Annotated in this window: 47 protein-coding genes, 1 tRNA gene and 2 pseudogenes (1 of these 50 running past the window's edge); 30 read left to right on the top strand and 20 right to left on the bottom strand. The window is 44.3% G+C overall.

Annotation, left to right across the window (positions count from 1 at the left end):
• The 8 genes and pseudogenes from rhuM to ACS8E3_RS02190 form a co-directional block, all read right to left on the bottom strand.
• Positions 1 to 538, bottom strand: partial view of a RhuM family protein gene (gene rhuM / locus ACS8E3_RS02225; protein ID WP_439240786.1) — the 5' portion only. Its footprint begins 479 nt before the window's first position; 538 of the gene's 1,017 nt are visible here — the first part of the coding sequence; its start codon is at positions 536 to 538; its stop codon lies off the left edge, out of view.
• Positions 539 to 715: 177 nt separating this feature from the next.
• Positions 716 to 1,351 carry an urease accessory protein UreG gene (ureG, locus tag ACS8E3_RS02220; RefSeq protein ID WP_439240784.1) on the bottom strand — a complete coding sequence of 212 codons (636 nt, stop codon included), beginning with the start codon at positions 1,349 to 1,351 and terminating at the stop codon, positions 716 to 718.
• 66 nt (positions 1,352 to 1,417) lie between these two features.
• Entirely contained in the window at positions 1,418 to 2,152 is a 735-nt protein-coding gene (locus tag ACS8E3_RS02215) for an urease accessory protein UreF (RefSeq protein WP_439240782.1), read from the bottom strand.
• The gene (gene ureE / locus ACS8E3_RS02210) at positions 2,142 to 2,702 is read right to left on the bottom strand and encodes an urease accessory protein UreE (protein ID WP_439240780.1); all 561 of its coding nucleotides are present in this window, start codon (positions 2,700 to 2,702) and stop codon (positions 2,142 to 2,144) included. Before ureE ends, ACS8E3_RS02215 begins: the two co-directional genes overlap by 11 nt.
• Before the next feature lie 8 nt (positions 2,703 to 2,710).
• A complete protein-coding gene (gene ureC, locus ACS8E3_RS02205) occupies positions 2,711 to 4,414 on the bottom strand; it encodes an urease subunit alpha (protein WP_439240778.1) in 1,704 nt (567 codons plus the stop codon).
• A 2-nt stretch (positions 4,415 to 4,416) separates the two neighbouring features.
• On the bottom strand, positions 4,417 to 4,788 hold the full coding sequence (locus ACS8E3_RS02200; RefSeq protein ID WP_439241325.1) for an urease subunit beta: 372 nt from the start codon (positions 4,786 to 4,788) through the stop codon (positions 4,417 to 4,419).
• Positions 4,789 to 4,802: 14 nt separating this feature from the next.
• Positions 4,803 to 5,105, bottom strand: coding sequence for an urease subunit gamma (gene ureA / locus ACS8E3_RS02195; protein WP_439240776.1), 303 nt, complete (start codon positions 5,103 to 5,105; stop codon positions 4,803 to 4,805).
• A 124-nt stretch (positions 5,106 to 5,229) separates the two neighbouring features.
• Positions 5,230 to 6,042, bottom strand: a pseudogene (locus ACS8E3_RS02190) (urease accessory protein UreD); the annotation flags it as partial.
• Here ACS8E3_RS02190 and ACS8E3_RS02185 point away from each other — a divergent pair.
• The 5 genes from ACS8E3_RS02185 (at position 6,032) to ACS8E3_RS02165 (ending at position 10,757) form a co-directional block, all read left to right on the top strand.
• Entirely contained in the window at positions 6,032 to 7,315 is a 1,284-nt protein-coding gene (locus ACS8E3_RS02185) for an ABC transporter substrate-binding protein (RefSeq protein WP_439240774.1), read from the top strand. The pseudogene ACS8E3_RS02190 and the gene ACS8E3_RS02185 overlap by 11 nt on opposite strands.
• A 58-nt stretch (positions 7,316 to 7,373) precedes the next feature.
• Positions 7,374 to 8,318, top strand: coding sequence for an ABC transporter permease (locus tag ACS8E3_RS02180; protein WP_439240772.1), 945 nt, complete (start codon positions 7,374 to 7,376; stop codon positions 8,316 to 8,318).
• The gene (locus tag ACS8E3_RS02175) at positions 8,315 to 9,211 is read left to right on the top strand and encodes an ABC transporter permease (RefSeq protein WP_439240770.1); all 897 of its coding nucleotides are present in this window, start codon (positions 8,315 to 8,317) and stop codon (positions 9,209 to 9,211) included. The genes ACS8E3_RS02180 and ACS8E3_RS02175 overlap by 4 nt, the downstream gene beginning before the upstream one ends.
• 111 nt (positions 9,212 to 9,322) lie before the next feature.
• Positions 9,323 to 10,150 carry an ABC transporter ATP-binding protein gene (locus ACS8E3_RS02170; RefSeq protein ID WP_439240768.1) on the top strand — a complete coding sequence of 276 codons (828 nt, stop codon included), beginning with the start codon at positions 9,323 to 9,325 and terminating at the stop codon, positions 10,148 to 10,150.
• Complete coding sequence (locus ACS8E3_RS02165; RefSeq protein ID WP_439240766.1) at positions 10,140 to 10,757, top strand: ABC transporter ATP-binding protein; 618 nt, start codon at positions 10,140 to 10,142, stop codon at positions 10,755 to 10,757. The genes ACS8E3_RS02170 and ACS8E3_RS02165 overlap by 11 nt, the downstream gene beginning before the upstream one ends.
• A gap of 64 nt (positions 10,758 to 10,821) precedes the next feature.
• Here the strand turns inward: ACS8E3_RS02165 and ACS8E3_RS02160 are convergent, their stop codons facing one another.
• Together ACS8E3_RS02160 and ACS8E3_RS02155 are read right to left on the bottom strand one after the other, a co-directional pair.
• Positions 10,822 to 11,544 carry a hypothetical protein gene (locus tag ACS8E3_RS02160; protein WP_439240764.1) on the bottom strand — a complete coding sequence of 241 codons (723 nt, stop codon included), beginning with the start codon at positions 11,542 to 11,544 and terminating at the stop codon, positions 10,822 to 10,824.
• A gap of 296 nt (positions 11,545 to 11,840) precedes the next feature.
• Positions 11,841 to 12,530, bottom strand: coding sequence for a hypothetical protein (locus tag ACS8E3_RS02155; protein WP_439240763.1), 690 nt, complete (start codon positions 12,528 to 12,530; stop codon positions 11,841 to 11,843).
• Positions 12,531 to 12,774: 244 nt separating this feature from the next.
• Here ACS8E3_RS02155 and ACS8E3_RS02150 point away from each other — a divergent pair, with 244 nt between their 5' ends.
• From ACS8E3_RS02150 to acnD, 6 genes are all read left to right on the top strand, one after another.
• On the top strand, positions 12,775 to 13,791 hold the full coding sequence (locus ACS8E3_RS02150) for a LysR family transcriptional regulator (protein ID WP_439240761.1): 1,017 nt from the start codon (positions 12,775 to 12,777) through the stop codon (positions 13,789 to 13,791).
• 183 nt (positions 13,792 to 13,974) lie between these two features.
• On the top strand, positions 13,975 to 15,261 hold the full coding sequence (locus tag ACS8E3_RS02145; protein ID WP_439240759.1) for an NRAMP family divalent metal transporter: 1,287 nt from the start codon (positions 13,975 to 13,977) through the stop codon (positions 15,259 to 15,261).
• Positions 15,262 to 15,730: 469 nt separating this feature from the next.
• On the top strand, positions 15,731 to 16,621 hold the full coding sequence (gene prpB, locus ACS8E3_RS02140; protein ID WP_439240757.1) for a methylisocitrate lyase: 891 nt from the start codon (positions 15,731 to 15,733) through the stop codon (positions 16,619 to 16,621).
• A 44-nt stretch (positions 16,622 to 16,665) separates the two neighbouring features.
• Positions 16,666 to 17,313, top strand: a complete 648-nt coding sequence (locus tag ACS8E3_RS02135) for a DUF2059 domain-containing protein (RefSeq protein ID WP_439240755.1) — start codon at positions 16,666 to 16,668, stop codon at positions 17,311 to 17,313.
• Positions 17,314 to 17,414: 101 nt separating this feature from the next.
• Positions 17,415 to 18,542 carry a bifunctional 2-methylcitrate synthase/citrate synthase gene (gene prpC, locus ACS8E3_RS02130; protein ID WP_439240753.1) on the top strand — a complete coding sequence of 376 codons (1,128 nt, stop codon included), beginning with the start codon at positions 17,415 to 17,417 and terminating at the stop codon, positions 18,540 to 18,542.
• Between the two features lie 267 nt (positions 18,543 to 18,809).
• Entirely contained in the window at positions 18,810 to 21,464 is a 2,655-nt protein-coding gene (gene acnD, locus ACS8E3_RS02125) for a Fe/S-dependent 2-methylisocitrate dehydratase AcnD (protein ID WP_439241323.1), read from the top strand.
• 146 nt (positions 21,465 to 21,610) lie between these two features.
• Here the strand turns inward: acnD and ACS8E3_RS02120 are convergent, their stop codons facing one another.
• Both ACS8E3_RS02120 and ACS8E3_RS02115 read right to left on the bottom strand, forming a co-directional pair.
• Complete coding sequence (locus ACS8E3_RS02120; protein WP_439240751.1) at positions 21,611 to 21,901, bottom strand: type II toxin-antitoxin system RelE/ParE family toxin; 291 nt, start codon at positions 21,899 to 21,901, stop codon at positions 21,611 to 21,613.
• A 17-nt stretch (positions 21,902 to 21,918) separates the two neighbouring features.
• Complete coding sequence (locus tag ACS8E3_RS02115; protein ID WP_058368813.1) at positions 21,919 to 22,140, bottom strand: TA system antitoxin ParD family protein; 222 nt, start codon at positions 22,138 to 22,140, stop codon at positions 21,919 to 21,921.
• A 101-nt stretch (positions 22,141 to 22,241) separates the two neighbouring features.
• On the opposite strand from ACS8E3_RS02115, the gene prpF reads away from it, so the two are divergent.
• From prpF to ACS8E3_RS02095, 4 genes are all read left to right on the top strand, one after another.
• A complete protein-coding gene (gene prpF / locus ACS8E3_RS02110) occupies positions 22,242 to 23,465 on the top strand; it encodes a 2-methylaconitate cis-trans isomerase PrpF (protein ID WP_439240748.1) in 1,224 nt (407 codons plus the stop codon).
• 103 nt (positions 23,466 to 23,568) lie between these two features.
• Positions 23,569 to 25,434, top strand: a complete 1,866-nt coding sequence (locus ACS8E3_RS02105; protein WP_439240746.1) for an ABC transporter ATP-binding protein — start codon at positions 23,569 to 23,571, stop codon at positions 25,432 to 25,434.
• A 136-nt stretch (positions 25,435 to 25,570) separates the two neighbouring features.
• A complete protein-coding gene (locus ACS8E3_RS02100) occupies positions 25,571 to 26,185 on the top strand; it encodes a GNAT family N-acetyltransferase (RefSeq protein ID WP_439240744.1) in 615 nt (204 codons plus the stop codon).
• A 174-nt stretch (positions 26,186 to 26,359) separates the two neighbouring features.
• On the top strand, positions 26,360 to 27,883 hold the full coding sequence (locus ACS8E3_RS02095) for a bifunctional 2-methylcitrate dehydratase/aconitate hydratase (RefSeq protein WP_439240742.1): 1,524 nt from the start codon (positions 26,360 to 26,362) through the stop codon (positions 27,881 to 27,883).
• Positions 27,884 to 27,991: 108 nt separating this feature from the next.
• Here the strand turns inward: ACS8E3_RS02095 and ACS8E3_RS02090 are convergent, their stop codons facing one another.
• Positions 27,992 to 28,753 (bottom strand): SDR family oxidoreductase, encoded by a 762-nt coding sequence (locus ACS8E3_RS02090; RefSeq protein ID WP_439240740.1) that lies wholly within the window; start codon positions 28,751 to 28,753, stop codon positions 27,992 to 27,994.
• A 174-nt stretch (positions 28,754 to 28,927) separates the two neighbouring features.
• On the opposite strand from ACS8E3_RS02090, the gene ACS8E3_RS02085 reads away from it, so the two are divergent.
• Both ACS8E3_RS02085 and ACS8E3_RS02080 read left to right on the top strand, forming a co-directional pair.
• The gene (locus tag ACS8E3_RS02085) at positions 28,928 to 30,313 is read left to right on the top strand and encodes a DUF2868 domain-containing protein (RefSeq protein WP_439240738.1); all 1,386 of its coding nucleotides are present in this window, start codon (positions 28,928 to 28,930) and stop codon (positions 30,311 to 30,313) included.
• Between the two features lie 52 nt (positions 30,314 to 30,365).
• On the top strand, positions 30,366 to 32,003 hold the full coding sequence (locus ACS8E3_RS02080) for a DUF3482 domain-containing protein (protein ID WP_439240736.1): 1,638 nt from the start codon (positions 30,366 to 30,368) through the stop codon (positions 32,001 to 32,003).
• Between the two features lie 26 nt (positions 32,004 to 32,029).
• Here ACS8E3_RS02080 and ACS8E3_RS02075 read toward each other — a convergent pair whose 3' ends face one another.
• The 3 genes from ACS8E3_RS02075 to ACS8E3_RS02065 all read right to left on the bottom strand — a co-directional run bounded on the left by ACS8E3_RS02075 (position 32,030) and on the right by ACS8E3_RS02065 (position 35,260).
• Positions 32,030 to 33,052, bottom strand: a complete 1,023-nt coding sequence (locus tag ACS8E3_RS02075; RefSeq protein WP_439240734.1) for an ArsA family ATPase — start codon at positions 33,050 to 33,052, stop codon at positions 32,030 to 32,032.
• An 89-nt stretch (positions 33,053 to 33,141) separates the two neighbouring features.
• The gene (locus ACS8E3_RS02070) at positions 33,142 to 33,432 is read right to left on the bottom strand and encodes a cory-CC-star protein (protein ID WP_439240732.1); all 291 of its coding nucleotides are present in this window, start codon (positions 33,430 to 33,432) and stop codon (positions 33,142 to 33,144) included.
• A 148-nt stretch (positions 33,433 to 33,580) separates the two neighbouring features.
• Positions 33,581 to 35,260, bottom strand: coding sequence for a carbon starvation CstA family protein (locus ACS8E3_RS02065; RefSeq protein ID WP_439240731.1), 1,680 nt, complete (start codon positions 35,258 to 35,260; stop codon positions 33,581 to 33,583).
• A gap of 345 nt (positions 35,261 to 35,605) precedes the next feature.
• On the opposite strand from ACS8E3_RS02065, the gene ACS8E3_RS02060 reads away from it, so the two are divergent.
• Both ACS8E3_RS02060 and ACS8E3_RS02055 read left to right on the top strand, forming a co-directional pair.
• Complete coding sequence (locus ACS8E3_RS02060; RefSeq protein ID WP_439240729.1) at positions 35,606 to 36,274, top strand: hypothetical protein; 669 nt, start codon at positions 35,606 to 35,608, stop codon at positions 36,272 to 36,274.
• Positions 36,275 to 36,364: 90 nt separating this feature from the next.
• Complete coding sequence (locus tag ACS8E3_RS02055) at positions 36,365 to 36,928, top strand: hypoxanthine-guanine phosphoribosyltransferase (protein WP_439240727.1); 564 nt, start codon at positions 36,365 to 36,367, stop codon at positions 36,926 to 36,928.
• A gap of 49 nt (positions 36,929 to 36,977) precedes the next feature.
• Here ACS8E3_RS02055 and recD read toward each other — a convergent pair whose 3' ends face one another.
• The 3 genes from recD to ACS8E3_RS02040 all read right to left on the bottom strand — a co-directional run bounded on the left by recD (position 36,978) and on the right by ACS8E3_RS02040 (position 48,224).
• Positions 36,978 to 39,164 (bottom strand): exodeoxyribonuclease V subunit alpha, encoded by a 2,187-nt coding sequence (gene recD, locus ACS8E3_RS02050; RefSeq protein WP_439240725.1) that lies wholly within the window; start codon positions 39,162 to 39,164, stop codon positions 36,978 to 36,980.
• A 73-nt stretch (positions 39,165 to 39,237) separates the two neighbouring features.
• Positions 39,238 to 43,686 (bottom strand): UvrD-helicase domain-containing protein, encoded by a 4,449-nt coding sequence (locus ACS8E3_RS02045; RefSeq protein WP_439240723.1) that lies wholly within the window; start codon positions 43,684 to 43,686, stop codon positions 39,238 to 39,240.
• A gap of 62 nt (positions 43,687 to 43,748) precedes the next feature.
• Positions 43,749 to 48,224 (bottom strand): exodeoxyribonuclease V subunit gamma, encoded by a 4,476-nt coding sequence (locus ACS8E3_RS02040; RefSeq protein ID WP_439240721.1) that lies wholly within the window; start codon positions 48,222 to 48,224, stop codon positions 43,749 to 43,751.
• Positions 48,225 to 48,577: 353 nt separating this feature from the next.
• Between ACS8E3_RS02040 and ACS8E3_RS02035 the strand changes: the two genes are divergently transcribed.
• The 11 genes from ACS8E3_RS02035 to ACS8E3_RS01985 all read left to right on the top strand — a co-directional run bounded on the left by ACS8E3_RS02035 (position 48,578) and on the right by ACS8E3_RS01985 (position 56,465).
• On the top strand, positions 48,578 to 49,357 hold the full coding sequence (locus ACS8E3_RS02035) for a hypothetical protein (RefSeq protein ID WP_439240719.1): 780 nt from the start codon (positions 48,578 to 48,580) through the stop codon (positions 49,355 to 49,357).
• A gap of 93 nt (positions 49,358 to 49,450) precedes the next feature.
• Positions 49,451 to 49,526, top strand: a tRNA-Arg gene (locus ACS8E3_RS02030).
• 220 nt (positions 49,527 to 49,746) lie between these two features.
• The gene (locus ACS8E3_RS02025; protein WP_439240717.1) at positions 49,747 to 51,210 is read left to right on the top strand and encodes a tyrosine-type recombinase/integrase; all 1,464 of its coding nucleotides are present in this window, start codon (positions 49,747 to 49,749) and stop codon (positions 51,208 to 51,210) included.
• A gap of 166 nt (positions 51,211 to 51,376) precedes the next feature.
• Entirely contained in the window at positions 51,377 to 51,685 is a 309-nt protein-coding gene (locus ACS8E3_RS02020; RefSeq protein WP_439240715.1) for a type II toxin-antitoxin system HicA family toxin, read from the top strand.
• 2 nt (positions 51,686 to 51,687) lie between these two features.
• Positions 51,688 to 52,035, top strand: a complete 348-nt coding sequence (locus tag ACS8E3_RS02015) for a type II toxin-antitoxin system HicB family antitoxin (protein ID WP_439240713.1) — start codon at positions 51,688 to 51,690, stop codon at positions 52,033 to 52,035.
• A gap of 105 nt (positions 52,036 to 52,140) precedes the next feature.
• A complete protein-coding gene (locus ACS8E3_RS02010; protein WP_439240711.1) occupies positions 52,141 to 53,028 on the top strand; it encodes a hypothetical protein in 888 nt (295 codons plus the stop codon).
• 146 nt (positions 53,029 to 53,174) lie between these two features.
• Entirely contained in the window at positions 53,175 to 53,483 is a 309-nt protein-coding gene (locus ACS8E3_RS02005; RefSeq protein WP_439240708.1) for a helix-turn-helix transcriptional regulator, read from the top strand.
• Positions 53,480 to 53,764 carry a helix-turn-helix domain-containing protein gene (locus ACS8E3_RS02000; RefSeq protein ID WP_439240706.1) on the top strand — a complete coding sequence of 95 codons (285 nt, stop codon included), beginning with the start codon at positions 53,480 to 53,482 and terminating at the stop codon, positions 53,762 to 53,764. Before ACS8E3_RS02005 ends, ACS8E3_RS02000 begins: the two co-directional genes overlap by 4 nt.
• Complete coding sequence (locus ACS8E3_RS01995; RefSeq protein ID WP_439240703.1) at positions 53,761 to 54,048, top strand: hypothetical protein; 288 nt, start codon at positions 53,761 to 53,763, stop codon at positions 54,046 to 54,048. The genes ACS8E3_RS02000 and ACS8E3_RS01995 overlap by 4 nt, the downstream gene beginning before the upstream one ends.
• Positions 54,041 to 54,235, top strand: a complete 195-nt coding sequence (locus ACS8E3_RS01990) for a hypothetical protein (RefSeq protein WP_439240700.1) — start codon at positions 54,041 to 54,043, stop codon at positions 54,233 to 54,235. Before ACS8E3_RS01995 ends, ACS8E3_RS01990 begins: the two co-directional genes overlap by 8 nt.
• 109 nt (positions 54,236 to 54,344) lie before the next feature.
• Complete coding sequence (locus ACS8E3_RS01985) at positions 54,345 to 56,465, top strand: DUF3987 domain-containing protein (RefSeq protein ID WP_439240698.1); 2,121 nt, start codon at positions 54,345 to 54,347, stop codon at positions 56,463 to 56,465.
• Positions 56,466 to 56,708: 243 nt separating this feature from the next.
• On the opposite strand, the pseudogene ACS8E3_RS01980 reads toward ACS8E3_RS01985, so the two are convergent.
• A pseudogene (locus ACS8E3_RS01980) lies at positions 56,709 to 57,671 on the bottom strand (type I restriction endonuclease subunit R); the annotation flags it as partial.

Here is a 57,671-nt window from a genome sequence, read left to right as displayed (position 1 = left end):
ATAAAAAGGTCTGGGTATAACGGCTGATAATCTCAATCAATCCACGACCTTCGTCAGTTTTTAATTCAGGGCTTAGAGCAGTTTTTTTAATCAAAGCCAGTGCTTGCTGCAATTCACTAGAGTTTTTATCAAACCTTTGTTCATTTAGCGTGTACCCTTGTGCTAGATATTCACGCAGACGCTGAGTGGCCCAAATACGAAACTGAGTACCTTTTTTAGAATTAACCCGGTAGCCTACAGAGATAATCGCATCTAGATTATAAAAACGAATTTTTCGGCGCACTTGGCGCTTACCTTCTTGTCGAACTACCGAGGATTCCTCGGTAGTTGCTTCTTGGTCGAGCTCGCCTTCGTTATAGATGTTTTTTAGGTGCAGACTGATAGTATCCGTATCTTTCCCAAACAACTCTGCTAATTGAGCTTGTGACAGCCATAAAGTATCGTGTTCTAAACGAATCTCTATCGCTGCTTGTCCATCATCGGCTTGGTAGATCTCAATCTTTGCTTGGTTGTTATCTATGCGATCGTTGGTTATCATTGATATTCCTTTAAAGATAAGGCTCTATGAATTAGGCGGACTTTAAGCTATTAATCAGCATCCTAAACACACGGTATCATTTTTAAATTCAGTCAACACTATGACATATAAAAAAAGACCACAACGCTAAGCTGTAGTCTTTTTAACATCAACATAAACTATTGAAAAAATAGTGACTTAGGCGGTATCTGTCGCCTTTTGACGACGATCTGCCAACATACCGCGCTCTATAATAAAATCAATAATTTCTTCTACGCCTACACCATCATACAAGTTAGCAAAAATAAAAGGTCTATCGCCGCGCATTTTTTTAGAATCACGCTCCATAACGTCCAATGACGCATGCACCGATTCGGCAATGTCTATCTTATTAATAATTAATAGATCTGACTTGGTAATACCCGGGCCACCTTTACGCGGGATTTTATCACCCGCTGCCACGTCAATGACATAAATAGTCAAATCTGACAATTCAGGGCTAAAGGTCGCCGCTAAGTTATCACCGCCGGATTCAACCAATACCAACTCTAAACCTGGATGACGCTCTTGTAAGTCATCAATCGCCGCCAAATTCATTGAGGCATCTTCACGAATGGCGGTGTGTGGACAGCCGCCAGTTTCAACCCCAATAATACGATCGGCAGGTAGCGCATCATGTTTTAATAAAAAGTCCGCATCTTCTCTAGTGTAGATATCGTTGGTGACTACGGCTAAGTTATAGTCGTCCTTTAGCGCACTACACAACTGGCGTAATAATGCCGTTTTTCCTGAGCCAACAGGACCGCCCACGCCTACTCTTAAACACTGTGTCATATATAAATTCCTTTAAAGTATTGTTAATTTTAAAACTAAAATATAGTTTATATTCTATTTTGAATATTAACTTCTGAATAATCTTGAGTACTGAGTTTCATGTAACGCGCTGCCCAATGCCACACCCGGTAATATTGGCCCTAGCTCATCGTCAGTGAGTGATAAGGCTGTATCCACAGCATATACCAATTGCGCTCGCAGCTTCTCGTTGATGCGCTGAGCGGCAGTTTGCCCAAGAGGCATCGCCTTACAAGCGACAGCCAATTGGTTCTCAAGCCAAGCCCAAGCAAAGCCTAGTAGGCTCAAACGGACAGGGACGCCGCGCTTATGTGCCGTCCATGCAAAGGCCGTCAGATAAGTAGCATCTTTTGGGAATTGCGCCTCGCCTTCTTCTATATTGGGCTGCAAGTCCAGACTATTTAATAAACGGATCAAAGCAAGTCCTAGTCGCAAGTCTTCATCGCTAAGCTCAGCACTCTCACAGTTGGCTTGTAGCCACTCATTCCAGTGCAGCAGCTGCTGTCTGTCTGCATCTTGCCAAGCTTGCATCAGGCGCACCAATACCGGAAGCTCGCAACGAGTCAGCCCATCTTCTAATACGCCTTCGAGCCAAAAGGCTAATTGCGCTTCATTAGTCACCCACTCTAGCTCAAAGGCGCTCTCAAGCCCTTGTGACCAAGCAAATGCGCCAATAGGTAGTGCAGGACTGACCAATTGCATAAGACCTAATAAACTCAAGTCGTCTATTGGGGTGGCTAGCGTGTCTGCTAATGAGCCTTGTTTAAGGGGATCAGTGCTCATGATGATGTCCATGATTGTGGTTATGGTTCTGAGCGTGGCTATGGCCTAAAAACTTACCCTTATCCGTGTTGGCATAAGCGCCAGATTCAGGATCAAAAGGCGCTTGATGGTGCGTTAACGTAGCGCCAAGAAGCTGGGCTAACTCTTCTAACACATGATCAGGTGCAAAGCGCACCCAATAGCGACCTTCATTAGTATCATTATCGTCAGTATTGTCATAACCTATGGCTAAAGGTACATGACGATTACCTAAGTGATAGCACAACCGTGCAAGAGGTAAACCATTGTCAATATAGGCTGTCGTCACTGCTTCATCAGCTGCCAATACTTCAATAATCTCGCCTGTTTTGGCCTTGAGCAAACTACCATGATGTAGTACTGGTCCACGCTCTAAAAATAAGCCTACCTCTTGTCCCTTGTCAGTGACCGCGCGTAAACGACCGCGCACTCGCAGCTCATAAGGCAAGGTTAAGGTGTCGGTGGCTGCCTGCTGTAGATTCTGATTATCAGCATCTACAGCGTGATCTAATCTTTGTATAAACTCAAGCATAAAACGTCCTAAAATAAGTGGTAGCGCTGTGCTAAGGGTACTATCGATAAAGGCTCACATGTTAATAGCTCACCATCTGCGTGCACCTCATAGGTTTCAGGATCTACTGAGATATCAGGGCAATAATCGTTTAGCTTCATGTTTTTTTTGCGCATTTGACGTACATTTTTACAAGGCTCAAGCCGGCTCATAAGACCTAGCTTTTCTTCTAGGCCTGTGTTGGCAGCCGCCTGACTGATAAAGGTGACCCGCGTGGCTGATACCGCTTTACCTAATGCGCCAAACATACGTCGGTAATGTACTGGCTGCGGCGTAGAGATAGCAGCATTAGGATCACCCATCGCCGCCCCTGCTATCATACCGCCCTTTAATATAATCGAGGGTTTAACGCCAAAGAATCCGGTTTTCCACATCACCAAGTCAGCTAGTTTGCCAACTTCTATCGAACCAACCTCATGGGCAATACCGTGGGTAATAGCAGGGTTGATGGTATATTTGGCAATATAGCGCTTCACCCGAAAGTTATCAGCGCCAAGCTCTTTATCTTCTGGCAAGAGTCCGCGCTGAATTTTCATCTTATGCGCGGTTTGCCAAGCGCGGCATACCACCTCCCCAATGCGGCCCATCGCTTGCGAATCTGACGACAGCATAGAGATGGCGCCCAAGTCTTGGAGGATATCTTCGGCAGCAATAGTCTCGCGGCGAATGCGTGAGTCCGCAAAAGCGACATCTTCAGGGATATTTGGGTCTAAGTTATGGCACTCCATCAGCATATCTAAATGCTCATCAACGGTGTTGATAGTATAAGGCCGTGTGGGATTGGTCGAGGACGGTAACACGTTAGGCTCACCGCATGCGACAATAATATCGGGAGCGTGACCACCGCCTGCGCCTTCGGTATGATACGAGTGTATGGAACGATCTTTACAGGCATCGAGCGTCTCTTTGACAAATCCAGACTCATTTAAGCTATCGGCATGTAGCGCGACTTGGATATCATACTTATCAGCCACGTCTAAAGCACAACTAATAGCCGCAGGAGTCGCCGCCCAGTCTTCATGAACTTTAAGACTCATAGCACCTGCTTTGACTTGTTGCTCTAACGCTTCAGGTTGACTGGCACTACCTTTACCCAAAAACCCAATATTGATAGGCAACTCATCCACTGCTTGCATCATTTTGCCTAAATGCCAAGGACCAGGCGTTTGCGTGGTCGCGACCGAACCGGTTGCAGGCCCCGTGCCGCCACCAATCATGGTGGTCAGACCACTCATCAAAGCCTCATCTACTTGCTGCGGGCAAATATAATGAACGTGGGTATCCACCCCGCCTGCAGTCAAAATCTGACCTTCACCGGCGATAATTTCTGTGCCTGGGCCAATCACAATATCGACATCAGGCTGAGTATCAGGGTTACCGGCTTTACCAATGGCGGCGATACGACCGTTTTTTAGGCCGATATCGGCTTTGACAATACCCCACCAATCGACAATGATTGCATTGGTAATTACTGTATCCATCACGGCCTCATCACAGCGCTGGCTTTGTCCCATACCATCACGAATGACTTTACCGCCGCCAAATATGACCTCTTCGCCATAATGCGTGTAGTCTTTTTCAATCTCTATCCACAGCTCGGTATCCCCTAAGCGTATTCTGTCCCCTGTGGTAGGCCCGTACATATTTGCATAAGCATCGCGTGAAATTTTCATGACTACTCCTCGCCGCTATTTTTGTTTGTTTTTTTACCGCTATCAGCTTTATTATCAGCACTCTCTTTATCCAAAGGCCCCATAACATCGCCATGAAACCCATAGATAATCCGAGCGCCAGAATACGGAATCAGAGACACTTCGCGCTTTTGACCCGGTTCAAACCGAATCGCCGTGCCAGCAGGTACTGCCAAACGACGACCATACGCTTTTTTGCGGTCAAACTCTAAGGCATAATTGACTTCAGCAAAATGATAATGTGAGCCCACTTGAATGGGTCTATCGCCTATATTGGCCACTTCAATCGTAATCACTTCACGATCGGCAAACAGCTCAATATCGTTTTCTTTTAATTTATACTCGCCAGGTATCATCATAGCGTATCTCCTTATACGATGGGATTATGGACGGTGACCAGTTTAGTACCATCAGGAAAGGTAGCTTCGACCTGTACGCTCTCTACCATCTCAGCGACGCCTTCCATAACATCGTCACGTGTTAGCACTTCACGGCCGGCGCTCATCATGTCAGCCACCGTTCGACCCTCACGTGCGCCCTCCATGATAAATGCGCTGATGAGAGCGACAGATTCTGGATAGTTTAGCTTAATACCTTTGGCTTTACGGCGCTCTGCTAATAAAGCGGCGGTAAACAACATCAGCTTATCTTTATCTCTTGGGGTCAATTCCATTAGTTATTCCTCTTGTCGTGACTGTTTATTATGATTATTACAACTTATTATTTATTGCGACTGGTGTTTAAAAGATGTTTAGAACCTGCTTTAAGTTTTTATTATATGAGTCAAAAGCAGCTTTTTAAGTAAGCCAAATACGAGGCGTTGTCGCTTTAAGCCCTATCAAATGCGGCCGAACGATATTGCGCACTTGTTGAAACAACGCCCAGACATCGTTACGCTCTGACCCTAAATAACGTATGAGTAACACGCCGCGCCGATAGATCACTGCCCACTGCGTGGCTGCGCTTTGAAAGGAAGGATAAGCCGCTTCGGTCGCCGTCAGTAAAGTCGCGTGTAACTGCTCAACCACCTCATCAGGATTATTCAAACCCACGACCCACATAGTGGCATGAACGCTCGCACCGCCCTGCCCCCACATACCCATGAAGCGGGGATGATTTGGGTCAATGACTTGCTTTTCTATCCATAGCGGTTGGCCGTTTTGAGTGAGGCAAAAATGTTGTTCAAGCTTACCACTAGCAAAAGGTAAATCGCTGGCAGGACGACCTAACCCCATAATTTCCCAGCCCAGACACTTAGAGCTCTCATCCAAATCTATCAGAACGGTTTGCTTCCCAAGAGAACCATCGAAGGCTATTGTCTCCTGCGGTAGCCATTCTAGAACAGAATCATTAGTCACCTTTAGATGAGTATGTTGGCTCCACGCCACATGATTACTATCTGCTCGATACAACTTATTGGCAGCTGGCGTCGTTAATAAGGTAGTGGCATTATCAGTGACCGTCACATCGATATTGAGCGAATCGCCACTGGCAATACCGCCCGGCGGATGCAAGAGATACACATGACAGCAGCCATCACGGCCTTCCGGATAAAATGGTCTTTGAACACGCAGAGGACCATAATGGCGCACCGTATTCATGCGGGTAATGACTTTAGTGAAAGATGTGACGTTTACTTTTGAGCAAGCGATGCAAAGTGCGTCAGTGGTTGATTTAAACATCCTAGAAAAAGTAGAAGCGCTTGATGAGACCAGCGTGCAGTTCACCTTGAAAACCCCACAATCCACTTTTGCTAACAGCTTAGTGGCTACAGGGATCGTGCCAGCGCATGCTTATGATGATAATTATGCCGAAAACCCTGTCGGCTCAGGGCCGTTTCAATTAGTGCAGTGGGATAAAGGGCAGCAGCTTATTGTAGAGGCTAATCCTGAGTACTATGACAAGCACCCTTATTTTAAGAAGTTAACGTTTGTGTTCTTAAGTGAAGACGCCGCCTTTGCAGCAGCGCAAGCAGGGACGGTTGATATTACCTATCTGCCGGCCGCTTTTAGTCACCAAAAAGTACCTGGCATGAAGCTTGAATCAGTCGAAACGGTGGATAACCGCGGCATTGCCTTTCCTTACGTTAAGTCAGGCAAAATGACAGAAGAAGGTTTGCCCATTGGCAACGACGTCACCGCTGATCCAGCGATTCGTCACGCTATCGATATTGCAGTAGACCGTGAAGCGTTAATCGAAGGGGTGTTAGAAGGCTATGGTTCGCCGGCTTATACCTCGGTCGATGGTTTGCCATGGTGGAATCCAGAAACCGTGGTCGATGATGCAAACATGGATGGCGCTCGTAAGATGCTAGCCGATGCAGGCTGGGAAGATACCAATGGCGACAGCGTGCTTGAAAAGGACGACCTAGATGCCAAGTTTACCCTTTATTATCCGGCCAATGACGTTATCAGGCAGTCGCTTGCCATTGCCGTTGCCGATATGATAAAGCCCTTAGGTATTCATATTAATATTGAGGGCGGCAGCTGGGATAGTATCGGCAAAAAAATGCATTCTAACGCGGTGTTAATGGGCTGGGGTAGCCATAATCCTTATGAGCTGATCAATATTTATGGTAGTGAAAATGCGGGAGTTGATTTCAATAATACAGGCTTCTACAGCAATAAAAGCGTAGATAAATATTTTAAACAAGCGCTACAAGCAAAGAGTGAAAGAGAAGCACTTGAGTATTGGAAAAAAGCGCAGTGGGATGGAACGACAGGACTTAGCGGTAAAGGTGACGCGGCTTGGGTCTGGCTGGTTAATATTGACCACTTATACCTGATGAAAGACAATCTCGATATTGGTAAGCAAAGAATCCATGTCCATGGACACGGTTGGCCTGCGACTGACAATATCGTAGATTGGACATGGAGTAAGTAATGTGCAAAAAAATATGGGAGGTAAAGTTAGTACTTACTTTTTGTACAAAGGTCTAAGAATGGCATCATTATTAGTTGCCATTAGCTTTATCTCATTTATCCTGATGAAGAACTCCCCTATTGATCCTGTGCAAGCTTACATCGGCGCGGATATGCTAAATGTAGGACCTGAGCAGCGTCAGCAAATAGCGGAATATTGGGGACTTAATAAACCTGTTTTGGTGCAGTATGCGAATTGGGCGGCGGCGGTACTGCAAGGCGATTTGGGTACCTCAATGATTTATCGGCGTCCGGTTAGTGAGGTTATCGGTGAGCGTTTTATAAGCTCCTTAGCGCTTATGATAGTAGCATGGACGTTATCTGGGGTGATGGGATTTGTGCTTGGTGTCGTTGCCGCTATGAAAAATGGCACCTGGATTGATCGCGCTATTCAATGGTACTGCTATACCCTAGCCTCCACCCCTACTTTTTGGATGGGACTGTTGGTGCTTATTATTTTCGCGGTATGGCTTGGCTGGTTTCCGATCGGTTTAGGAGTGCCAGCAGGAGTTTTAGCGGAGGATGTGGTGTTTTTAGATCGAGTAAAACACCTTGTGCTTCCGGCATTAACACTCAGTATTGTCGGCGTTGCCAACGTGGCACTGCATACCCGTCAAAAGCTCATTGAGGTGCTATCAAGCGACTACGTCTTATTTGCAAGGGCTCGCGGTGAAAAAGGTTTTTCTTTGTTTTGGAGGCATGGCCTACGCAATATTGCTTTACCCGCAGTTACCCTACAGTTCGCTGCGTTTAGTGAGTTATTTGGCGGCGCTATTCTTGCCGAGCAAGTCTTTTCTTATCCAGGACTTGGAAAAGCAACGATAGACGCAGGTTTACGGGGAGACGTGCCACTGTTATTAGGCATCGTTTTATTTAGCACCATCTTTGTCTTTGCGGGCAATTTAATTGCCGATCTGATTTACTACCTCGTCGATCCGAGGACGAGGGAAAGTAGAATGCTATGATGCCAAGTAGCCCAAATAGCCAAAGTAAACCAAGCAACATGACCAATAAAAACCATAAGCGCTTTAAACGCTTTGGACTCAATCTCAGACAGCGCACGCTGCTGACTATTATAGTTGCCAGTATATTCCTAGCCAGTGTCATACTTGGCGGCATTGTTATAGATGAAGGCAAAATTGCCAGCAATTTAACTGATCGTAACCTGTCTCCTTCACTCGAGCATCTCTTTGGCACCGATTGGCTGGGCCGAGATATGTTTGCACGCACGATTAAGGGTTTGAAGCTAAGTATCGGAGTAGGATTGCTCGGCGCAGTAGGCAGCGCTTTTATAGCGCTCGTGCTAGGTATGGCAGCCGCAACAATGGGCCGTATGACCGATCGCGTGATTACGTGGGTTATTGACCTGTTTTTGAGTGTGCCGCATTTGGTAACGCTGATTCTCATCTCATTTATGCTAGGCGGCGGTTTTAAAGGCATCGTGGTTGGTTTGATATTGACGCACTGGCCAAGTCTGGCACGGGTGATTAGAGCCGAAGTCATGCAAATACGCTCTGCGGACTACGTGCAAGTCTCGCAGCAAATGGGAAAATCGCAGTGGTGGATTGCGACTAATCATATCTTCCCGCATCTTATCCCGCAGCTGTTAGTGGGATTTATGCTCATGTTCCCGCACGTTATCTTGCACGAAGCATCCGTGACGTTTTTAGGATTAGGCTTATCGCCTCATGAACCAGCGATCGGTATTATTTTATCAGAGTCGATGAGATATTTATCATCAAATCTTTGGTGGTTGGCCTTTTTCCCCGGAGTGTCCTTGCTTATCGTGGTGCGCACGTTTGAGACCATTGGTGAAAACTTAAGAAAATTGCTCGATCCTACAGAAGCAAACCAGTAAAAAAGGGAGAAATAGATGTCGACTTTAGAAGTAAAAGATTTATCGATATCGTTTAACCAATATATGAGCGGGTTAAAACAAAGAGAGCTCACTGTCGTCTCAGGTTTAGACGTGAGTGTAAAAAAAGGTGAAATACTAGCCATCGTGGGAGCGAGTGGTTCGGGAAAGAGTTTACTCGCGCATTCAATTTTAGGTATTTTGCCAGCGAATGCGAATGTGAGTGGCACCATCAAATATAAAGGGGAAGCATTGACGGCTAAGCGGCAAGAATCATTACGCGCCAGTGAGATTGCTTTGATTCCGCAATCCGTTAATTTTCTTAACCCACTTATGCGTGTAGGCAAGCAAGTCAGGTCGCCTATGAATGATAAGGCGACAATTGCGGCTCAAAGAGAAGTATTTAAGCGACTCCATCTAGGCCCAGAGGTTGAAGATATGTATCCTTTCGAGCTCTCTGGTGGCATGGCGCGCAGAACCTTGCTCTCGACTGCCATTGTCAGAGATGCCAAGCTTATTATTGCCGATGAACCGACACCTGGACTTGATCCTGTAATCATCAAAGAGGCACTACAGAGCTTTCGAAACCTGGCTGATGAGGGGCGCACCATTATGTTCATTACCCACGACATTGAAGCGGCCTTACAAATCGCCGATCGGATTGCTGTTTTTTATGCAGGGACGACGCTTGAAGTGGCATCAGTAGAAGATTTTACAGGAGACGGTAACAGACTGCGTCATCCTTATAGCAAAGCATTATGGCGTGCCTTACCACAAAACGATTTTATTCCCATTGCAGGTTCGCAGCCTAAGCCAACTGGCCTTTCGCCCGGTTGCTTATTTGCGCCGCGCTGTACGCTTATGATACCTGACTGTAGCGAAGTACAGCCAGACATGCGAGATCTTCGTGAAGGAAAAGTAAGGTGTCTGCATGCAACTTGAAGCCAAAAATATTGGATTTCGCTACGATGATGGACCTTGGTTATTTCGAGGAGTAAATATAACGATAGAATCGGGCGAAATCGTTGGGCTCGTTGGACCCAGCGGCTCAGGTAAAACCACCCTTTGTCGTATTTTATCCGGTTATGAAAATCCCGTAGGAGTAAGCGTTACGCTAAATGGGTCAGCTATCTCTAAAGAAGCTTATCATCCGGTGCAATTGGTGTTTCAACATCCTGAAAAAGCGGTGAACCCACGCTGGAAAATGTGGAAAGTGCTTAATGAAGGTTGGGAACCTAATAAAGAATTGTTAGATTTATTAGGGATTGAAGAGGAGTGGTTTACGCGCTTTCCGAGGGAGCTATCAGGAGGCGAACTGCAGCGGTTCTGTGTGGCAAGAGCGCTTGGGCCAAAGACGAAGTTCCTCATTGCTGACGAGATGACAACCATGCTTGATGCGATTACGCAAGCGCAGATTTGGCATGCGGTGCTAGAGAGCTGTGCGCATAGTGAGGTTGGCATTCTGGTCGTCAGTCATGATGCGGCGCTTGTTAATCGGCTTTGTCAGCGGGTGATTGACTTGAGCGCCTTGGCATGTGCTGAACATTAACAAAAAGGCACTACTGATAGCTAAGCATTCAACCATTACTGTTAACCTATCTAAACAAGCTCTATTAGTAATCACTCTCACGATACAAGGTAGTTTGTGCTTCCTTGGCGAAGTCTTCATAGCTGACGCTAGCGGACTCCTCATTCTGTAAAACTTGCCCATTAGCTACTTCTTGGTTGGGTGTTGAGGGCGGCTTAGTGACTGACTGATCTTTGCTTTTTTTACTATCCATACTAGCGCTAGTATTTTGAACAGTAGCGTCCGAAATTTTATTTTCATTAGTATCACTAGCCTGATTGGTCTTTTGCTCTGACAGGATTACTTGTTTATCTTCATCTGAGCTGCTAGAAGGTGTCGCAGTAGCATGGTTATTGGCGACGCTCTCTTCAATAGAGGGTTTATCCTCAGCGGCCACTACGTTTCCTCCGCTAGTCGATGAGCTATTGCTGGTCATTAGACTAAAAATAACGACAATCACTACCAACAAAATTAAAACAACGCTAGCAGCAATAATTTTTAACTTACTACCCTTTTTAGTGGTATCGTTAGCGTTGTTTTCGGTTTGCTCCAATAATAGGGTGTCAGCTTCAGCAGGCTTATCTACATGCTGGTCTAATGCGGTTGTTGCTGCGCTACGTTTAGAGAATATTGAGCTTAAAAGTGTATTCTTTTTCTTTTTTTGTCCGGCAAAATATTGCATCTCCTCTTCGCTCAACAGCTTATGCGCTAAGCTCCTATCGACACCGTCGTATGCTTCATTGCCACTATCGTTATTAGAGTTTTGCATAGCTACTCAGACACTTAACTATTAACCGATTACTTAGATCGCATCACAGCCGCTTACTTCAAAGTACGGCGGTAGACAATATCATGAATAATTATTATATAGCTATAATGCCAAAAACATCTAGGTCGAATGTCGCTTTTTTTACAGGCAGCAAAAAGAGACCATTAGCAGACTAATGATCGCTATCAGAAAACTTTAAGACGGTTCAAGAAGATATAGTTACTCTGTATAGCACCTCATAAGTTACCGTTAGGACAAATTGTCATTTATAAAGCAGTTATTTTTAATATTAAAATCTAATAAGAGCTGTCACGGTACACCACTTTCTGTGATTCTGCTTTGAAGCTGTCGTAACTGATAGTAGGCTCTACGTCGGTCTCTCCAAGTTGCATTGAGCGTACTCTAGTCGTCATTTTAGCTTCAGGGGCAGTTTTTGCTAATTCAGCGTTTAAGGCTAGGCTATTTAGACTGTGTTTCACTCGCGCTAATTCTCTAGCATTGGCGGCATTTGTTGCTCTTTCTTGTGCCATAGCGATAGTATTCGCTAATGAGTTTTCTTTACCTATGACTGATATATTGTTACTGACCTCAGACATCTGACTGTCAACCGCTGTAATGCGATCGATCAAGGTGTCAGTAGCGCTAAATAAAATAATCACTAACGCTAGCAGCAATAAAGCACAAGACACACCAATAATTGTCAGCAGCCTTGCACTATTGTTTGAGCTCTCATCAGTGGCTACTACCGTTCTGCTGGTCGCAATCATCCGGTGACCATTGTCTTGGGTATAGTCTTCTAAAGAGCTTTGTGGGTAGTTAGCAGCGTTATTTGTACTTTTATTCAGATCTTGATTGATACTTGCCATCGTTTTTTTGAGATACTGCTCGTAAACACTCAGGCTTCGACTATTGATGCTAGGTTTAATATCGTTCTCCTCAGATGACATCTGACTGTGGTTATGACGATTATTATCTCGATAATTCATAAGGCAATATCCAATCAGCCCCCGATTCAAGCTATAAGTATTATTGCAACATTGCCTATTGCTGTTTCATACAAAAGCGCTCTAACATAGGTATCAACGCCATAGACAATCATTCGCTTAAACCAACAATTGCCGCATTATTGACCAAACAATATCGATAGCCCAGCAGAAATAGTACTGAAGGTAGCAAAAACCTGACCAGTAGCATTTGCATTTATGAATATAAGGTTTTGAAGGAGTCTTCATGGATTTAAAACAGCTTAATGCCTTTATTGCTATTGCTGAGTTACGAAGCTTTAGTGCGGCTGCAAAAGTTACCGGAATGTCGCAACCAAGCCTTAGCCGGTTACTTAAGCAGCTAGAGACAGATATGAATGTCGCCTTAATTGATCGCTATCACAGACCACTGCAGCTAACGACTGCAGGCCTGTTTTTTTATGACAAAATAAGTGCTTTATTGATAGAGCTTGATGCCGTTACTCATATGACCCAGCGCCTATCGGCACCTAGCAAAGGCTTGAATATAGGCTTTGTACCCTCTGTGCTTTACGGTCTACTACCTGAGGTCATTGCTACTTTTAAGCAGCAGAACGCTGATATCGAAGTTAATCTCAAGGATATCAGCTCTTATCAGCAGATAGAGGCGCTAAAATCTGGTGAAATTGACGTGGGTTTTGGGCGCTTTGCCCATCAAGATCCTTGGGTACAACAAATACTACTGCGCCATGAGCGTTACCTCGTAGCACTGCCAAAGGCGCATCCACTAGCTGAAGTCAAGGAACAACGCTTGCTAGATTTAGCCAATAGCCGCTTGATTCTTTATCACCAAACCCATCTACCCGGCTTAGTGAATACTGACTCTACTGCTACCGATACGAGTATTAGCACTCGAGGTAAAAGTGCAAAACAAAGTCCCAAACCAGCTACAAATTCAGTCACTGATTCAGTCACTGAGCCTCTGTTATACCTATTTGCCCAGCACGGAATTACCCCGCTTAGAACCAGTAAAGTGAGTGATCTACAAGTGGCGCTCGGCCTCGTCGCTGCAGGAGAGGGCATCACTTTAGTGCCTGCAAGTCTACAAGTGATGCGAACTAAACAAATCAGCTATCAGCGTTTGATCCATGAAAACGTTACCTCCCCTATTTATTTACATACGCTAAAAGACTTTACCCACCCAAAAGTATCTGACCTACTCATTGCTATCTATGAGATCTATGAGCAGCGCGGTATCACTTACCGGCGTCAGCAGTTTGTCTAAGGTAAGCTAATAGTTATTATTCGCAAACCTCATAGTTGTGCTAAAGTCACCGAAAAAAGCCCCTACAAACTTCAATCGACTATACTTTCTAACGATTATTGCTCGTTATGACATTTTTTAACTTTATTGGTCGGCTATCACAGGTCAGTGATAGCTCGTCGCCTGATGTAAACTGAGGTATCTATGACCACACAACGAATAAACAACTCCGATATAAATAGCCAAGATGCTAGCCGCGCGCCCGCAGGTTTTAGTTGGCGAATTTTTGGTCCAGGTATCTTGATGGCAACAGCCGCTATTGGCGGCTCGCATCTGATCTCATCGACGCAGGCAGGCGCGATATACGGTTGGCAGTTGGCTATTATGATTATCTTAGCCAATGTCTTTAAGTATCCGTTTTTTCGCTTCGGCACCGACTACGTCTATGATACCGGCGAGAGTTTGATTGCTGGCTATGCCAAGCGCTCAAAAGGCTATCTTTGGATCTATTTTATTCTCTCGATCTTATCAGCGGTCATTAGTACTGGTGCGGTCTCTTTGATAGCGGCGGTGATTTTAGGGTTTATGTTCCCGGCCTCTATTGGTCTGTCGACTATTAGTTTGTCTTTGATTATCGTCGCAGTCTCGTGGTTATTTTTGATTGCCGGTCATTATAAATTGCTCGATGGCGTGACTAAGTGGATTATGATTGCACTGACCGCCGCCACAGTCATTGCCGTACTTATCGCAGCCGGTAAACCTACGGTGATGACGGCTGACTTCGTTGCTGCTTCGCCTTGGAACCTAGCCACTCTAGGTTTCATCGTCGCGCTAATGGGCTGGATGCCAGCGCCATTAGAGTTTGCCGCCATTACCTCGATGTGGACATCGGCGAAGAGAAAGACGGATAATACTACCCATCGTCAAGGACTATTAGACTTCAATGTGGGCTACGCGGTTTCTGCTATCTTGGCGTTGTTTTTTTTATCGCTTGGCGTTTTTGTTCAGTATGGCTCAGGCCAAGAGATTGAGCTGGTTGGCGGTGCGTATATCAACCAGCTGATCAGTATGTATACCAATACCATAGGCGACTGGTCGCGGCTATTGGTCGCCTTTGTCGCCTTTATGTGTATGTTTGGCACGACGATTACTTGCGCTGATGGTTATGGCCGTGCCAATGCTGAGTGTTGGCGACTGCTCAAAGGTCAAAGGGAGATCAGCAAAAAACAAATCGCCTTTTGGACGACCTACGCTATCGGCGGTGGCTTAGTGATTATTACCTTTTTTACGGGTCAGCTTGGCTCTATGCTGAAGTTCGCTATGATCTCCGCATTCGTTTCCGCCCCTATCTTTGGTTGGTTGAACTACTCTTTAGTGAGTAAGCATCAAAAACTCTCTACTGGCATGAATGCCTTATCGATTGCCGGTTTATTATTCTTAGGTGGCTTTGCGCTACTGTTCTTGGCCAATCTGTTTGGTCTGCTTGGATAGTCTGTTCTCAAATGAGATTGAGTACTAGTTGCTGTTTATAACTGCTAATTATTATTTAATACTTAAAGCCCTCATAGCTTAGCTATAAGGGCTTTTTTGCTGACTATTATAAAAACTGGTTAAAGCTCATTTGACCTTATTTATGGCATAAAAAACCACAGTGATAGTAGCTATGTAATTGTAACTAAATGTAACGGTAAACAGTTCGATTACTTTGCTCGGTAAAGTAATTTGAATACTACAATGAGGTAATCAGCGATTATATGAATATAATTATTCAAAAAATAAATAATGTTAATTATTTTAAAGTAATATTTCATTATATATTAACTATATGCTGTATTTCTCACTTTGCAATATCAGTGATTGAGTGTACTCTTAAGCAATAAACCATATCGCACCCTTATATTTAACCCTTAATGATCAGACTTTTTAAGTTAAGTCATCTCTTCTATGCAAGGATTCTCACATGAGCTCATCAGCTGGCGCACGCTTTCGTAGTGCAATGCAACAACAAAACTCTAATGACCTGCCTTTACAAATCGCTGGCACTATCAATGCTTACACTGCCATGATGGCCACCCAAGTCGGTCATAAAGCCATTTATCTCTCTGGAGCTGGCGTGGCGAATGCTTCTTTTGGTTTACCTGATTTGGGCATGACTAGTCTTGATAATGTGTTAGAAGATGCGCGCCGTATCACTGATGCTGTTGATACACCCCTATTAGTAGACATCGACACGGGTTTTGGTGGCGCATTTAATATCTCGCAAACCATCAAAAAAATGGAAAAAGCGGGCGTAGCAGCGGTACATATCGAAGACCAAGTGGCACAAAAGCGCTGTGGTCACCGTCCTAATAAGGAAATCGTTAGTATCTCAGAGATGGTCGATCGTCTAAAAGCGGCGATGGATGCCAAAACCGATCCTGACTTTGTGGTGATGGCGCGCACTGATGCCTTATCGGTTGAAGGTTTGGATGCTGCGGTTGAGCGTGCAGTCGCCTTTCAAGAGGCGGGCGCTGATATGATTTTCGCCGAAGCCTTGACGGATATCGAGATGTATCGTAAGTTTACCGATGTATTAGACATTCCTGTCCTTGCCAATATGACAGAGTTTGGTCAGACTGATCTGTATACGACCGAGCAGCTATATAGCGTCGGTGTCGACATGGTGCTGTATCCTTTATCAGCGTTTCGCGCAATGAATAAAGCGGCGCTTAATGTCTATCAGCACCTATTAGACGACGGCACACAAGAAAAGGTTGTCGATACGATGCAGACGCGCATGGAGCTATACGACTTTTTGAACTATCATGAATTTGAGCAAACACTAGATAAATTGTTTGCTGATAATAAGTAATTAAGTAATGTAGCTGTTGATATTCACCAAACTTTAGGGTCTCTATGTCAGTTGTTATTCATATTAAGAAGCAAACCTTACCCAAAGTCTCATTAGGCTGTACCTTAGCTGCTGCGTTATTTATTAGCGGCTGTAATGATACTTCCACCACTGAAGCTGTAGAGGGAGTCGACACTGTCAATGATACGGCTGTCGTTACTAGTGATGAGGTCGCTACTAGCGCTAGCACTGATTCAGATGAGATAGTCATGACAACGATAACTCTAGATACCGTCGATCAGATGTTATTTGTACCGCTACTTACCAATGGTGAGCTGAATCAAGAGCAAATCAGCTGCCTCGAGGCTCGGGACAAAGACTTGGGTAAGGCGGAGGTCGATGCGTTTTATAAAAGCAAGTTTAGTGATGCTGAGCTGGCGTCACTCAATGAGTTTTATGCCTCGGATGTGGGTCAAAAGCTACTAGACTTCGGTAATGAGCAGCTGCTTATTATGAACGGCCAGCAAGTCGCTACGCCAATGCCTGATCCTACCCCTGAGGAGATGGCTGAAATTCAGACCTTTATGGAATCACTGCTTGGCGCTAAGTATATGGAAGTCAATAACGCTGAAGGTGCTGGCAGTGCTATGGAGGTGATAAATAAGCCTCTCAATGCCGAATTTGAGCGTTGTAATATCGATATAGAGCTATAGAACTATAGAGCTTTCAGTAAAGTAAACCCGTTCACCCTATTAGTATGATTTTTCGTGAAGTTGTTTCGTTCCACCCAAAAGCCACCAAAAGGAATTTAATCATGGCAGCACAAAAAGAGTTATCAGGCGCAGGCCTACGTGGTCAAGTTGCAGGTAAGACCGCTCTATCAACCGTAGGTAAATCAGGTTCTGGCCTGACGTACCGCGGTTACGATGTCTCAGAGCTTGCAGATAAGTGCGTCTTTGAAGAAGTCGCCTATCTATTACTTTATGGCAATTTGCCGACCCAAAGCGAGCTTGACGACTATCAGGCCAAACTCAAAAAACTACGCGGTTTACCACAACCATTAAAAGACGTACTTGAGCGCATTCCCGCGGACGCGCATCCGATGGATGTACTGCGTACCGGCTGCTCAATGTTAGGTAACCTTGAGATGGAAACTGACTTCTCTCAAGAGAATGATAAGACCGATCGTATGCTTGCGGTATTCCCATCTATCATTAACTACTGGTATCGCTTTACGCACGACAATGAGCGTATCGAGACTGAAACTGATGACGATACGATTGGTGGTCACTTCTTGCATTTGCTCAAGGGTGAAAAACCAAACGAGCTACATACTAAGGTGATGAACGTCTCGCTTATTCTTTATGCTGAGCACGAGTTCAATGCATCAACCTTTACTGCGCGTGTTTGTGCTTCTACCCTATCTGATATTCACTCTTGTATCACAGGTGCGATTGGCTCCCTGCGTGGTCATTTGCATGGCGGCGCGAACGAAGCGGCAATGGATATGATCGAAGGCTTTAGCTCGCCTGATGAAGCCGAAAAAGAGATGATGGCCATGCTCGAACGTAAAGATAAGATCATGGGCTTTGGTCATGCTATCTATAGCGAGTCTGATCCACGTAACGTGGTAATTAAAGGGTGGGCGGAAAAATTAGCTGACGATGTTGGCGATACTGTGCTATATCCTGTATCTGTTCGTGCCGAAGAAGTCATGTGGCGCGAGAAAAAATTATTCTGTAATGCTGACTTTTTCCATGCTTCCGCCTATCACTTTATGGGTATCCCGACTAAACTATTTACACCCATCTTTGTCTGTTCGCGCTTGACTGGTTGGGCGTCTCACGTTTTTGAGCAACGCGCTAATAACCGTATCATTCGTCCAAGTGCAGAATACACCGGTGAAGAGCTGCGTCCTGTACCTGATATAAGCGCTCGTTAATAGTCTTAAGTATTTTTTGAAATAAACGATTTGTAGGGTGGGTTAGGAGCGTAACCCGCCGATCTGACTAGCACACCCTGCAATTTATTTTAAATCTACCCTACCCTTTATTTAGCAAAGTCTATATCTAATGGAGCTTTTGAAAATAAATTTTGCTAAATAAAATATCTCTAAAAAAACCCTCTTTAAATCTCTTATACCCTCTACACAGGAAAGCCCGCCATGAGCGATGACAAGCAGCCTTTAACGCAAGTTAATCCGCAAACCATGAATGAGCAATACAAAAAGCCATTACCGTCTTTGGATGGCAGCAGTACTGATTTGCATTATTTTGACGTCGAGCATGCGGTCAATGACATTGAGCCTGGCGCTTATGCCAAGCTACCTTTTAGCTCAAAAGTACTATGCGAAAATCTTGTACGCCGTTGTCCGCCAGAGGATCTCACCGAAGCGTTATCACAGCACATCTACCGTAAGCAAGAGGTTGATTTTCCTTGGTATCCTGCCCGTGTCGTTTGTCATGATATTTTAGGTCAAACGGCCTTTGTTGATTTGGCAGGCTTACGTGATGCTATCGCGGCGGAAGGCGGGGACCCTTCCAAAGTCAATCCCATCGTACCGACACAATTAATCGTCGATCACTCATTAGCGGTTGAGCACGCAGGTTTTGAAGAAGACGCTTTTGAGAAAAACCGCGCGATTGAAGAGCGCCGTAACGAAGACCGTTTTCACTTTATCAACTGGTGCCAGTATGCCTTTGATAATGTGAATGTAGTACCGCCTGGCAACGGCATCATGCATCAAATCAACCTAGAAAAAATGTCGCCAGTCGTACAAGTCGTTGCCGACCAAAACGGCGATGCGGTGACTTTTCCTGATACCTTAGTCGGAACGGATAGTCATACGCCAATGGTCGATGCACTTGGTGTCATCTCTATCGGGGTCGGCGGGCTTGAGGCCGAAAGCGTCATGCTAGGTAACCCCTCTTATATGCGCCTGCCGAACATCGTTGGCGTTGAGCTAACAGGTAAGCTGCAAGAAGGTATTACCGGCACCGATTTAGTCTTGGCGATGACAGAATTCTTACGCGAAGAAGGCGTAGTTTCAGCCTATCTAGAGTTTTATGGCGAAGGCGCACGCAATATCACTGTTGGTGATCGCGCTTCGATCTCCAACATGACCCCAGAATATGGCGCTACTGCCGCGATGTTCTCCATCGATGAGCAAACCATCGATTATTTACGTCTGACAGGCCGTACTGAGCAGCAAATCAAAACCGTTGAAGCTTATGCTAAACAAACGGGTCTTTGGGCCGATGGCATGGTCGATGCTGAATACGACCGTGTGCTACATTTTGATCTATCTAAAGTCGTGCGTAATATCGCAGGCCCATCACGTCCGCACGCGCGTGTCTCGACGACTGATCTGGTTAAAGAAGGTATCGCTCACGGCGAAGGTGACAAACTACCAGAACCAAAAGATGGCCTGATGCCAGATGGCGCGGTTATTATCGCCGCTATCACCAGCTGTACCAATACTTCTAACCCGCGTAATATGGTAGCCGCCGGTATTGTCGCACGTAATGCAGTAGAAAAAGGCCTCGTACGTCAGCCTTGGGTCAAGTCTTCATTAGCGCCAGGCTCGAAAACCGTTAAGCTGTATTTAGAAGAATCAGGTTTGCTGCCTGAGCTACAAACCTTAGGCTTCGATGTGGTGGCCTTTGCTTGTACCACTTGTAACGGTATGAGTGGCGCGCTCGATCCTAAGATCGAACAAGAAATCATCGACCGTGATCTATTTAGTACTGCTGTACTCTCAGGCAACCGTAACTTTGACGGTCGTATCCATCCGTATGCCAAGCAAGCCTTCCTGGCCTCACCGCCACTAGTCGTCGCCTACGCTATCGCTGGTAATATCCGTTTCGATATCGAAAAAGACTCGCTCGGTAAAGACCAAAACGGCAACGATGTCTACCTAAAGGACATCTGGTTCGATGACGCCGAAGTCGATGCTATTGTCAAAGCTTCGGTTAAGCCAGAGCAATTCAACGAAGTTTATATTCCGATGTTTGATGCAGGCAAAGCTGAGGCAGATCGCAACGAAGCGTCCGTCATCGATCCACAGTACGACTGGCGTGAAATGAGTACCTACATTCGCCGTCCGCCATATTGGGAAGGTAAAATGGCGGCGATGAATCGTCTGAAAGGGTTACGTCCACTAGCGGTACTCGGCGATAACATTACTACCGATCATATGTCGCCATCAAACGCAATTATGAGTGAATCCGCTGCTGGCGAGTATCTCGATACTATGGGATTACCTGCTGAGGATTATAACTCTTATGCGACTCATCGCGGCGATCACTTAACCGCGCAGCGTGCGACTTTTGCCAATCCAAAACTGCTCAATGAGATGGTTCGTGATGAGAAAGGCGACGTTATTCAAGGCTCACTCGCTCGCGTAGAGCCAGAAGGACAAGTGATGCGCATGTGGGAGGCGATCGAGACGTATATGAATCGTGAGCAGCCACTGATCATCATCGCAGGTGACGGCTATGGTCAAGGCTCAAGCCGCGACTGGGCCGCTAAAGGCGTGCGTCTGGCTGGCGTGGAAGTCGTCGTCGCCGAAGACTTTGAGCGCATTCACCGTCAAAACTTAGTGGGTATGGGCGCACTCCCCGTACAGTTCAAAGAAGGCACCAACCGCGAGACGCTAAATATCGACGGCACAGAAATCTTCGATATCGAAGGTGATGTCTCCGCTGGCGGTGAGATGACGCTAGTCATTCATCGCACTGATGGCTCAGTCGATAAGACGCCTGTTATCTGCCGCTTAGATACAGCTGATGAGGTTAAAATGTATAACTCTGGCGGTATGCTCCAGCGTTTTGCCAAAGAGTTCTTAGCGGGTGAAGTGGCTTAAACGTTTAAGGTTTAGCTTGTAAGTTATAAATAACCGATGTTGTATAGAGGTATAGCATCGGTTTTTTAAGCTTATATTTTCTAATTATTTGGATTGGGCGAATGATAACGATAAGTTTTAGCAATATCGGACTGTTAAAGTTAGCTCTAAAGCATCAACTTAACATCACGATAAAAGTTCTCATGTGTTCCTAGCATAAGCAGCGTAAGAACGAGCTGACCATCATCTATCTGATAAGCTAATAACGTTAACTGTTTTGCCATTTTAAATTTGTGGACGCGCACAGACGAAAGGTCACCTGCTTTAAGTGTTCCTATATGTGGCTTGTCAACGATTGCGTGCACAGCCTTATCAAGGTCTGATTTTTGATTCTTATGTAGCTTTTTGACTGATTTTTTGAACCCATGAGACTGAATAACACGTAGAGATTGAGTCATAGTTTTTCCAGATTAAACTATCCAAATTCATAAGGCTCAGTCATACCCGCGTCAACCTCAGCTTGTGCAATTAATAACTGACGAACAAACTCATAGGATAAATCAGGATTATCTTCCATAATTTGACCGATAGTTGCCCAGTGCTCAATCTGCTTCGGTGGTGTCCGGTGTTGTGCTTTTGCAATAGCGTGAGCTTTGTCAACCAGTGACTTATTAAGTCGTATACTTGCAGTGGACATAATGCCCTCCTTATTTAATAACACTTACCTTTGTGGTATTTTACCACAAACAAAAAATATTAACTATTCACACTATAATAAGACTTAAAGGAATGAAATCCATGACCCAACCCACTTTCGCCCCGCAAATATCCGTCCCCGCCATCTACATGCGCGGCGGTACCTCAAAAGGCACCTTTTTTAAATTATCCGACCTACCAGAACGTTGCCAAGTAGCAGGTGCGGCGCGTGATAATTTTTTATTGCGCGTTATCGGTAGTCCTGACCCTTATGGTAAGCAAATCGATGGCCTAGGAAATGGTAGCTCTAGCACCTCAAAGACGGTAATTTTATCGCCTACTGAAATGCTAGACCACGATGTAAACTACTTATTTGGACAAGTCAATATCGCTAAGCCCATGATTGATTGGGCAGGTAACTGCGGTAATTTAACCGCTGCCGTTGGCGCTTGTGCGATTAATATGGGTATCGTTGACGCCGAAAAAGTAGCAGCTAGTAGTGAGTCTGGCATCTGCGAAGTGCATATTTGGCAAGAGAATATTAGCAAAACGATTATTGCGCATGTACCGGTTTACAAAGACGAGCAAGGAGCGGTGCAAGTACAAGAAACGGGTGACTTTGAGCTTGATGGCGTCACCTTCCCTGCCGCTGAGGTCAAAATTGAATTTATCGATCCTGTAGACTCTTCTAGCGATATGTTCCCGACTAACAATCTCGTTGATGATTTTGATGTCTCTGGATGTGGCCTCGATAAAGACAGCGTAAAAGCGACCTTTATTAACGCCGGTATTCCAACGATATTTATGAAAAGCGATGACTTGGGCTTTACGGGAACGGAGTTGCAGGACCATATTAATAGTAACAGTGAGCTACTGGCTAAACTAGAAAAAATCCGTGCCCGTGGCGGTGTGGCGATGGGACTATTTAAAGATGAGAGTGAGGCGCAAAGCAGTCAACATATTCCCAAAATTGCGTGGGTGGCTCCAGCGCAAAACTATACCGCCTCTAGTGGTAAAGAAGTAAAATCTGCTGATATTGATCTAGTAGTGCGCGCTATGAGTATGGGGCAATTGCACCATGCGATGATGGGTACGGCTGCCGTTGCTATTGCCGCAGCGGCAACGACGCAAGGGACGTTGGTCAACGCGGCGGCTGGCGGTGGTAGTCTTAGTGAAGTTAGATTTGGTCATCCTTCAGGTACGCTGTTAGTTGGCGGCAAAACGGAACAAGTCGATGGGCGCTGGCAAGCTAAAAAAGTCTCGATGAGCCGCTCTGCTCGTCGTATTATGGAAGGCGAAGTGTTTGTGCCTGAGGATGCGTTTTAAGCAAAAAATTTTAAATAGGCGCGCCTTACGAAAGATAGATAAATTATATACGAGTGAGCCTATGCATATAGATTTTTGAGATTGATTACTTTACCCTACTACAATGACTACCACTCCTAATCTCAGCAAATCCCCGTTCGATAAAAAGCCGCCAGTCAAAAAGACTGAGCGGCGCGCGCTGCTTTGGAATATTTTAAAAAAGCTTGCTGTCTTCGCCGCACCTTATAAATTACTCATAATAGCCACCTTAATTTTGACGGTGCTTGGCTCCTTTACCGCGCAGGTCAATGCTTTTGTACTGCGTTATGCCGTCGATACCTTAACCGAGATTGCTACGCTTGCCGAGCCTTGGGAAGCGGGCGTGCGTATGCTCATCATCATTAGCGCGGTGCTACTGACCAAAGAAATACTATCGATATTTATCTCGTTTGGTCAGCGCTTCTATGGTGAGAAGATACGTATCAATCTCTCACGGGATCTATCGCAAAAGATTATTGAGCGTATTCTCACTTATCGTATGGCGTTTTATACCAGTAGCGAGAACGACAGCGGTAAATTGCAAACTCGTATCGACTATGGCGTCAGTAGCCTAACGAGTCTGGTACAAAATTTCTTTATCGATATGCTGCCGCTGTTTGCCAGCGCCATTGTTTCCTTGATAATTATGTTCTCCACCAATTTTTGGATTGGCCTCGTTGGTCTGATTATCATACCTATTTACTTTTTTATCAGCCAAAAACAAGCCCGGCGCCTACAAGGCTTTCGGCGGCAGATGCGCAGCTTTCGAGAGGCTAAAAGCGGGTTGGTGATCTCTCTTATTAACTCGATTAGCGTGGTCAAATCCTTCGTTCGCGAGCCTATTGAAGCACAGAAGCATCTAAAAATTCAAAAAGAGATGACTGATAATCAGCTACGTATTCGTAGTATTGGCTTTATCTATGATGCGGTAAAGACTTTTATCGAACAAATCGGTGTAGTGGTGATCATTTTGCTAACCTCCTACTTTGTCTTGCAGGGTCAGATGACTATTGGCATGATTTTGTTCCATGTCATGCTATTTCAAAACGTCGCCGCCCCTATCCGTCAGCTGCACCGTATCTACGATCAGATCAATAATGCTTTAACTTATGCGGAAGGGTTTTTTGAGATATTAGAAGATGACAAACAAGTTGAAAATATCGATGGCATCAGTAGCAAAAATCTAAAAGGTCATATCGAGCTAAAAAATGTTGATTTCACTTATCCCAATGGTACTCAAGCATTAAAAGACGTCAGTTTTGAGATTCGCCCTAATCGTATTACCGCGCTTGTGGGGCTAAGTGGCGCAGGCAAGAGTACGATTATCAATTTATTAGTCAAATTTTATGAACCAGATACAGGTATGATCTGCTTAGATGGACATGACTTAAAAGATTGCGATACTCATGACTTACGCCAAAATATCGGTCTGGTATTACAAAGTAATCACATCTTCTCAGGCACTATCAGCGAAAACATTCGCTATGGCAATATGAATGCGACGCTAGATGACATCATAGTCGCAGCAAAAAAGGCTTCTATTCATGAGCAAGTGATGCAACTAGCGGATGGTTATGAGAGTACGGCCAAATCGTTATCAGGTGGTCAACAGCAGCGCATTGCCCTAGCTCGTATGTTTTTAAAAGATCCACCAATTGTATTCTTAGATGAGCCGACTGCTAGTCTTGATGCTATCGCCAGTCAACAGGTCAAAAAAAGCTTAGATCTAATCAAGCAAGATCGTACCGTTATTATGGTCTCGCATAATATCGCGCAGATTATCGACGCTGATGATTTAGTCGTTATTGAAAACGGTCAAGTGATCGAGACTGGCACGCATGAAGCGCTCTATGATAAAGGCGGTAAGTATTATGAAATCTTTAGCGCTATGTCTGATAGTCTGAATTTGGACAAAATCAGTCAGACGATTAATCATACAGCTGATACTTAAAATCTGGATGGTCGATAAAGCTTTATATCGCTATAATGCGATTTTATTTAAACACTGTCATTTTAATTATCATCTGCAATGTTTGATTTAACTCTATTCTTACCATTCAATAACTTTTTGTATAAGTAGCTTAATTATGACCGCCATGTTTGCTATAAAAACCTTTGATGAATTAACCTCAGTGGATATCTATCATATTTTAAAAGCACGCTCGCAAGTATTTGTGGTAGAGCAAAACTGCGCTTATCAAGATATGGATGAGCTAGATTTTGACTGCTTACATCTGGTCGCACATCAGAACGAAGCTCTCGTTGGCTACTGCCGTATTATTCCACCAGAGTATAACACCCTCAGATCTAACCTTACTGACGATGAACACCTCAATACGGCTATGTCTGCTATCGGACGCGTACTAGTATTATCAGCGTATCGAGGCCAGGGGCTAGCGCGGCAGATAATGACTCAAGCCATCACCCATTGCCGCAAAAAATACGGTAAAAAGCGTCCAATTATCATCTCCGCTCAGACTTATTTGCTCAGCTTTTATCAGTCATTAGGGTTTGTGCCAGAAGGCGATTATTACCTTGAAGATAATATCGAGCACGTGAAGATGGTGCTAAGTGTGGCCAAAAAAACCAAGGTCAAAAAAGTTAGTAATACAACTACTAATACAACTTCGAAGATTTTAAGCGGTTTGCTATTTATATTGGTTGCACTGTTTATCTTAGGGTTGCTGTATTTGATGATCTAAAATTTATTAAGTAAAAAGGTTTTAATTCTTAACATAATACAGTTTGGATATTGGCTTTTGCTTATGCTACTTTGAGGTATGACTTATTTTTGAGAGTTATTATTTATAAAATTCACCATTAGTAAGTCGACTAGCAAGCAGAAAAACAACTCACTCAAGGAAGAGGAGACGATGATGTCTAAATCAGATAATCAAAATGCTACGGTTGAAAGCAACGTCCGTCCCAAATATGACAATGAAATTCAAAAAATTGCTGACTATGTGCTCAATTACTCGATAGATAAGGATTCTAAAAATAGTGATGACGCGTGGAATACCGCGCGTCACTGTCTGATGGATACGCTCGGCTGCGGATTACTCGCACTGCGCTTTCCTGAATGTACCAAGCATTTAGGTCCTGATTGTGAAGGTCAGCTGACGCCCAATGGCGCGCGAGTCCCTGGTACCTCGCATCGGCTAGATCCGATTAAAGCCGCTTTTGATATTGGCTGTATGGTGCGCTGGCTAGATTATAATGATACTTGGCTAGCCGCTGAATGGGGTCACCCGTCAGATAACTTAGGCGGTATTCTTGCGGTAGCCGATTACATCAGTCAGCAGAATATTAGCCGCAATCTTAAGCCTTTGACTATGCGTGGGGTGCTTGAGGCGATGATTATGGCGCATGAGATTCAAGGCGTGCTGGCACTAGATAATTCGTTCAATCGTGTTGGCCTTGATCATGTGTTCTTAGTCAAATTAGCCTCAACCGCTGTCGTTGCTAAGCTTTATAACTTACCTCGAGAACGTATTATGGCGGCGATATCACAAGCATTAGTCGATGGGCAAGCGCTACGCACGTATCGGCATGCTCCCAATGCTGGCAGTCGTAAATCTTGGGCGGCTGGGGATGCGACTAGTCGCGCGGTACGTTTGGTCGACATCACACGCCGCGGTGAGATGGGTATTCCTGGCGCGCTGTCAGCGAAGCAATGGGGCTTTTATGATGTGCTGTTTAGTCATACCAATAAGGACTTAGCAACTAAACCTGAGGATGAGCGTAAATTCACCTTCCAGCGTGAGTTTGGCAGTTATGTGATGGAAAACATCTTATTTAAGTTAAGCTTTCCTGCGGAGTTTCATGCGCAGACGGCTTGTGAGGCGGCGGTTATTCTACATCCGCGCGTCGATGATAGGATTGATGACATCAAAAAAATCGTCCTTACCACCCATGAATCGGCTATTCGTATTATCTCTAAAGAAGGCATGCTCGCTAATCCTGCTGATCGCGATCACTGTCTACAATATATGGTAGCAGTGCCACTGCTTACAGGCGATTTAATGGCGGAGAATTACGAAGATGACTACCATGAGCAGCATCATATCTTGATCGATGGCCTACGCGCTAAGATGGTGGTTGAAGAGGATGCTGGCTATACTAAAGACTATCACGATCCTAGTAAGCGCTCGATTGCTAATGCCATTCAGATTTTCTTTAAAGACGGCACTAGCACCGATAAGGTCGCCGTTGAGTACCCTATCGGTCATAAGCGACGCCGCGCTGAAGGTATCCCTATTCTGGAAGCAAAATTTCGCGCCAATCTAGCGACTCGTTTTATTGAGAGTCGTTGCCAACAGATTATTGAGCTATGCGATAATCAAGCAAAGCTAGAGCAAACGCCAGTGCCTGAGTTTATGGACTTATTGATGATCAATTAATAGGTTGGTATAAAAGAGAGCTTTTCAATAGCAAGGGCGCCTTATATACAGGGCGCCCTTTTTTTAACTGACTATCTAAACATTATGTTAAGCGACACTCAAAACCGCCTACCATGATATAGACTCCCCTGCCCAATCGACAAAACTACCGGTTTGATCGCTACTCATATTCGCTAGCACTTCTAATAAGGATTCTGCACTATAAGCTGGCGAGAATAGATGGCCCTTAGCGACGTTTGTTTGAAAAGGTGCCGATAACTGTGTATTCACAGTACCAGGCTGCATAACCACCACGCAGACCTCTTTCAAAGAGCGCGCCCATTCAATACTCAAATTTTTCATGCCCATATTCAGCGCCGCTTTACTCATGCGGTAACTGTACCAGCCGCCAAGCGCATTATCACTGATACTTCCGACTCTGGCTGATATCGTCGCAAATATCGCAGGATTATCGCCACTTCTTGACGCGTTTTTGAGTAGCGGCTTGATGTGTTTGGCAATAAGCATGCTGGCGAGCGCATTGACTTGCATATTTTTTAGAAAAAATTCAGTCTCCATCTGCCGCAGCGCTTTTTCTGGTTGATTATGTTCGGTATGTAGCAGACCCACACAATTAATGACCCAGTCGATATGACTGCTATGCTCCTTGATGGCCTCAATACTCTGCTTAATACTAGCCTCGTCACAGATGTCCATCTTCAGCCAATGCAACTTATCGACCTCAATCTCAGGTACGCTATTATGATAAGTGGCAAAGACCTGGATGCCAGTTTTTACTGTATTTTTGGCTGCTTTGGCGACTAATTGCTCTACCATAGCTTTACCGATACCGCCTGTGCCGCCGATGATGAGATAAGTTTTAGTGGTCATCATAGAGTCCTTTTTTTGTGATAGCACTTCTTATAAGATAGATTTTCAACTGACAACTCTTTAGCTATTCTTTCGCTATAAACAATAATAGCAGCTATCTAGATTCGATATACGCTACAATAATCTGCAATTACCGCTTTTACTTATCATTTTTTGACTTGGATCTTATCGCTTATGCTATCCCCGCAAGACCAACTGACTGAGCTAGTACGAAACCTTGAGACCAACAATCATGTATTTGCCACAGATCCGCTACTGGTGACCGAAAAGCTGCAAAATGAAGAAGGCTCGCCGAAACAAAAGCTGCATCGCCGTGCGAAACGCATCGATAGTAATGGAGTGCTGGCAAAGGTCTTAGGTAAAATAGACGCTCGTATAAAGAGCATCATGGTCATTATGAGTGTGGTTTGGTGTGTCTCAGGATTTTTGGGGTTATTTACCTTATTGCAGGCCAACGTCGTCAACTTCTTTTATGTGCTAGTCTGCTTATTAGGGTTTCATACGCTAATGCTGGTTGGCTGGCTAGTCTTTACTTTTATTAACCGAGGTAAGCAATCGGCCAATTGGTTTGCCAGTTTGGTCAGTCCGAGCTATTTGATTCGTGGTAAAGATGATGTCACTCAAGCGGCGGTTAGTCTTTATGAGCAGCAGCTTGAACATAGCGGGATGCGCTGGTATCTCGGCAAATTCAGCCATCAGTTATGGCTAGCCACTTTGACTGGTATGCTACTGGCGATTATATTTTTATTAGTAGTGCGTCAGTACAGCTTTAGTTGGGAATCCACGCTACTATCCGATAATGCCTTGATTGGTTTGACCCAGGCGCTGGGCTGGTTGCCAAGTCTAGTAGGATTTAATGTTCCTGATAGTGCGGCTATTATTCAGAGCCGCTTGGTCACTGATGCGCTGCCTTTGTCGGTAGCTAGACAATGGGCAAGCTTGCTAGTCGGTAGCTTATTGATGTATGGCATCGTACCGCGTGCGATTGCGTGGAGTTTTTGTGCACTAATGTTTCGCCGCAAAAAAATGCGCTTGGATATCAAATTGCCATATTACCAAAAAATTATTCACTTTTGGCAGCGTCAAATCATTGATGCTGATGATTTTCAAGAAGCACCCGCTCCTATTGCGCCAAAAGCTAAGGTAAGCTCGGCTAATAAAATCGTTGCCCTACTCGAATATCCTAGCGAGCATCAGCAGTGGTGGCTGGCTGGCACGGCCATTGAAGCCAATGAAGCAGTTGAGAACTTTGGTATCATCGATGATCGTGACGATATGGCGCGTTTGCATCAGTATCTAGATACTCATGCTGTACAAGTGCTATTAGGGATTCATAATAAAGCACTACCTGATCGCGGCACTCTGCGTAAACTGGATCAAATTGCTACTCATGCTAAGCATGGTCTAATCGTACAATTGCTAGATAACGATAAGGCCGACATCGATACCAATACTGTTACAAATACTCAGGATTCTAAAGACACGAATAACAATGTGCGCTACCAGCAATGGCAAACGGCGTTAGCTGAGCGACAAATCGGCTTGGTCGTTAATCACTAATCAAAAGTCATTAGTAAACCCTATTTTGATAACCTGCAAATAAGATCACATCATGAATAATAATACCGATAGTAAAAATAACGAAAGGCCCGCCGGACTGTTTGCTGACAAAGCTTTAAAAGACGATTTTACTCCTGCGGTTGTCCCTGAGGTTAATATTAGTGAAGCTAATACTATTTCAGATGCCACTCCAAATATCACTAAGTCGGATCAAGACCCTGCTAATACTCCTACTAGCAACCCTAATACTAAAAAGACGCTCGCTACTGGTGAGCCGTTAAAACTAGCGGTTGTTGGTCATACCAATACGGGTAAGACGTCAATTTTGCGCACTTTGCTACGTGACGTTTATTTCGGTGAAGTCAAAAACGAAGCAGCGACGACGCGGCATGTCGAGCGCGCGCAATTAACCGATAGCCAGACGGGTGAAGTCTTAGTTACTCTCTATGATACGCCTGGGCTAGAGGATGCCTCAGGCCTGATGGATTGGCTTGAAGATAATACCGCTAGCCGCCGTGATGGTATCGAGCGCTTGCAGCAGTTTTTGGCAGCAGATATCGCAACTGGCGCTCAAGGTGCTGAGGACTATAGTCAAGAAGCCAAAGTGATTCGCCAATTACTGGCAAGTGATATGGCAGTATATGTCGTCGATGCGCGTGAGCCGGTATTAGGTAAATATAAAGATGAGCTAGCAATTCTCTCGTGGGCGGCGATACCTGTGATGCCAGTGTTTAACTTTACCGATAGCCAAAACACTAACATCGATGAGTGGCAGACGATGCTGGCACGGCGTAATCTACACATCTCGACGCGTTTTGATTCTGTAGCCTTTGAGTTTGAGGATGAGATGCGATTGTGGCAAAATCTGGCCACGATGCTAACGCACTCTGAGATGCTTGAGCAGCTGGTGCAGCGCCGTACCGAGGATTGGGCACAACTACAAGATGATGCAAAAATCATCATCGCGGACTTTTTATTAAATGTGGCCGCCTTTGTGCGTGAGATCAGTGAAGACGATGATCCCATGCCAGTGCTACAAGATATGCAAGAAGCGGTCAGGCAAACTGAACGCACTATGCAGCATCAGCTTCTTAACCTGTATAAGTTTTATGATAATGCGGTAGCCTCTACCCCCCTGCAGTTGCAGGCTTATCAGCAAGATCCTTTCGATCCAGAGTTATTAAAAAACTACGGTATTCGCACCACTTCTGGTGCGGCGGCAGGTGCGCTACTAGGATTAGGTATTGATGCCGCAGCACTAGGAACCACTTTAGGGTTAGGCGCTGCGCTAGGCGCTATTGGCGGTGGGCTGCTATCTAACACTAGTAGCATCGCTGATAAGATTACGGGTGTTAAACGCTTATATATAGATCCCGCGACTTTGACCTTGCTAGCCACGCGCGCCACTGACTTATTAACCGCTTTGCGTCATCGCGGGCATGCGGCAACAGACGCCACGCAATTGCTCTATCAAAATGAGAGGGTCAGTGATGGGCAGATATCTGCGAGCAACGAAGACGATAGTCTAGAAGATGATAAGGCCGTCACTCTTTGGCCGCCTCACAAACTACCAAGCGAGCTCAAAAAAGCACGCGGCAAACCGCAGTGGTCTTCATTAAACAGTGGTAAGGCAGAACAAGCACAAAGCCTACGTATGGATACGACTTGGTCGCTGGCGAGCAAGCTGTAAAATAAAAAGAAATAACTTGATGTTTGTTATTTCAACAGCTTACTTAAAGCCTCAAACCCTCGTATATCAGTCTGCTGTAGATATATTTCAGATAGCGGATAGCACTTAAAGGCGGTTTCGATATCGCTCATAATCTGCTGTTGTCTATCAGCGCGCTGCTGCCAAAACGTGTCTTTTTGCTTGGGGTGAATCAACTGATTGACTACGATTGCCGAGGGTTTAAGCTTGGCACTTTCTAACTGTTCAATAGCACGTTTGGTTTCAACTAATGGCAAAATATCCGCTGTCATCACTAAGACGATAGCGGTTTTTTTATAGTCGTGTAAAAGCTCTGCCGCTTGCCGAAATAGAGCTTTGCGCTTTTCCAATACCGAAACTGCTTGCTCCCAGCGATCGGGTTTATGTTTCTCAAAAGGATTTGCGACGTTTTTTGAAGTATCACCACTGCTTTTTTTATCTAAGCGCGTAGCCACTGAGCGCAGTTTGGCCTGTCGTCGCTGCTGTGCCAACAAGCCATCTGTCCACGCGCCCATCATCTCAGGCAATACTAATAGTCGCAGCGTGTGCCCAGTTGGTGCAGTGTCAAAGATAATATGCTCATAGCCCTCCACGGCTGCAGAGACTAAATGCTGGCACATAGACTCTAGCATTGCCGCCTCGGCTGCGCCAGGGGCTGACTTCGATAGTCGCAGATGCTCGCGAATTTTTGGCATCATATCAGGATTGGCATAGGCCGTAATAGTGCGCTCCACTTGCGCGAAATGGGCATCTACGATGACATCAGGATTGAGCTCAAGAGCATCGAGATACTGGCTAATTGCTGTTTTTTTATTATCAAGCTTGGTATTTAACACATCGCCTAAGCTATGCGCAGGATCCGTCGAAATAATGAGCGTTTTTTTGTGTTGGCTAGCAAAACGGCTGGCAAGTGCAGCCGCTGTAGTGGTTTTTCCCACCCCACCTTTGCCGCCAACAAATATAATCGGCTGCTGTGATAATTGAACGACTAAAGTGTTTAACGATGTGTTTTCTATAGACTGTGTCGCCATGTTTTTCTCTGCTTTTCTCTATACTCAATCACTATCTAGGGTCTGATTGACTCGTTTTGTGGTTATTTATAATAAATAAATCCTTAGATCTAACAGCAACCGACATGATCGAACGGGCATCTCTCCATGCCCATACGGGTATGCCATTCATGGAAGTTCTCCAAAAATAGCGGTTGTAGCTCTAAGGTATAAAAGTTGGCAGGATTATCAATACCGAGACTCTCAGCAAACATCATCAGCATAAAAAAATCCTCTTCATCACGAGCAGCGCGAGCCATCGTTTGCCTATAAGGCGCATGATAAAACTCATTGAGTCCTGCGGAAAATCGCTGCCACCATGACAAGTTAATTTTTGGCTCATATTGCTCATTACTTTTCATATCTTATCCTAGTGTTGACTCTCACGGTATCTAGTATAATGGGGCGTATTCTTTATCCCACTATACCTTATGTTTGTTCAATAAAAAAACGCCAGCAATTGCCAGCGCTTTATTTCATTTAGCATCTAACTTATTTATAGAATACTTGCTAGATATTCTTCTTACCTTTATGTTCGCCCCATTCTCGGCGCAATACTGAGAAGCTCTCAAAGGTGACTAATACCGAAGCAATTAAGATAATCAAATCCATCGCAATTAATAGCCAGTTGCTATCGTCATAAAAGGTTTTTAGCTGAATCAATAAGGCAAACAGCGTCATCACTAATAAGAAGCATAGTGGCGCTAAGGTGTACCAGACTGGTTTACCTTTACGTAATAAAATAACCGTCACAATCATCAGCGTTAAGGCTGCCATGAGCTGATTAGTCGTTCCGAATAGTGGCCAGATAATCATACCACCTGCACCATCGATACCGCCTGCGCCAAACGCTAATAATAGACAGGTTCCGACTGCTAATAAGGTTGCCACCCAGCCTTTATTTAGTGCTGGCAAGTTATAAAATTCGCCAAACTCTTGGAAGATATAACGCTGTAGACGTACGCCAGTATCCATAGTCGTTCCTGCAAACAGAGCTGCCATTACCGTAAGCATCGTCTGCGATAGCACCAAATCAATACCAACGCCATTACTTAAAATAGTAGCACCACCATCAATAAAAGCACCGATAGAGCCGTCACCAAAGTTTTGATAAATCGCCTGCCAATCACCTAAAGTTGCAAAACCTGCGGTCGCCGCTAATATAGCACCAAGCGCAAGCATACCTTCACCTAATGCACCAAAATAACCTACAAACCGAGCGTCCTCCTCTTTATCGATCTGCTTAGATGTCGTACCTGTGGCGACTAAGCCATGAAAACCTGATATCGCCCCACAAGCAATAGTCACAAATAGCAAAGGTACGATAGAAGGCGCGCTCATCGGTAAGTCGCTGTTGATCGCAGGCGCGACAATATCGGGCGTTGAGATGAAGATAGCGGCATATAATAATATTAGGCCGACGAACAGTTGCAAGCCGTTGATATAATCGCGAGGCTGCAATAACATCCATACTGGCAATAATGACGCTACGGCAGCATAAGAGAATAATATGATAATCCAAACGGCATTATCAGGTAATCCCATGAAGGTTTCAGGCAACACCACTGGGAACATAGGCCCTAGATAAATCAGCCCATAAAGTGCCACTACGCCGATGATAGAGACCCAGATGAGACTCATATTGTAGCGGTAGATACACTGCCCGATAATAAAGGCGACCACCAACGCGCCCCACACCGGCAATACCGCGGATGGTGTTTTGATTAGCATATTGGCGATAGCCACACCGAACACAGCATTGACCATCAGTAGTAATAAGAAAATCACCACCATCATTAAGCTGCGCACGCGCGTACCCATCACCGTCCCGGCAATTGAGCCGATAGACTGACCACGGTTACGCATACTCGCCCAAATGGCAGACATATCATGGACACCTGCCATGAATATCGTCCCAAAAACCACCCAAAGCACAGCTGGCACCCAGCCCCAAATCACTGCAATAGCCGGACCAATGATCGGTGCGGCACCTGCGACTGAAGTGAAATGATGACCCCATAATACGTATTTATTAGTCGGAACATAGTCCACACCGTCTTTCATGGTATGGGCTGGCGTGGGAAGACTATTGTCTAACCCTAAAATTTTATTAGCTATGAATTTTGAATAAAAAAGATAACCACATAGCATCAAACCGATGCTGATAAGCAGTACAACAGCACTATTCATTGCATTCCTCCTTGCATACTTACTCTCCTTACATCAGCCTAGAAGGCTGCCTTTAGCAATTATAGACTTTTGTAAAAGCACTAATCATTTATGAGTGATTTTAACTGGTAGTCTACAATTGTTGTAGTATCGCCCTATATCGTTGCAGTGGTCAATTACAATCTATAAAATTAACCGCAGTAAAGGTTTATTTACCAAAAACTACCGTTAAATAAAAACTTATTATCTCAAAGCTAGGGATAACAGATGATTGCAGCTGATAAACGAATGCAACGTCACTAGTTTTTTACGTATACTCTTATATTTGATTTAGAATACTTATTTAATAAAATTCAAGGAAAAGACATGGCACACTATTTCGGATTTCCACCCTCAGAAAAACTCAAACAATTAATAGAGGAGGCGGCGCAAGCAGAGGCATCGGATGAGCACGTTGAGTACTACAAACACCGCGACGCACTAACCCATCAAACCGCTAGAGATTTGATTGATAATTTGCTGGTAGGCTTAGTAGAGATTATCCCTAATCCTGAGCGTCAGGCTTCTATGCGCAAAATCGTTGGCACTATTGAGCGCTCAGCTGATACGCTACTTAACATCTTATTAAATAAAGAGAATAACGAAGATGTATTGCCAAGCTTCCATTTTCTACGCGATCGAGCGACGTTTACGGATAATGAAGGGGTGAGCCGGGTCGGCTTTAAGCTCTCTGAGGATAGTGCTAAAAAAATCACAGAAGGCTTTGCTTCAGTGACTGCTGATGATGTTGACATGAGTAAATTTAAATTAGCATTGGAGACGATGAACGAAGACACGCTTACTCATTTTATCACTCGTTATGCCGAAACCCTTAAGCTAGGTATAATTAAACGCAAATCTGTACCGGTTGCCAAAGCCGCTATTGATAAAGGTATGAGCATGGCACTCAATAAACTGCTACCCGACTTACCCATGAGCTCATTGAACCGTTTGGCTGATTACTATCGTCCTTTTATTGTAGAAAAAGCAGATTAATTAATATTAGTTTAATCGCGGTTTGCGATTAGGTAAATTCGCTAAAACTTGCTAAAATATGTGGCACTTTTATCAAAGGCGCACCCTACTATGACTCAAATCAGCAATCAAGAGATTGAACAAACTCTGCGTAATTCAGAGTGCCTCATTAGCAGTATTGAAGTGGCTGCCGCGTATGAGCGACTTGCCGCCCAGCTGAATCTGCATTACGCAGGCCTCAACCCTATCGTTATGGTAGTGATGAATGGTGGTCTTATCCCAGCAGGACAGCTACTGACTCATCTAACCTTTTATCATCGCATGCACTATATTCATGCCACGCGCTATCGTGACAATGAAGGGACAAACGATCTTGATTGGAAGTTCAAACCTGATGTCAGTATCGAAGGTGAGCATGTACTTCTCATTGATGATATTTTTGATGAAGGCATCACACTAAAAGCTATCGTTGAAGAATTAGGGAAAGAGAACCCCGCTTCTATCGATTCTTGCGTACTGTTGAATAAAATGCATGATCGCAAAGTCGCTGATTTCGATGTGGATTTTGTCGGTATCGATGTTGATGATCGTTATGTCTATGGCTGCGGTATGGACTTTCATGGTTACTTGCGTCATCTGCCAGGGATCTATGCTATTAAAGAAGATAAAGTATAATACTTGCATTTTTGGCATAAAAAAGCACTCTATTGAGTGCTTTTTTCATTTATAGCCCATCAAACTGCAATGCCAAGCCAGTATAACGCTGCGTCGGTGTTTGAACCGCCTTCTCAAAAGCAGGTTTAGTGCTATATATCGTGACCTGTTTTTTTGCGCGAGTCACTGCCGTATAGATAAGCTCTTTGCTCAGCAACCTAGAGTGGCTACTATCAAAGCTAATTGCCACGTGATCAAACTCAGAGCCTTGTGATTTGTGAATGGTCATCGCATAAGCGGTCGCAACGAGTTCTTCATTTAGTAAATTGACCGCTATGCCCTGAGTTTTATTTTCAAAAAATACTTCTAACTGTCTGCTATCATCACTTGTCTGTAAGCAAAAACCAATATCACCGTTGAACAATCCAAGCTCATAATTATTTTGCAGCACCATGACTGGCCGACCATGAAACCAGGTGTTTTGACCTAGGGGTAGCTTTAATTCAGTGAGATGCCACTGGGTGAGGTAATTATTGATATAGTGATCACCCCACTCTCCATTATGACCAGCAGTGAGGATTCTAAACTGGTTAAAGGTCTGCATTAAAGATGTGATAGTCTCTTTAACAACGGTTGGCATGGATTTTTCTATTGGATGTTTTAATAGAACATGTATATTGTTCACGTACTTTTGGTAATTTAGGGTTATTCTTTTAAATATTTTTTCACTGCTTAGGCTATTTATTATTTGATTATCTGCAATTATTTCCGTAGATTGTGTATTTATACTCGAAAAACTGAGTGCCTGATCCTGTTCTAACAGTTGCCAAATCGCTTGAGTATCTGTATTTGAGTTATTGATGAGTTGTGCAAGCCTACCAATGCCTGAATCCTTACTGAACCTACGACTCTCAGTGAGCTCGATGTTTATAGGTTGCAGGCATGGTGTGCGGCACAAGTCTGCCAACACAGCTCCAGCATCTACGGCAGCAAGCTGGTTTGCATCCCCTAGTAAGATAAGTCTTGCGCCTTTTTTTACCGCACTAACGAGATAATTTGCTAACTCCACCCCTAACATTGAAGCTTCATCAACAATAATAATATCTTCGCCAAGAGGATTATCGGCATCATAGCGTGGTCTGCCCGTTCGCCCAATACCTAACAGCCGATGAATGGTTTTGGCTTCTTCTAACTGCATATCTACGTTAGCTGCATCCAAAGCCGCTTGTAAAGATTCCTGCATACGCTGTGCGGCTTTACCCGTTGGTGCAGCTAGCGCTAGGCTGGCGCTATCGGTGCTAAATTTAATAGCAGCATTCTCACCTTCCCTACCCTGGGCAGTGTGTTGTAGCGCAATGACTAGCTGTGCCACGGTATAAGTCTTACCTGTGCCGGGGCCACCGGTGATAATACTAAACGCGTTATGGTTAGCTACATTAATCGCTGCTATCTGCTGATCCTCCAAACTTCCGGGTATCGCTATTGTTAGGGGCGTTATCTGTTGATTCATAATAGTATGGATACGTTTTGCTAAGCTAAACTCTGCTTGCCAAGTTCGATGTAACCATAAAACGATCAATTTACTTTTTTCTTCTTTAGTTTGGTAAATAATAGGTTTATTATTTTTGCTTAGGCTATTTTTATTATCTTCACTCATGTGCTGAACGTTGCTGAACAAGTCATAGTCACTTATTGAGTCAATAAAAGCTTCTAAATCGGTGTTTTTTAAGCGCTGGTATAATGCAGTGATGGCATCGAAACGCTTTGTGAGAAGCTCTCTTTCATAATTGGTCAGTACTGACTGTGACCATAACTGATATCTCTGGTTAAATATGATACTTAGTAAGCGAAAAAAAGAAGATTCCGTAGCATCCTCACTGTCTATTGAATGATCGTTTTGTGTCTCTACTAATGCTAAAAGTGGTGCAGCTAACATCTCTAGCAGCTGCACCTGCCAAGCATAGAGAGCTATTGACTCACCGCCAATATATCCTTGCACTGGCACTTCATCCTTAGCTTCTTCTATCGTTAATACCGTATGCCCCTGTTCTAAATGCGTCGTCAGCATAATAAGCAAAGCGCTAAATAACGCTGTATCTTGCGGCTTATCTACTTGGCCGTCATTGCTATTTGTCTTGTTGTCAGGCGCTTTATAAGCTGATTGCGTCTGCTGACGGCGTAGTAAAAGATAGTCACTAAGGTTACTGGCCCAACTTTCTTGCAAGCTAAGGGCTACCCTACTGTTATTATTACTCATAATATGTCTGTCTCTATAATTATCGAAAGTTATCTGGTCAGCATATAGGCTATCGATTCTTGGTCCTAACCCATTAATCTGGTAAACCAAACAAGGTATCTAAAGCTTTAATAAAATCGATCGGTATATCCCACGTGACTAATCCATAGCGCTTATTTTTAACTGTAGAGCTATCGTCAGTATTTTTCATATTCTGCAGATCATTATTCTCTGCTTGTGTATCTGCGTTATAGACCCCGCGCAGGAATACATACTCAACAGCGCCGAGATACTTATCTTCATTACCGGCATAGTCATTGACTCTCATGCTTAAGAATCGATGTAATGCGACCTGATAAATGGCCGCTTGTAGCCAATACCCTGCTTTTGACATGGCTTGTTTAAGAGTGTTTTCATCATAATTGCTTAGGCTATTTCCTAAATAATTACTCTTATAATCGACTACGTAGTACTTGCCAGCGTGCTCGTAAACCAAGTCAATTTCGCCGCGTAGATAGCGATATAAGTGCGCTTTATTTTGCGCCACTAAAGTCACGTGCTTGTCCGGCGCGTTTGGTAAGTGCTGTGCAAACAGACTAGTAATATCCTCTGCTCTAAAGTGTTCTGATAAGCCCATATTGAACTCCAGCTCAGCAAAGCGCTGTGCGGTATCAAGCGACTGCAAAGGTTGATTAGAAGCTAATAGCGGCGTCTGTAGCACTTCATCGATCCAGCCAATCAACGCTTTATGCTGGCTATCCACTATAGCGTCCGAATCGGCTAATGGACTACTCTGCTTTTTATTGGCTTGCAGTAAACGCTGTTGCTGCTCAGCGCTACTATAGATCAGTGGCAACTGATAGCTACTCACCGCGCGATCGATGACTTGAGACCACTGGGATTTATTATTAAAGTCAATTTTTTCAAATATTTCATGTAAAAATGTACCTGCATTAGCGCCTTTGACAAAGCTAAAACGAATATCCTCTTCCTCTTTGACGCTTAGCTCACTATAAAGCGTTTCAGCATCAGTAAGGGCTACTGTAGAGCGTATGGTGTCTGCAGCACTGCTCAAATCAATGTCTATGGCATCGTCGATGCGCTCATCCACTACCGCCATGATCTGCGTTGATTCATCAAGCTGACGCGCTAAAGCGGTAAAACTGGTCTTCGCCCAGCCATAAAAATAACGCTTACTCATAACCTCTAAGAACGGTGCGTATTCAATTGTCTCTGTTGTCAGTTTGATGGTGGCAGCAGTCAAGTTATCATTTAGGCTGATGTGTTTAGCCTGATGCTCTTCATGGTATTTATTGACATTATGCGCTCTGAGCATCCCTATCGTGTCTTTGAGCCTATCAGGTAACTCAATGTTTTTGGCAGGTACGTCGAACCAATAGCAGATTGGTCTCAAGCCAGCATTCGTATTACTGTGCGCGTCTTTTAGTACCACATAAAGCTGTTCACTAGCGCGAGTAAAAGCCACATAACCTAGCCGGCGCAGCTCGTCAAAACCCTCTTGTGTCTCAATATCAGTATAATAGTCTTCTTTTGTAGATGAGCCTTGAATAGGTGAAAAGCGGCGCTGATTGCCAGTCGTTTCCTGAGCTATCGACTCTGTAGAAGAGTGCTGGTTGTTGTCGTTTTGACTATTATATAAGTACAGCCCATAGTCTTCTTTATGACCCGACTTCCTACTAGCGTCGCCCATACCCAAGACATAGACAATCGGAAACTCAAGACCCTTCGACTTATGAATGGTCATAAGCTGCACCCCAGACTCAGTAGGGAGCGGATACTGCTTTGCCCAATCGCTACTAGGGGCAGCATCGATGTTTTGTCTAAACCACGCTAACAGCTCATGTTCGCCCATGCCGCTACCGTACTGCGCCATAACATCCAACACATGACGCAAGTCCATGATGTGACGATCGCCTTCTGGATGACTCGCTAGCGATTGCCAAACGCCTTGTGACTGCACCGGGTTTTTATCTAATAGATAATGTAGCGCTGACAAGATACCAAAGTGTTGCCAACGCTGAGCGCCTTCTTTTATATAAGCAATAAAGTCTTGATAGCTCTGTTTGCGCGCGTGATTACTGCCTCCAATAGCCTCTGACTCATGATCTGTCATCATAGCTCTCACAGCCTTGATATTTAAGCCATACAGATGACTTGTCAGCACCCGGTTGATCATGTCATGACGATAAGGGTAGAGCATAACGCTTAGCAGTGCTGCCACATCTTCTGCCATAATAGTCTCAAAGATACTGACATCACTAGTCGTTAGCGTAGGTACGTTTAGCTTCACCAGCTCATCTTCAACCTGCTTGAGATCCTTTTTGGTACGTGCCAGCACACCGATATCGCTTGGTTGAATGGGGTTACCTTTTAAGGTCTGCTGACTCTTTAGTAAGGTTGCAATATGACGCGCGGTAATCTCATGCTCATCGTACTCTAGCTCCTTGTCATACGGTAAGTGCAATAAGCTCACCGGCTGGGCTGAGAGCGCCTCCTTCACTAAGTCATTGGTTTGAGACGCTATATTAAACCAAGACAACTGGCTATCTGGTTTTGCTGCCTTGATATGCTGATAATAAATCCCTGTACCTAGCTGCGATAGCTTATTATCACTAGTGCTAGGCGTCGCCATACCAAACCAGCAATTAAGCGCTTGGATGACGCCGGCGTTTGAGCGGCGATTGACATCGAGCGTCCAAAAGCTTTGCTTATCAAACTGAGCTTTCATATAGTTGTAGTTGGCGACGTCACCACCGCGAAAGCCGTAAATCGCTTGCTTGGGATCACCAACTAACAGCAAAAACTCATGACTCACTTTCTTAGCGCTTGATTGCTTATCATCGGGAGCAGTGCTTTTTTTATCGGTTAAATAAATACTTTCAATCATCAAAGCTTGCTCGCCATTGATGTCTTGCGACTCATCGATAAGCGCAATCGGATAATGATGGCGGATATAACGCGCCAGCTTTGGCCCTTGTGGGCCTGTTAAAGCTTGATTGAGACGTACCATCTGCAAGCTAAAAGTCGTCTCGCCGCGCTCTTCTAAAATGACCGGCAGTCTCTCTCGAACCGCAAGAATAATATGACGGTTTAGGTTGGCTAACAATAAAATGATATGTTGGTCTAATTTTTCGACCCTATCTAAAATAGCCATTAACTTGACTATTGTGTCTAACTCAAAAAGAGTCTGATGTTCCTTTTCTCTGTCTTTATTGAAATTTTTAATCTTACCTTCTTCATTGGGATATCTAGAGTCCTGTAACGAAGTTAGAATTTTGTTTTCACGCTCATTTAAATAGCTAGTAAAGGCTAGCTGGTGTTCTGCTATTTTATGATGTACATCAACTAAGGCATCAAAATGATTGATCAAGATAGAGTTACCACGAAACCCTTGTGACTTCCTATAGTCGAAATTTAAATAAGGTTGAATATCTGTTAAATCTAATTGAGCAAATTCATAAAGCATCTTCTCGTACGCACTAAAGTCAAAATCTTGATCTAGTTCCACCTCATCAATAGGCGCTGAGATAAAGTTAAGCGAACGCGTGACATAGCTTTTATGATCATTAGTAGCCGTAAGTTTGCCTTGTTGATCTAGTAACGCATAGAGTTTCGGCTGCTCATGATAGAGCCGACTTTGAAACTGGCGCAGCTCATCATGAATGATGCTGTCAGTGACTTGCTCGATACTACTGTCTTCAATGATGCTCATGCCTTGCTGATGACCGGTCTCACTACTATATTCTGTCAGCCACTTCTGCGCTAAGCTATCAAGCGTACCCACAAACAGATTATCAAGCGTCGTGAGCACCAGTGCCGTACGCCGAATAGCCTCGGTCATCGGATAACTGTAGACATGATCTAGTAGATAGCCAACTAAGTGCAAATTAACAGGGTCCTGCATCAAGCTCTCTAAGCGCGCAAAGTTAGCTTGCTGTATTAGCCAAGTATCACGCTCCTCTTTAGCTTGTATGCGCTTTTCCTGAGTGCTTTTTTGCTTACGTTGTTGGTCATAGTCTAGATCTTGGTTGAACTCCTCAGTCTCTATAATAGTCTCTACAGTAGTCTCGGCATTGGACTTTTTCTCTGGCGTAACTTGTAACACCTCGGGATACAGAGCCGCTTTATTATTAATGTCAGCGCTTAGGCTATTTACCCATTGCAATAACTGATAAAACTCGACCAGACGCTCATGGATACGCTGACGCATCTCAGCTGCAGCAGCACGGGTGAATGTAGTGGCGATTATCTGCTCAGGCGCTCGTCTTGCCTCAATCAACAAGCGCAGGACGATACCGGTTAGCGTCCACGTCTTACCGGTACCCGCTGAGGCTTCAATGAGGTGCTGACCGCTGAGCTCAACTTCAACTGCCGGTACTTTTTCAGATGCCTTATCCGCCTTATCTTTATCAGAAGTATCAAAGCTTTGAGATAAATGTTGCGCTTCGTGTGGGTGCGTATCTGTAATTAGCGTCTGCTGAACGATATCCGTAATATCAGTCATATCGGTAAACTCTGTCATATAGGCGTACACTTTAAATAATTATCAATTTAATATGGATTACAAAATAAGCATCTAAGGGGCTAGCCGTCTAGCCCTTGCAAAGCGTCAAACATTGGCTCATATAAAGGCTGCGCTATGGTCGTTAGGGCCATAGATAAAGCCTTAAAGGTATCTTGATCACGCAAGACGTATTGCCATATAGCGTGCTGCGAACAAGTATCATAAATCATATCTGCCTGAAAGCTCGGTCTTAACCAGTCTGAAAAATCTGCTCGTTTGGGCCAATAGCTACCATTATCGCTGTCCTGCGCTTTTTGCTGTTTCTCTACATAAGTTAGCGCGTACTCTGGCAATATCGTAATAGGCACTTGACCGACTAGCTGAGCAAAAATTGCCCACTTTATCAGCTCGAGTAGGGCATCTTCATAGACGATAGGAGCGATCTTAAAGGCAATGGACTTCTCAAACTTCTTCACTCCTGATCTAGACTTATTAAAGCGCCAAATGCTCACTCCATCATTTAAAGTGACTTGCTGGCTGGTAGTGCGTTTCGCGACTTGCCAATACAGATGCGACAACCAAAACTTGAGTAAATGCTTGGGGCTAGCAGAATTCGGCAATATATTTAGCCACTGCTTGGGGGAGCGCTCACTATACGCGCTGCTCGAGTGCTGATGAGCATCACTACTATGAGCCTCTACTGGCACAAGGCCCTTTAATTTAATGAACTTAGGTAATACAGACAGCAGGGACTCATTGTGGCCATCTTGTGTTTCATTAGTATGATTAAGAATTGTGGCCAGATCTATACGTACAGGATGCTCAGTAGTCGGCGTCAGCAACTGCGAAGCCTTTGCATTGTCCTTTGCTTTTTTATTGAGTTCATTAGCGTCATCAAAGCTATTAGCAAGTAGCTGCTCTTGAAACTCCAGACACTGCTGCTGCAGTTTTTTCTGCTCATTCACTAATGTGGTTTGCCTTGCGATACCTGCCGGCATGATCTTTTGGTACATTAAAGTTGAATCGTTAGGGCTAGCAAGCATAGTAGGGTCATTAGACTGAGTATCTGTATTTGCATTATCAGCATTAGTAGCGAGCGCATTAATCAGATAGTCTGTAATCTGATAGTTGGTTAAGCCGTCCAAAAATAATGGCTCTTGCTGCGCCTTTGCTTGCTCACCTTGTACCACATGTACCTCTTGGGTACGCAAAAAGGCCTTTGCAGGATGACGGACTTGATAAGCCAACACCCCTTCTACGTCTATCTCATGAATATCAAACAGGGTTTGGCTGAGTATATGTGTGATGTCCGCTGCATTATTTGCATCCTGTACATTCGTACTTATATCGAGCGCTAACATCTCATTCAATGCTTGCAAAGCTTGCTGATCTATTTGCCCAAGATGACCGAAACGCTGACCCAGTACTTGAGCGACAGCTTCATATTGCAACTTTGTAGGTAAACCTACGAATTGTAGCCGCTCGCTCGGCACGCGCCCCTTTAAAGTATGAAACACAGCTTGCCAAAGCGGTGCGGGAGGAAACTGCTTTTTTTGTACCAGCTTAGTTTTGCGCATGGCTTTATTTAACAGCGCGTCTAGCTCGTCGCTCGCATCAATTTGTGCATGCGCTTCGAGGTTATCCTCAGCAGCATTCGTCACTGCGCTCTGATTTGTAGCAAAAACTACATCGTCTTCAATCGTCGATTCAAACAGACTCTCGTGAAAAGGCAAGGCTGGATGCTCAGTCACTAGCCACTGTTTTATCAATTTGGGTAGGTAGCGCTTGAGAGTCTCCGTAGTCGCATCAATATTCTTAGGTAATGACTTTAATGCCTCAAGTGAGCCAACTTGCCACTGCACCTCCCCTTGCAAAAACTGTAGCAGCTCACTTACGGGGTTGGCAGGTAGATGCTCATGAGTATCGGTCAGGCTTTGACCGTTATAAAATATCCAGCAGGCACTGCGCGCGCACAGCAATGCATCCAAAAACGCACCATTATCATCATCCTCGCTGACTCTATCACCGCGGCGAGCCATAGTGGTTTTCATCAGGTCATAGCGATTATTACGATCCCGATCCGGGAATTCAGAGAGATTCATATTAAGCATAACGACAAGCTCAAAGGGTACGTTTCTTAAGGCACCAAAACGACCAAAGGTAATCACTCCCGTCGGCTCAGCACTGACTTGCTGACTTTCCAGCTCAGCTTCGATACTATCGAGCATAAAGCTCAATTTGAGCGGTAACTGCTCAACGCCTGCCAGCTTTTGCTCTACTTCATAATTGTCATTATCACCACTAGCATAGTGCCGATAATGACGATTGGCCCGTAGGCTAGATTTAAAACCATTCATTGCGTTATAGATAGCGCGCATAGTACGCGTTTGATCAACATCGCCAAAATAGCGATGAATGACTTGCGTCTCAATCTGACTCAGCCACTCTTCCGCCTTCAGCTTTTGGGTATGGTCATGGCGGCGTTCAGTTAAGCCCGTGTAAATGCGGCAAAGCGCCTCAACGATCATCCCATCACTCAAGCTCACTTGTGGTAATGGCAAGCTCATCTCAGGCATCGCCGTACTCGACCAGTCTGTCTCTGCGAGTGGATACAAACAATCACTCGCGCGCGCCTCTGGCATGACTAGTCCTAGCGCTAATCTGTCTAACGCGTGCGCAAAGCTAAAACGGTAATCATAGTCGTTGGCATCTAAAGTTTGTTTAAGATGCTGCTCATCAAAGCCGCGGATAAAACCTGCCTCTACTAATAAATCACAGCCGCGGCTCATCTGCTCATGCGTGAGCCCAAAACTTTCATACAAAGGTGGCAACATTAGCCAATCAAGCACCTCAGCGGCTTCAAAACGAGCGCTATGGCTACCAAGTAGCTTATAAAAGCCTATAATAGCTTCCCACAGTTGGCGAATATCAGCATCGACGACCCCAGTGACTTTGGCAGGTAGAGTCAAACCATCTTGCCCTTTGCCACTGACAAAAATAGAGCTGATCAACTCATGATGCCGCTCAACATCAGGCATGAGCACCACAATCTCTGAGATATGGCGTTTTTTTTCATCGGGTCTGATCGGCTCGTTGAGCCAGCGTCCAATCATGATACGTAGTACTTCAAGTTGGCGCTGCAAGTTATGGCAAGAATGAATGCTTAGGCTATTATCTTGGGCTGACATATCCCAGTAGCGCTCTTTCTCAAAGCGTTTATTCTCTAAAGCCTCATCGTCAAACCATTGCACCTTTTGCTCAAAACTTAGCTCTATTTGCTCATTGACTGCTTGCGATACTTGTGCCGCGGTTGCTTGTTGGGTGGCTTGCTCATCGAGCATCAGCACATCGTTTTGCAAACGCTTAAGTAAACTGGGTCGATTTTGTACACTATCTGCTTCAACAATCCCGTCCTCATTAATATAGTCATGCTCGATGAAATCCTCATCGCTCGTATCAAAATTATCGTGCCACTCTACTAGTTCTTCCTCATATTGCTCATTGCCTGATAAATTAGCGAGCATGGCAAAAGTATCCCGCGACTGCTTGCCCAAACGTGATAGCAAGCTATGACCGTAATCGCGTAAAAAGACACTCTCAGGATTGATGATTTGCTGACGTTGTAGCCAAGACTTATCGACGATATCCGCCCAAAACAGCTTTGAGGGATTGTAATGCAACAGTGTGACATTCATGTATTTCGATAAGCGCTGCAAAAAGTCTAGCTCAGTTTGCGGCAACTGCTGAATAGTAAAAATACGCAGCACTGCAGGCAGTTGAGCACGTTCATTCGCCTGATTATGCTCAAGAGCTGACCAAAAGGCATTTTCAAGCGCGACACGATATTGATGGACATCTGCAAATAGATGTAACCATACAAAGCGCTGAGCGACTTCTAGCTCCACATAATGCGTCACTAGCCAATCCGGCGTACCGCGGGCATACTTATCAAAGCGTAGTGACAAAGCGTCTTTTTCTGCTATTAGCTTATCAACAGCAAGTGGCCGGTTATGCGACCAAAGTGCTAGCCAGTCTTCACGGTGGGTTAAGTAGCGATTAAACACCCGTGCCAAATCGCTCGCCAGCTGCCAGATACGCACGTCTTGCTGTGCTTTATCCGGCGTGCTTCCCTCTTGCGGCTTATCGATTAAAGGCGCTAGCAGCGAGTGCACTGGATGCTTATCATCTTTGACAATCGTTTCTTGGTAGTACGTTAAATATCCAAACAAGCGCCACTGCATTACCGTTGGCGATAATACTGCTACTTCAGGTACATTTAAGATTGACGCTTCAGGATTATGCGCGAGCAGACACTCATTATGACGCGCTAACACCTTTTGCATCAATGTCCACTGATACTGGCCCCAAAAAGTCGTGGTCACTAAGGTACTAATACCTGCTTGGCTGGCAATAGACTTATCGAGCCAGTCGCCTAATACCATGGAAGGCACGATAACGATAAACTCAGCAAAAATAGGCTGATTTTTCGATTGATAGTCTGTCAGTAGCTCTGCGACTAAATGCTCGGTGCGGTGCGATTGAATAATTTTAAACATAGATAGCGATCTGATTAGAGTAGAAGACGAGATGAAGTAATAGCTATGATGGTAGTATTCACCAAATAGTTAACGATGTTATGCATCACTTTAGGAGACTAGTCTTACAAAGGTCGGTTTTGTAGTCGTGGCCGCTTTTTATTTCTGTTAAGATATGGCGCATAGCAGCTTTGAGTGGTTATTCTATTACCTTGAATATTTATCTCAATAGGTAGGTAACGCTTAAGTGTGCCACTGATAGCGCTGATTTGCTAGTACACTATCCCAATATTGGTCAAAGCCAACATAGCTTGCGACAACCAGTGTCGTCAGTTAGGTAAAACACCCCATTATAAGAATAAGAGCTCTATATTATGAAAGACTACAAGCTACTCCTTGCTGGGATAATACTGTTATTGCTTCTTATTATTATCGGGATTATATCGTGGTTATGGCTGAACAATAGGAAAAACATCGATCCATTACCGATTTTGAGCAATGAAGACGCAAAATCACTGCAAGAGAATGCTGAAGAAGATAGCGATGCCGTCAAAAACAACACCGATGCCAATACGCTATATATTCAAGCGCAGCAGCCCCTACAAGTACCTTTAGACGATGTCATCGTCAGCTTTGAGGCGCGTTATCCGCATATGCAAGTGTTAACCAATTACGTGCCAGCTACTGACCTGTTGATTTTGGACAATACCAACCCTACTGATTTAGTCATTGCGGATGATAAATTATCTGATTCATTATTAGTGTTATTAGAAGATGAGCTCAATAGTAATATAAAAAATAACATTGTTGATGCGCCATCATCATCAAAAAACAGCTCAGTGACTGATGTAGAAAATCCTGAGTCTAAAACAACACCCGAGAACGATGAAACCCGAACGCTTAATCCGTTCGGTTACGCGATTAGAGAGTCGCAAACCGTTGAAGGCGTCATACTAAGTGATAAACCGCTTGCTATTAACTTCCGTAACTTCCTTATTTCAAGCTCTGGGCAAGACATTCTAAGGCAGTATGAATTCGACAATATTGATGGCTATCAAAACAGTGTAGACGACTTATTTAACCCTACCTCACATGGTAAAACCGCGGTTGAAGAAACCGAGATCGTCACTGACGCCATAACTAATAGCCAATAATACATAGCTTCTTTTAAGTAGATTCATTCCCAATCAAACCGCAGGTTAACATTGCTTTTATCACTCAGTTTTTTTACAATAAGCCTCTAAAATGCGCCTATAGCTCAACAGGATAGAGCAGTTGCCTCCTAAGCGATCGATCCGAGTTCGAGTCTTGGTGGGCGCACCAATCATTGTATTTAGACATAACCTCGCATTACCTCGAGCCCTTGAAACGCTTACCATACCTAAGTTTTAGTCTTTATTAAACACTTGTCATTACCTACTAGCACCTCTACAATGTTGTACATGCTGATGTACATAAATGAAATTATCATTAATTTGTTGTACACAAATCGCGTCATTGTTGTACATGGTAATTATTAATTGTAGCTAATCGAGGTGTAGCAATGGCTGAGCGCAAAAACTACCTATTAAATGTCAATGGTGTAAAAGCTATCGCCAAGCTTGCGCCACCAACTAAACGTAAAAGATATAGCGATGGTGATAGCCTTCATCTAGTCCATGACCCAAAGGGTTCTCTGTACTGGGTCATGACTTACCGTTATCGGTCAGATAAAGATATTAAGCCCAAACAAAAAACCTTTTATATTGGAACCTACAGGTCGTCTAAGCAAGATGTTGACACCGTGTTCAAGCCTGATGTGACTCTTAAACAAGCCCGTACTGAGCGTGATAGAGCTAAGGCATTGCTAGCTGAGGGTATCGACCCGAATATCAATAAGAACCAGCATAAAAACAGCGTTGAGCAAAAAGACCTATTCAATGTGATAGCGCAAAGCTATATCAATGACAAGTCGGACACTACCCCTAAAAACGTGCAAAAGCTACAGACCTACCTTGATAAGCATGTAGCGCCGCATATCGGCGACTATCCTATTCAAGCTATCATGGCTCAAGATGTGATTAAGACAGGTCTAGCCGTACAAACTTACTTTGAGCAGCAAGGTAAATTGACAACAGACACCGCTCACAAGAGCGTGGCGTTTATAACGTCAGTGTTTGAGTATGCTATCAATACACTAGGCTATGACATCATTAATGTGGCTTATGGGCGCAGTAAGGCACTGAGAACCCATAAAGCTGAGCGTATGAAAGCTATTGAGCAACATCAATTCTCAGAGCTGTTACGCAATATTGACAACTACGGTAAAGACAATCCGAACGGGCATCTTCAGACAGTGGCAGGCATGCAGCTGATGGCGCTGTGTTTTGTCAGGACTAAAGAGCTCAGGTTTTTTGAATGGTCAGAGATTGATTATCATAAAAACGTGTGGCGCATACCAGCGGCCAAGATGAAAATGCGTCAAGACCACATCATTCCACTGTCACCGCAAGCTATGACTATTATTGAGCGTATGCGTCCATTAACGGAGCAGACGGGTTATGTGTTCTATAACTTTGAACGCAGTCAGCCCTATAGTGAAGTATGGTTCAATCAAGCACTCAAACGCATGGGTTACACAGGCGACCCCTACCCTAAGATGACAGGTCACGGCTTTAGACAGCTTGCCAGCACAGGGCTATATGAGCTGCAATTCAATGATAATTTAATCGAGATACAGCTCGCACACCTTGAACAGTCGAGCGTCAAAAAGCGTTATGACTTATCGGCACATCTAGCACAGCGGCAAATGATGATGAATAAATGGGCGAACCATCTTGATGACTTACGCGCTGGCAAGGCGGTCAGCTTTGACTTGTTGACCCCTGATGAAGTCGCTAAAGAAATGGATAGCAGGAATGAGCAAGCGACTGATATAGCGCTACACGATAAAGACATACTGATAAAGAGTTTACAGGCACAAGGCGTATCGCAAGAGGTACTAGCTAAACTTGCCGAGCAGCTTTAACAACATCTTTTAACAACATGACGCGCCAGCTTTTAGCCATAAAAACATAAATATACGGCAAAACAGCACTGACAAAACTGACGAAACCTAGAAATAATGACTAATTAACGATTGTTAGTATCATAATTTGATACTATAATAATATAAACAGGTTTAAGGGTAAGTTATGCAGCGCAAGCACCAAAAAACACTAAAAGCCATTTTTAATAAACCCATATCAGGGAGTATAAAATGGTCAGCTATCGAAGCCTTGTTTATAGCACTGGGTGCAGAGGTTAGCGAACGCTCAGGTTCAAGAGTGGCAATCGTATTAGATGGTGAAGTGCAAGTCTATCACCGCCCACACCCTCAGCCAACAACCGATAAAGGCGCAGTGGCAAGCGTTCGCAAGTGGCTAGATGCTTTAGGCTATAGCCCTATTAATGACGATGATGTAACGCAGACCGCATCCGTAACCAATGATGATAAGGAATAATTATGCAAAATATAATGATGATTAATGAGCATAAAGCCATTATTAAATATGACCCTGAACTGAGTATGTTTCGTGGTGAGTTTGTGGGCTTAAATGGTGGGGCTGACTTCTACGGTGACAGCATAACCGCGCTAGAGCGTGAGGGCGCACAGTCGCTACAGACCTTTTTTGAGGTGTGCAGAGAGAACGATATTGAGCCATACAAGGGCTTTTCAGGTAAGTTTGTGACTCGCATACCTAGCGGCTTACATGAACAGGTTAGCACCATTGCCACCAGTCACGGTATGAGCCTAAACCAATGGGTCACTGATACGCTTGCCAATGCTGTCAATAATGAGGGCATGGCATAGCATAACCGATTGCAAGGCTAGGATTAATTACCCGAACGACAGCAACTGCACCCTTAGCTGCCAGCGCCTTGCTCCTATTTAATTTAAGGGTGTGAGGGTGCAAATGTGAGTTACTATAATTTAGAGCAAACTCTAAAAGAATTTCAAAACAAATTACCTGAAAAGCTTTTACCCTTCGACTTACCGCAGCTTGCAGACTTGTGCAGACGTAAAGAAATAACACCAGTATTCTCTTATGATAGGTACATTAATGAGGGACTTGCTCATAAACGTGAACTTCCTACATATCTAAAAGAGCTGACAAAACCTTTTAATGGTTATCTTACCTTACCCGCATTGACTAACTTACTATTTCAGCTTACAGAAACAGTTAGCACAAGTACTGCCTATGTTTATGAGGAAATAGGAGTAGAAAATAAAGGTGCATTTGTTTCTTTAGAGAATTATGGTTATGACCGCTTCGAGGATTATCATGATGGTTATAATAGTTATAGTCGTGGTGATATCAACCATATAGGCATAAACAATTTATTATTTCCAACCGAACAAGTACAAGCCTATATATCATCCAAGAGTATTGAAAAGCTAGACGATTCAACCTTAGGAGCATTTGGTAACCCAACAGTAGCGCATGGCGAAGATAAAACCTATGAACAGCTTGTTGAAGCACTGACAGCCGCCAATAAGAAGATAAAACAGCAAGAGCAAGATATAGACATGCTTAATGACCAGTTAAATGAGCAAGCTGATACCAGCGACATATTGAATGACCGCAACGAAAAGAGCTATCAAACGACTATAGGGTTACTATTAGAATTGATGACTGTACCAAAGATAGAAGGTGATAGACCACCGTTTACCAGTGAAGCGGTAATTATCGGTAAGATTGCTGATAAATCAATTTATGGGCAAGGTAAAACCACTTTAGAGACTCGCTTTAGAGACGTAAAAACAACATTAGAACAAGTAAAAAAGAGAGCGTTTAAACCTTAATAGCTACTACCTCAAAATGAACCCATACCTCAGTTGAGGTGTGAAACCACCCCAGCTAGGGTGCTGTAAACAACCCTACCCCGTAATATTCAGTCTATAGCAGAACAACACCACACATTCCTTAAACTGCTATGGAGTGAATAATTATGACCTTAGTTGACCAATATCTAAGAATGGCAGACCTTGCCAACCAGCCAGCACGAACCGCTAAGACCTACATTGCAAAGTCAGGTCAGCAGCGCACCGTCACCGCCAAAGCCGCTACACGCGGTATCACTAGCTTCTCTGCAAAGCATATCTACCACCTTATCAATGAAGGCAAATTTCCAAAACCTTTAAAGATTGGAAGAGCTAGCCTATGGCGCTTGTCTGAAATCAATAACTGGCTTGATAGTCATGCCCAGCCGTCAAACGACCATACCGCCGCTAATGCACAAGAGGGGGGGTTAATATGACGACCTCAGCCACCGCACCCGTGACCCACGAGCCAGCCCCTAAGACCCAAATAGAGATAGTCAGAACGCATCTGATGACAGGCGCGACTATCACTATATGGGACTCTATCCGCCTTTATAGAATTACAAGTCTAGCCCCTCGCATATATGACTTGCGAGAGTCAGGGTTATTAATCCAAAGTGAAATGGTTAAGCATAACAATAAATGGTTCGCTGTCTATTGGCTCGATGAACAGACCTTACTTGATAGTGATTTGTCTAATAGCGAGGTGACACCATGAGTAACCACCCTAGTGTATCAATTGATACCCCAGCCAGCCGACTAGTGACTATAGATAGTCTGTACTTACGTGTTATGAATGACCGCGTACGAGACATTTGTATCAATACTGAGCACTTAGCCATCGCGCTAGAAGCTATCAAAACAGAAGACGATGTTAGCCAAGGCGTTCTTGTGGCAATCAAAGCGGCATTGCTTGCCAATAGCGAGCTGGCACGCCTTGTTAATGAAATGTTTTGTGACTACGCATTGCCGTACCAAGCGGAGGTATCAAGCCATGAGTAAAGACACCAAAATCAATCTAAAAGCCGACCACGAGCAGCACAGCGACAAACAGGCTGGCAAGCGCGGCTTATTGCTAAGGTTTATTATCTTTATGGCATGGGTGGCAGCTATTAGCTTGCTACTGTCATTAATGTCGTGCCAGCCAAACGAACCTATAATCTTCGTTATAGGGATAAGCAGCCTATGAAAACCTACCCACAGCCAAAGCGGAGCCGTAAGTATGCCAAGCGTAAAAGCTACTATAAAAAGTATAGAGCTACGCGCCAGACGAACCAGTCAAGAGCAAGAGGTAACAGATGACTACTACAGACAAAGCAAAGCCCCAAGCTGATGACAAGGGGCTTTATGACTTACTAGGCTCAACAAAGCAAACTAGCACCGATATTATAACAAATGACGATACAATAAAAAGCCTGATAGCACTAGGTCAAGGCGATAAAATCAGACAGCTTAAAGACACCTTTACTATCCACAATGGTGATAGGAAAAGCGACATCATTGACACTGCTGGCAAGGTGGCTTTGATACTCATTGACAATATGCACCAGCCAGCCAATATAGGCATCTATACCCCTAACAGTGATGACCCTATAGAAGTGACCGACCCAAACTCGCCTAGCGCGTTTATCATTGGTAGTCTTAGCTTAGATAGCGTTTGGTATGCAGTGAGAAATCTAGCTGAGGGCGCAGAGCTATCTAGGCAGCTAATAAGCCAAGGGCTAAACGTCACTATCTTAGTAAGCGTCAACCCCTTTCACTTTAATAATATGGTTAGTCACTTCGCTGAGGTTAAGCAAGTTACTGTATTAGTTACCCATGATAAAAAAGACCTGGTAACTAAGCCATTGCTAGGGGTAAACGTCAAAGCTATTATTACTACTTTTGACTTGCTGCTATCGTTCGATAATGGGCAGACGCTTCATGATGTTTTAAGTGATCCTGATACGATCATTAAAGACTTGTTAGCTGAAGCGTGGGGCAAATTGGGAAATATAGAAGACCCAGACAGTAAGGGTACACCTTACCCATTAGAAGCATGGGGAAAGGAAGGAGATATACTTTATGATGCTTTAACCGCTATTGCTTATCATGCTCAATCACCATCAGCAATGGCAGGAAATAGCATATTAGGCGCTTCAGCAACCACCATTCAACAATATATCAACGCGCCTTATGCCTTAGGTGATAAGTTTATGCCCGTATCGCTATTTCTACTCACTGAGGGCGACAGCGGTAGCGGTAAGAGTCGAACGGTAGGCTTTAGTCACAAAGCGCTTGTGAGTTACCAAAATGACAAGCGCAAAGAAGACAGGCAATTATTAGATGAATGGAAAGCACAAAAAGCCAGCACACAGAAAAAAGATTTAGAAGCATGGTTACTTGAAAATCCTAAACCTAAGCAGTCTATACTTTTGATAAAGTCTGGCACTATTCAAGGCTTTTTAGATAATATGCTAATCGGAAATACCACAGATATAGCATGGTCAACCGCTGAAGCTGCATTGTTTCTAAGTGGTCATAGTTTAACCAGTGATACCGCAAAAAGTAACATTAGCCAGCTGTGTGATATATGGAGTGACGGCTCATTTGATCGACTGCTATCACCGCGCTACGATAGCATAGAGCAAAATAGTATAAGTGGAGTTAGGTTTACCCTAGACTTGCAGGGGCAACCGTCTGTCATAGCGCCAGCACTCAATGATGAAGCGATGAACGGACAAGGATTATTACCGCGCTTTTTGTTTGCCTTTCCTGACAATATGAATGGTCAGATCGTTTATAACACTGATGAAAGACTAGACGCTAAGCCAGACCTTGACCCACGTTTACAAGCCTACTGGCAGCGATGCAAGGAGTTATTAGACCCCAGCCAAGATAATATTAGAACTGATGACGAAGGTAGGATTATCCGCTTTAATATGCCCTTTGAGAACAGAAAAGCCAGAAAAGCATTGGCAGACTACCAAACCGCTAAGGAGCGCCAGCTATGTAAAGGTGGTAAGTTGGAAAAATATGCAAGCTATGCCAGACGCTTGCATGAAAACGCTAGCCGTATTGCTGCAATACTCGCTTACTTCAACGGCAAACGCTTTATATCAGCTGATGACATACATAGAGCCACATTACTGACTGACTATTCTATGAGTGAGCGTATCAGATATACCGACAAGCCCCAAGCTGGTGATAATGACGCGCAAAAATTAATAGGCTGGCTGGTCAGACATTGTCATAAGCAGTCAGTCAAACAGCTTGCTTACTCAACAGCTCAAAGTAAGGTTACTCCTAAGCATTTACGCCAAAAGCATAACTTTGAATTACTGGCTGAAGTATTAGAAAGTGAGGGCTATATCAAGATCGTAACCAATGGTAGGGCTAGAATGATACAAGTAAGACCTGAATTGTTAGATGCTGAATAAGGGGCAAACTAGGAAAATAGGAAAGCATAAGCTAGAAGGCTCGTTACTCCTACCCTAGTCAGCTTTCCTATATTTTAACCCATTAGGCAAGTAGGGAAAGTGAATAGCTATAGAGTGGCTAACTTTCCTTACTTGCCTTTTTACTTTATAAAGGGGAAAACGCTATAAGCTATATATACCAATACTTGTACAACTTACTTTCCTATTTTCCCTATTTTCCCTATTTTCCCTAAAGAACCTTACCTACGCATGATCACCCAGCTTCGTATCAAGCATCAATCTAATGAACTTCTTAAACTGATCAGGGTTAGACAGTAAGTGCATGGTCATACCTTCATACGCTTCTTGGCTCTCAAATAACGCATCCATCGCCGCATCAGGATAGCCACCTAGCATAATCTGATCCGTACTGTTATTGCTAAACTGCTTTACCACGATTTCATTTTCAGTCACTTTATCCCAAATAGTGTTTTGGAAGTTGATCATGTCTTTATCGGTAAAGTCCTCGCCAGCAAACACCTCATTTAGTCGATTAATAATTTTTGATAACAGCTCTTCTTCTTTATCTTTAGGTTTGGCCGTACCAGCACCGCCGCCAGCTTCCAGCTCACCACTGCCCTCTTGTAGCTTTAGATCTTGCTGATGCAGCTTTGAGACACGGTAGTGACTCATGACGATGTTGGTCAGATCAATATCATCTTCATCGGTCACGCTTTCACGTAGCATGGGCTGTAAGTTACGGGCGTATAGGCTCAGCTTCTCAAGATCTTTGCTATCATAATCGACAATCTGCGACATAAACTCATATTGACGGGTGAAAGTACCTAAATCCTTTTTAAAGATCTCCAGCGCATCTTGATCGGCCTTAAAACCTTTGTAGTCATTCTCGGCATTAGTGATCAATACGACATTACCCGTCGTTTTGGCTTCTTCAAGCATTTCCTTGGCATGCTGGGCTTGCTCGCGTGCTTGGCTGTAGCGCTTCTGCCAACGCTCGACCGCTGGCTTGCAGATATTACTAATGGCGGCGTTAGACTTATTCTTACTATAGAAAGCCTCAACGAACTGCTCGACCTCATGCCATAAGAAGATACCACTGGCGCGTAGCTTCTCATACAGGTCATACACTTGATCAGGATCAGACACATTCACTAAGCTTGCGGTCTCATAGTACGGCTGGAAGGCCTCCAAAATGTCTTCAGGATC

Source organism: Psychrobacter sp. 2Y5, assembly GCF_051847375.1.
In the GTDB taxonomy this organism is placed as follows: Bacteria; Pseudomonadota; Gammaproteobacteria; order Pseudomonadales; family Moraxellaceae; genus Psychrobacter.
The sequence above is the reverse complement of the archived record's forward strand: the minus strand, read 5'-3'. Positions and strand labels throughout refer to the sequence as shown.

Excerpts from the sequence above, each read along its gene's own strand:
- ACS8E3_RS02045 (WP_439240723.1), bottom strand. The coding sequence starts at position 43,686 with ATGACAGAGTTTACCGATATGACTGATATTACGGATATCGTTCAGCAG.
- ACS8E3_RS02215 (WP_439240782.1), bottom strand. The coding sequence starts at position 2,152 with ATGAGCACTGATCCCCTTAAACAAGGCTCATTAGCAGACACGCTAGCC.
- ACS8E3_RS01985 (WP_439240698.1), top strand. The coding sequence starts at position 54,345 with ATGACTACTACAGACAAAGCAAAGCCCCAAGCTGATGACAAGGGGCTT.
- ACS8E3_RS02200 (WP_439241325.1), bottom strand. The coding sequence starts at position 4,788 with ATGATACCTGGCGAGTATAAATTAAAAGAAAACGATATTGAGCTGTTT.
- ureE (WP_439240780.1), bottom strand. The coding sequence starts at position 2,702 with ATGCTTGAGTTTATACAAAGATTAGATCACGCTGTAGATGCTGATAAT.
- ACS8E3_RS02175 (WP_439240770.1), top strand. The coding sequence starts at position 8,315 with ATGATGCCAAGTAGCCCAAATAGCCAAAGTAAACCAAGCAACATGACC.
- ACS8E3_RS02075 (WP_439240734.1), bottom strand. The coding sequence starts at position 33,052 with ATGGCGACACAGTCTATAGAAAACACATCGTTAAACACTTTAGTCGTT.
- ACS8E3_RS02005 (WP_439240708.1), top strand. The coding sequence starts at position 53,175 with ATGACCTTAGTTGACCAATATCTAAGAATGGCAGACCTTGCCAACCAG.
- ACS8E3_RS02180 (WP_439240772.1), top strand. The coding sequence starts at position 7,374 with ATGGCATCATTATTAGTTGCCATTAGCTTTATCTCATTTATCCTGATG.
- ACS8E3_RS02040 (WP_439240721.1), bottom strand. The coding sequence starts at position 48,224 with ATGTTTAAAATTATTCAATCGCACCGCACCGAGCATTTAGTCGCAGAG.
- recD (WP_439240725.1), bottom strand. The coding sequence starts at position 39,164 with ATGAGTAATAATAACAGTAGGGTAGCCCTTAGCTTGCAAGAAAGTTGG.
- prpB (WP_439240757.1), top strand. The coding sequence starts at position 15,731 with ATGAGCTCATCAGCTGGCGCACGCTTTCGTAGTGCAATGCAACAACAA.
- ACS8E3_RS02115 (WP_058368813.1), bottom strand. The coding sequence starts at position 22,140 with ATGTCCACTGCAAGTATACGACTTAATAAGTCACTGGTTGACAAAGCT.
- ACS8E3_RS02055 (WP_439240727.1), top strand. The coding sequence starts at position 36,365 with ATGACTCAAATCAGCAATCAAGAGATTGAACAAACTCTGCGTAATTCA.
- ACS8E3_RS02000 (WP_439240706.1), top strand. The coding sequence starts at position 53,480 with ATGACGACCTCAGCCACCGCACCCGTGACCCACGAGCCAGCCCCTAAG.
- ureA (WP_439240776.1), bottom strand. The coding sequence starts at position 5,105 with ATGGAATTGACCCCAAGAGATAAAGATAAGCTGATGTTGTTTACCGCC.
- ACS8E3_RS02165 (WP_439240766.1), top strand. The coding sequence starts at position 10,140 with ATGCAACTTGAAGCCAAAAATATTGGATTTCGCTACGATGATGGACCT.
- ACS8E3_RS02020 (WP_439240715.1), top strand. The coding sequence starts at position 51,377 with ATGCAGCGCAAGCACCAAAAAACACTAAAAGCCATTTTTAATAAACCC.
- ACS8E3_RS02135 (WP_439240755.1), top strand. The coding sequence starts at position 16,666 with ATGTCAGTTGTTATTCATATTAAGAAGCAAACCTTACCCAAAGTCTCA.
- ureC (WP_439240778.1), bottom strand. The coding sequence starts at position 4,414 with ATGAAAATTTCACGCGATGCTTATGCAAATATGTACGGGCCTACCACA.
- ACS8E3_RS02145 (WP_439240759.1), top strand. The coding sequence starts at position 13,975 with ATGACCACACAACGAATAAACAACTCCGATATAAATAGCCAAGATGCT.
- ACS8E3_RS02025 (WP_439240717.1), top strand. The coding sequence starts at position 49,747 with ATGGCTGAGCGCAAAAACTACCTATTAAATGTCAATGGTGTAAAAGCT.
- ACS8E3_RS02065 (WP_439240731.1), bottom strand. The coding sequence starts at position 35,260 with ATGAATAGTGCTGTTGTACTGCTTATCAGCATCGGTTTGATGCTATGT.
- ACS8E3_RS02105 (WP_439240746.1), top strand. The coding sequence starts at position 23,569 with ATGACTACCACTCCTAATCTCAGCAAATCCCCGTTCGATAAAAAGCCG.
- ACS8E3_RS02100 (WP_439240744.1), top strand. The coding sequence starts at position 25,571 with ATGACCGCCATGTTTGCTATAAAAACCTTTGATGAATTAACCTCAGTG.
- ureG (WP_439240784.1), bottom strand. The coding sequence starts at position 1,351 with ATGACACAGTGTTTAAGAGTAGGCGTGGGCGGTCCTGTTGGCTCAGGA.
- ACS8E3_RS02060 (WP_439240729.1), top strand. The coding sequence starts at position 35,606 with ATGGCACACTATTTCGGATTTCCACCCTCAGAAAAACTCAAACAATTA.
- ACS8E3_RS02095 (WP_439240742.1), top strand. The coding sequence starts at position 26,360 with ATGTCTAAATCAGATAATCAAAATGCTACGGTTGAAAGCAACGTCCGT.
- ACS8E3_RS02160 (WP_439240764.1), bottom strand. The coding sequence starts at position 11,544 with ATGCAAAACTCTAATAACGATAGTGGCAATGAAGCATACGACGGTGTC.
- ACS8E3_RS02150 (WP_439240761.1), top strand. The coding sequence starts at position 12,775 with ATGGATTTAAAACAGCTTAATGCCTTTATTGCTATTGCTGAGTTACGA.
- ACS8E3_RS01995 (WP_439240703.1), top strand. The coding sequence starts at position 53,761 with ATGAGTAACCACCCTAGTGTATCAATTGATACCCCAGCCAGCCGACTA.
- ACS8E3_RS02070 (WP_439240732.1), bottom strand. The coding sequence starts at position 33,432 with ATGAAAAGTAATGAGCAATATGAGCCAAAAATTAACTTGTCATGGTGG.
- ACS8E3_RS02090 (WP_439240740.1), bottom strand. The coding sequence starts at position 28,753 with ATGACCACTAAAACTTATCTCATCATCGGCGGCACAGGCGGTATCGGT.
- ACS8E3_RS02035 (WP_439240719.1), top strand. The coding sequence starts at position 48,578 with ATGAAAGACTACAAGCTACTCCTTGCTGGGATAATACTGTTATTGCTT.
- prpF (WP_439240748.1), top strand. The coding sequence starts at position 22,242 with ATGACCCAACCCACTTTCGCCCCGCAAATATCCGTCCCCGCCATCTAC.
- ACS8E3_RS02085 (WP_439240738.1), top strand. The coding sequence starts at position 28,928 with ATGCTATCCCCGCAAGACCAACTGACTGAGCTAGTACGAAACCTTGAG.
- ACS8E3_RS02120 (WP_439240751.1), bottom strand. The coding sequence starts at position 21,901 with ATGACTCAATCTCTACGTGTTATTCAGTCTCATGGGTTCAAAAAATCA.
- acnD (WP_439241323.1), top strand. The coding sequence starts at position 18,810 with ATGAATGAGCAATACAAAAAGCCATTACCGTCTTTGGATGGCAGCAGT.
- ACS8E3_RS01990 (WP_439240700.1), top strand. The coding sequence starts at position 54,041 with ATGAGTAAAGACACCAAAATCAATCTAAAAGCCGACCACGAGCAGCAC.
- ACS8E3_RS02080 (WP_439240736.1), top strand. The coding sequence starts at position 30,366 with ATGAATAATAATACCGATAGTAAAAATAACGAAAGGCCCGCCGGACTG.
- ACS8E3_RS02155 (WP_439240763.1), bottom strand. The coding sequence starts at position 12,530 with ATGAATTATCGAGATAATAATCGTCATAACCACAGTCAGATGTCATCT.
- ACS8E3_RS02185 (WP_439240774.1), top strand. The coding sequence starts at position 6,032 with ATGCGGGTAATGACTTTAGTGAAAGATGTGACGTTTACTTTTGAGCAA.
- prpC (WP_439240753.1), top strand. The coding sequence starts at position 17,415 with ATGGCAGCACAAAAAGAGTTATCAGGCGCAGGCCTACGTGGTCAAGTT.
- ACS8E3_RS02015 (WP_439240713.1), top strand. The coding sequence starts at position 51,688 with ATGCAAAATATAATGATGATTAATGAGCATAAAGCCATTATTAAATAT.